Below are 56,437 nucleotides of genomic sequence, written 5' to 3' on the forward strand. Positions count from 1 at the left end.
CGGACCTGGGCGAGCGCGGCCTTGGCCTGCTCGTTGGCGGGTTCGGCGTCGAGGATCCGCTGGTAGGCCGCTTCGGCGGCGGCGAAGTCACCGTTCTCCAGCGCGTCTTCGGCGGCGGTGAACCGGGGGTCTTCCGGTTCTTCCTGCTCACCGGGATCGGCTGCGCCCTGCTCGGCGGCGCTGATGCCGGGGAGCTGTTCGCGCAGCGCGTCGAGCAGCTGGGTGATCCACTGCCGGATCTGCGGTTCGGGCTGCGCGCCGGCGAAGGCTTCGACGGGCTGGCCGCCCGCGATCGCGATCACGGTGGGGATGGACTGGACCTGGAACAGCTGCGCGATCCGCGGGTCGGCGTCCACGTCGACCTTCGCCAGCACCCAGCTGCCGCCGCCTTCGGCCGCGAGGCGTTCGAGCACGGGGGAGAGCTGCTTGCAGGGGCCGCACCACTCGGCCCACAGGTCGACGACGACGGGGACCTGCATGGAGCGGTCCACGACTTCGGCCTGGAAGGTCGATTCGGTGACGTCGATGACCGTCGGGGTCCCGGGGGCCGAGGTGTGCTCGGCGGGGCCGCCCGCGGCGGGCTGCCGGGAGGCGTTGTCCGCTTTGGTCTTCAGCGCGGACAGGTCGACTGCGCCCGCCATCGCGGCGGGCATGGCTGCGTTCTGGCGTGGATCGGGCCTCGTCACCTCTCCATCCTGACACGCGGCGCCTCGCGCGCGGTGCGTGGGCAAGGGTTGTCCGGCGGGGCCGGGAGCTGCGCCGCACGGCCGGTGACGGTCCGCTAGCTCTACCTGAGAGATCAACCTGAACGAGTGTTGATGACCACTCGAAAGGCTGAGGTTACGTGGATTCCCCTCAGGTTTTCCCGGGGTGGTCGCCGAAGGAGCCACTGTGCCTGGTCGGGATCTTGTCTCGATCGGTGCGAGGGGAGCCCCGGGAAAGAGCCGGGACCGAGCTCCCTGCCCGAAGTTCTAGGAGAGGTTTCAGAACGTGCGTATTGCAACCCGCGTCGCCGGCGCTGCCGGCATCGCAGCCCTCGGCATGGTGTCCCTCGGCTCGACCGCCTTCGCCGACACCGCCGGCAACGAAGGTGTGAACCTGGTCGACGACAACAACATCAGCGCGGTGCCGGTGCAGGCCTGCGGCAACAACGTCGGTGCCGCCATCGGCGTCGTGGTGCCGGTCCTGTCGCCGCAGACCAGCGACTGCACCAACGCGCCGGTCGTCGACCACCCCTCCATCAAGGGCTGATCGACCCAGTGCGAACACGACCGGCCGGGGAGTCCGCGAGGACTCCCCGGCCGGTTCGTTCATTCCCCGGCCGACAGGTGCTCTTCGACGCGGCGCACCTTCTCCTGCAGCTGCCCGGTGTGCCCGGGCCGGATGTCGGCCTTGAGCACCAGGCTGGTGCGCGGCGAGCGCGACGACACCGCTTCGGTCGCCCGCTTCACCACGTCCATCACCTCGTCCCAGTCACCTTCGATCGTGGTGAACATCGAGGTCGTCTCGTGCGGCAGGCCCGATTCGCGCACCACCCGCACCGCCGCCGCGACCGCCTCGCTCACGCCGCCGTCCTCGCCGGAACCGGACGGGGCCACGCTGAACGCCACCAGCATTCGCTCTTCCTCCTGCGCTGTTCGGGCAGATTCAGCACGATCATGCGCGATCCGGCCGGGACCTCGCGCATCGGCGGGCGAATGGTCATTCGTCTCCGCGACGCCCGCTGCTAGCGTCGGGGCATGAGCGCTCGTAGTCCGCTGCCCTTCGATCCCATCGCACGAGCGGCCGAGCTGTGGTCGGAGCGGATCGGACCGTCGACGACGATGGCCGCGGTCACCAGCGTGATGCGGGTCCAGCAGATCCTCCAGTCCGCAGTGGACACCGCGCTGCGGCCGCACAACCTGACGTTCGCCCGCTACGAGGCGCTCGTGCTGCTCACCTTCTCCCGGCGCGGCAGCCTGCCGATGCGCGTGATGGGCGACCGCCTCCAGCTGCACCCGACCAGCGTCACCAACATCGTGGACCGGTTGGAGCACGACGAGCTGGTGCGCCGGGTGCCGCACCCCACGGACCGGCGCACCACCCTGGTGGAGATCACCGACGGCGGGCGGGACCTGATGAAGCGCGCCACCGAATCGGTCACCGAGATCGAGTTCGGCCTGGGTGGGGTGACCGAGCGGCAGACCCAGCAGCTCACCGAACTGCTCGGCAGGGTCCGCCACGCGGCCGGGGACTTCTGAGGCGCACCCGCCGGTACCTCTCGATCATCGCGGCGGCCCCGCGCGTCCCGGTGCGATGAAGGGAACCTTCCTGCCACCGGTGACCGGAAGGTTCCCTTCATCGCATGATCAGTTGAGGGTGCGCAGGACGTGGGCGACCCGCCCCCAGAACGTCGGTTCCGCCGAGTCGCGCCACGTCAGCAGTCCGCGCCGGTTCGCCCAGCGTTCGAAGGCGACGGAGGCCAGCGGCGGGATGGACGACACCAGCGAGGCAACCAGGACGGGGAACGACCAGCGCAGCGGGCTGAACACCACGAGGCAGGTCACGACGTAGCCGGTGAACACGAGCCCGTGGACCCAGCCGAGGACGGTGACGCCCGTCGGCATGCCGAGGCCGTACTTGAACGCCATCGCGATCAGCAGCCCCGCCCACGAGCACGCTTCGGCGATCGCGACGAGGCGGAACCACCCCGCGTAGGTGCGCAACACCGTGAACCAGCCTTTCCGCGCGGCGCCGCCGGTCGGCGCTCGACGTCTTCGAGTGTGCCGGGTGCGCGCGGTCACACGGCCACCGGTGACGGGCGTCGCGTCGTGATCGATCCCGAAACGGAATTGTGACAACCTTGTCCTCCCGGTGGATTCCGCTGGTTTCGATCTTGATTCGGAAAAGTGCGGGGCCGATCGCGGACGAATGATTTCCGCGGTTCCGCTGCGCCGTTCGGCCGCATTTCTGCGCCCGTCGGTATGCAGCGGTGCGGTCGAGCATTGACACCGCTGGCCCGGCCCGGTGGAATCCGCCAGATCATGACAACGTTGTCTGATTCCGGGAATGTTCGGCGCGCCACGATGAACGATGTGGCGCGCCTCGCCGGGGTGAGCATCAAAACGGTGTCTCGGGTGGTCAACGGGGAGCGCGGGGTGCATCCGGGCACGGCGTCCCGCGTTCTCGTCGCGATCGACCAGCTCGGTTTCCGCCGCAACCTGGGGGCGCGAAATCTGCGGCGTGGTGCCGAGACCGGAATCGTGGGCCTCGTCCTGGAGGACGTGGCGAATCCGTTCTACTCGATGTTGACGCGCGCCGTGGAAGAGGTCGTGAGCGCGCAGGGCGCCCAGGTGCTGACCGGTTCTTCCGGCGAGGATCCGGCGCGGGAGCGGGAATTGGTGCTGGAATTCCTGTCCCGCCGGGTCGACGGCCTGCTGGTGGTGCCCGCGGGGGACCGGCACGGCTACCTGGCGCGGGAGGTCGGCACCGGCACCCCGGTGGTGTTCGTGGACCGGCCGGCGGGCGGGGTGGAAGCGGACACGGTGCTGGTCGACAACGTGGGCGGCACCGCGCTGGCCGCACGGCACCTCGCCGAGCACGGGCACCGGCGCATCGCGTTCCTCGGGGACGCGCCGGGCATCAGCACCGCGGCGGAGCGGCTCCGCGGGTTCCGCGAGGGCTGCGCGCAGGCCGGTGTCCCGTTCGACGCCGAGCTGGTGCGGATGGGGCCGCACACCGCGGAGTCGGTGGCGGACGCGCTGGCCGGGCCGCTGCGCGCGGCCACCGCGCTGGTCACGGGGAACAACCGGATCACGGTGCACGCGCTGCGGGCGCTGGCGGGCCGGGTGGCGCGCCCGGCGCTGGTCGGCTTCGACGACTTCGAACTGGCGGATCTGCTGGACCCGCCGATCACGGTGATCACCTACGACGTGCGGGAGCTGGGCGCTTCGGCGGCGCGGGCGGTGTACGCGCGGCTCGGCGGCGACACCGCCCCGCCGCGGCGGCTGGTGCTGCCGACGCGGCTGCTGGCGCGCGGATCCGGCGAGGTGTCGGCGTGAACCGGAACCACCCCCTCGAACCCGGGAAGGTCTGATGTCCGAACCGCTGCTGGAAGCACGCGAACTCACCAAGAGGTACGGCGGCGTGGAAGCGCTGCGCGGCGCCTCGTTCACCGTCCACCCCGGCGAGGTGGTCGCGCTCATCGGCGACAACGGCGCCGGGAAGTCCACCTTGGTCAAGTGCCTGTCCGGTGTGGAGCGCCCGGAGTCCGGGCAGGTCCTGATCTCCGGCGAACCGGTGGAGCTGGACTCGCCGGTCGCCGCCCGCGCGCACGGGGTGGAGACGGCCTACCAGGACCTGGCGGTGGCTCCCGACCTCGATCCGGCGGCGAACCTGTACCTGGGGCGGGAGATCCGCCGCCCCGGCCTGCTCGGCAAGCTCGGGATGCTGGACAAGAAGGCCATGCGCAGCCGCGCCGCCGAGCAGTTCGCCACGTTCGGCGTCTCGCTGCCGGACCTGGACGTGCCGATCGGCGCGCTCTCCGGCGGCCAGCGGCAGAGCGTCGCGGTGGCCCGCTCGGTGGCCTGGGCGGACAAGCTGGTGTTCCTCGACGAACCGACCGCCGCGCTCGGCGTGGTGCAGCGGGAGCGGGTCCTCGACGTGGTGCGCCGCGTCCGCGACACCGGGATCTCAGTGGTGCTGATCAGCCACAACATGCCGGAGGTGCGGTCGGTCGCCGACCGCGTGGAGGTGCTGCGGCTGGGCCGCCGCGTCGCCCGCTTCCGCGCCGCCGACGTGAGCTTGGAAGAGCTCGTGGGCGCCATGACCGGGGCGTTGACCCAGGAGGACGAGAGCTGATGCCCGCGACGACACCGAACTCCGAGGTCACCGGAGAGCTCGCCGAGACCCCGAAGGGCTTCCGCGCCCGGCTGGCCGCCTCGCCGACGCTGTGGACCGGGCTGGTGCTGGTGGCGCTGTGCGTGCTGTTCAGCGCGGTGCGCCCGGACGCCTTCCCGACCCTGTTCAACCTGCAGACGCTGCTGGTGCAGGCGGCGCCGCTGCTGATGCTGGCCGTCGGCATGACCTTCGTGATCATCACTTCCGGCATCGACCTGTCCGTCGGTTCGGTGCTGGTGTTCGCCGGGGTGGTGTCCGCGCAGACGATGGAGGCGGTCAGCGGCGGCGACGCCACCGGTGCCGGGTGGGGTGTGATCGCGGTCGGGCTGGTGGTGGCGCTGCTCGGCGGTGCCGCGTGGGGCGTGCTCAACGGGCTGCTGGTGGCGGTGGCGAAGGTACCGGCGCTGATCGTCACGCTCGGCTCGTTCGGCGCGGCTCTCGGCGCCGCGCAGCTGCTCACGAACGGCATCGACGTGCGGACCGTGCCCGCGGCGCTGCGCGAGACCTTCGGCACCGGCACCTCGTTCGGGGTGGTGCCGAACCTGGTGCTGCTGGCCGCGGCGGTCACCCTGCTGGCCGGCTGGGCGCTGCACACCACCCGGTTCGGCAGGCACACCTACGCGATCGGTTCCAACGCGGAGGCGGCGCGGCGCGCGGGCATCGACGTCAGCAGGCACCTGGTCGCGGTGTACGCGCTGACCGGGGTGCTGGCGGGGCTCGCCGGGTTCATGTCGCTGGCCTACTTCGGCACCACGACGATCAGCGGTCACAGCAACGACAACCTCAACGCCATCGCCGCGGTGGTCCTCGGCGGGACCAGCCTGTTCGGCGGCGTGGGCACCATCCTCGGCAGCGTGATCGGCGTGTTCATCCCCGCCGTGCTCGACGCCGGGTTCGTCATGGCCGGGGTCCGGCCGTTCTGGCAACCGATCGCGGTCGGTGCCGTGCTCGTCGCCGCCGTCTGGCTCGACCAGCGGCGCCGCCGGGCGCGCAGCAGCCGCTGACCCGCTTTGCAGCACAACGGTGTGTGGAGGAACAAGTGAAGATCAAGTCGAAGGTGATGGTCGTGCTGGCGGCGGGCGCTCTGCTCGCGGGCTGCGGATCCGGGCAGATCGGGGACGGCGGGGGAGCGGCCACCGACCCGGGCAACAAGAACTTGGCGCTGCTGACCGGCATGCGCGGGGAACCGTTCTACGTCTCCATCGAGTGCGCGGCGAAGGAGGCGGCCGCGGCCGCCGGGTACGAGCTCAACGCGCAAGCCCCGGAGAAGTTCGAGCAGGCCGAGCAGGCGCAGCTGCTCAACGGCGTCGTCAGCTCCCGGCCCGGTGCGGTGATCATCGCGCCGACCGACGACAAGGCGCTCGCCACCCCGCTGCAGCAGGCGAAGGACAACGGCGTGCAGGTCGTGGAGGTCGACACCGCGCTGGAGGACCGGTCGATCGCGGTGAGCTCGCTGTCCTCGGACAACCACGCGGGCGGCGTGCTGGCCGCGCAGACCCTCGCCGAGCTCGTCGGGGACCGGCCCGGTTCGGTGCTGGCGCTGAACACCAAGGCGGGCACCTCCACCACCGACGAGCGGGCCCGCGGCTTCGAGGAGGAGATCGCGAAGCACCCGAACCTGAAGCTGCTGCCCACGCAGTACACCGAGAACGAACCGGCCACCGCCGCGCAGATCGTGTCCGCGACGCTGGCCGCCAACCCGGACCTGGTGGGCGTGTTCGGCACCAATCTCAACACCGGTGAGGGGGCGGGCACCGCGCTCGCCAACGCCGGGCGGTCCGGTCAGGTGCAGCTCGTCGGCTTCGACGCCAGCCCCAAGCAGGTCGACGACCTGCGCAGCGGGCGGGTGCAGGCGCTCATCGCGCAGAACCCCGCCGAGATCGGCCGGGAGGGCGTGAACCGGGCGATCGCCGCCATCAAGGGCGAGCCGGTGGAGCGGGAGACGAAGACCGACATGATCGCGCTCACCCGGGATTCGATGGAGCAGCAGACGCAGCACTTCTACCGCGCCACCTGCTGACGAGGGGGTGCGATGAAGGGAACCTTCCGGTCACCGATGACCGGAAGGTTCCCTTCCCCCTCACGCCCGCGCGTTCACGAACTCGCGCAGCAGCGCGTTGAACTCGTTCGGCTTCTCCCGGTTCGGCCAGTGCCCGGCGCCGGGGATCACGTGCAGCTGCGCGCCGGAGATGGCGGTGGCGGCCTGCCGCGACGAGGAGACGGGCACCACCGAGTCCTGCTCGCCGTGGATGAACATCACGGGGCAGCGGAGCTGGTCGAGGTGCGGCCCGTGGTTGACGCGCATGGCGCGCCGCCCCAGCGAGTCCCGCTGCCAGTCGGCGAACACCGAGTCGCGCTGCGCGGCTTCGGCGGCGACCTCGTCGACGATGCTCTCCAGGTCGGGCACCGGACGGTCGCCGGTGAACAGCCGCTTCGCCAGCATCCGGCGGGCCAGTCCGCGGTGCCGCGCCAGCAGCTTCGCGCCGGTGGTGCCGATGAGGTCGACGCGGGTGGCGAGGTAGCTGAGCAGGTGCCGGTCGAGCCGGGCCACGAGCCCGCCGGAGCCGACGAGGACGAGGCCGCGCACCCGCCGCGGGTGCCGCAGCGTGAAGCCGGTGGCGATGCTGCCGCCCAGCGACAATCCGACGATCATGGTGTTCCGCACTCCCCACGCGTCGAGCAGCCAGCGCAGCACCTCCTCGCAGGTGCGCTGGTTGGCGCGGCCGTGCCACGGGAGGCTGCCGCCCTGGCCGGGCAGGTCGGGGACGTAGACCCGGTGGTCGGCGGCGAGCACCGGGATGGCGTGCCGCCAGCTCAGCATCGCGTTGTCCAGACCGCCGCCGTGCAGCAGCACGATCGCGGGCCCCGAGGCTCCCGCGCGGTAGTAGCGGATCTTGCCGGCAGGGAACTCGACGTGGTCGACCTCGACACCCTGGGGCGGGGCGGTCATCTGTACTCCTTGTTCGGGACCGGCGTGCGGCAGTCCGGTGCGGCGACGCGGACCTGCCGATCGTTCGAGCAGACGTGGGCGGGTCCGTCGCGTGGCCGCGTTCGAGCGTGCTGGGGGCGACGACTCCGCCGGGGACGGGCGCACCCCTTCAGATCTCGTGCGGGGGCGCCGGTGTTACTCGGCAGGATAGGCCCGCGCCGGTGCGGACGGGCACCACCCGCCGTGCTGCGCGCGGGGCGTGCCAGGATTCGGAGCGTGAGCACCGCGTATGACTGCAACCGTCCGGACGGCCGGGAATCCGGTCTCGCCGCCGCCGCCAACACCGTCCGAGCAGGTGGCCTGGTGGTCCTGCCCACCGACACCGTGTACGGGATCGGCGCGAACGCCTTCGATGCGGAGGCGGTGGGTGCGCTGCTGGCGGCGAAGGGCCGCGGCCGCGACATGCCGGTCCCGGTGCTGGTCGGCTCGTGGTCGACGATCGACGGCCTGGTCCAGTCCGTGTCGAAGCAGGCCCGCGCGCTGGTGGAGGCGTTCTGGCCGGGTGGCCTGTCGCTGATCCTGCCGCAGGCGCCGTCACTGGCCTGGGACCTGGGCGACACCCGCGGCACGGTGAACCTGCGGATGCCGCTGCACCCGGTGGCGCTGGACCTGCTCCGCGAGGTCGGCCCGATGGCGGTGTCGAGCGCGAACCGCACCGGCAACCCGCCGCCCGCGACGGCGCAGCAGGCGCAGGACCAGCTCGGTGACTCGGTGCAGGTGTACCTGGACGGCGGCCCGACCGGGGAGCCGGTCGCCTCGACGATCGTGGACCTGACCCAGGCGACGCCGCGCGTGCTGCGCCAGGGCGAGATCACCCTGGAGCAGCTCACCGAGGTCCTGGGCGTCGAGGTCGAACCGCTCGCCTGACCGCTGTCCGCCCGTCCCGCTCCCGCGGTGAGGAGTTCGCCGGGAGCGGGAGGAGGCGGACAGGACGGACGATCTTCGCTGATCCGGACCGGTGGTCGTGGCGCGGCTGTTTGCCGATAGCGTTAGCACCCGGATGCGCAACGTGGACAGCGATGAGGAGCGCCGAGCTTGAAGACGCCGTTCCGGTGGCCGGACATCGACCTTCCGCGGGCCGGCGCCCCGCGAGGGTAGAGCCGCCATGGACAACGCACCTCTGTGGGCGCCGGCGGGATTGCCCGTCCGCGAATACCTGCTCGTTCTGCTCACCGCGGCGGCGGTGACGTTCCTGCTGACCGGTCTGGTCCGGCTGCTGGCGATCCGGGTGGGCGCGGTCGCCTACCCGCGCAAGCGCGACGTGCACCTGACGCCGATCCCGCGGATGGGCGGGGTGGCGATGTTCGGCGGGGTGCTCGCGGCGATGTTCCTGGCGAGCAACCTGCCCGCGCTGTCGCGGGGTTTCGACTTCTCCAACGATGCCGCCGCCGCGATCGTGGCCGGTGGGCTGATCGTGCTGGTCGGCGCGTTGGACGACCGCTTCGAACTCGATTCGCTGACCAAGCTCGCGGGGCAGGTGACCGCGGCGGGGATCCTGGTCCTGTTCGGCGTGCAGTGGTTCGGCTTCTGGGTGCCGTGGGGCGGCGACGAGGGGCACATCGGCCAGCTGATGGTGCTCAACAGCAACCAGGGCCAGCTGCTGACGGTGCTGCTGGTCGTCACGATGATCAACGCGATGAACTTCGTGGACGGCCTGGACGGGCTGGCCTCCGGCATCGGCCTGATCGCGGCCAGCGCGACCTGCGCGTTCTGCTTGAGCCTGCTCCAGCAGCACGGCGGCGACGTGACCGCCTACCCGCCGGCGCTGATCGCGGCGTCGATCGCCGGCGCCTGCATGGGTTTCCTGCCGTACAACTTCCAGCCGGCGCGGATCTTCATGGGTGATTCGGGGTCGATGCTGATCGGCTTGATGCTGGCGACGGCGAGCACCTCGGCGTCGGGCAAGGCGGACTACGCGGGCTTCGGCGGCAAGGACCTGCTGGCGCTGCTGTCGCCGCTGCTGGTGCTGGCCGCGGTGCTGTTCGTCCCGCTGCTCGACCTGATCATGGCGGTGGTGCGGCGGACCGCGGCGGGCAAGAGCCCGTTCCACGCGGACAAGATGCACCTGCACCACCGATTGCTGGAGATCGGGCACTCGCAGCGCCGCGCGGTGCTGCTCATCTACCTGTGGGCGGGCGTGCTCGCGTTCGGTGCGGTGTCGTTGACGCTGTTCAGCGCGGCCGTCGTCGGCTGGGTCGCCGGATTGGGCGTGGTGGCGGCAGCTATCATTTCGCTGATTCCGAGAATGGCCGGACGATGGCGATCCGATCGAGGGGCCTGAATGAGCGAGACCGAGCAGTCCACCGAGCAGTCCGCGGAGAACCCGCACGCTGCGACGGTGCGCAAGCTGGCCGACGCCATGCTGCGCACCGCGCTGGTGCCGGGCGCCGTGACGGTGCTGCTCGGAGTCGTGGTGTCCGCGGTGCTGGTCGGTGCGACCGGTGCGTTCGGCGCGGTGGTGGGCGGAGCGGTGGCGTTCGGGTCGTCGCTGCTGACGATCTTCCTGATGCGCTGGACGGGTGGGTTGCACCCGATGTTCGTGATGGCGGTGGCGCTCGGCGGGTACGTCGGCAAGATGCTGGTGTTACTCATCGTGATGACCTTGCTGGGCGGGGTCGACGCGCTGCATCCGACATCGCTGGCGCTCACCATGCTGGCCACCATCATGGTGTGGGCCGGAGCCGAGGTCGTTGCCTTCCGCAAGACCAAGATTCCGACCATCGTTCCTGGTCAGTGACGGTGTCGCTGATCTGCAGCGGGTAGCTTCCCGAAACTTGTTACCCGCTGGTATTGTCCGCTTCGGCCAGGTCGCCCATCAGTGTGGCGACCGTCCACCTCTTACTGAACGTATTCGCGCTCACTAGGGTGGGGTCGGCGAACGTGCCAGATCGCGTATCGGGTACGTTACGTGCAAATCATGACGATTCCCCCGGTGGTGTGAACCTCGGGAGAACCGGAAGGAGCCCAGTTGGGCGCGCTGGTGCTGGCCCAAGGCGGACAGTTCGTACCGCCGGGTGCCGATGCTTTTGACCTCCCGCCGATCTTCGGCGGCGTAACCAAACCGATGGTGCTGATCGCACTGTCGGTGGTGATCGTCGGCGCGTACTTCGTGATGGCGACCCGCAACCTGAAGCTGGTACCGGGCAAGTCCCAGTTCGTCGCGGAGTTCCTCTACGAGTTCAGCCGCAACAACATCGCGCGGGAGCAGATCGGGGCGAAGGACTTCCGCAAGTTCGTCCCGCTGATCTTCGCGATGTTCACGTTCGTCCTGGTGAACAACATCTTCGGGATCATCCCGCTGATCCAGTTCCCCACGATGTCGCGCATCGGGTTCCCGATCGCGCTGTTCATCGTCGCGTACGTGGTGATGCACACGGTCGGTTTCGCCAGGCACGGATTCCTCGGCTACTTCAAGCACGTCATGTTCCCCCCGGGCGTGCCGAAGCCGATCTACCTGCTGCTGTCGCCGATCGAGTTCTTCCAGAAGTTCATCGCTCAGCCGGTCGCGCTGGCGATCCGGGTGTTCGCCGCGATGTTCGCCGGTCACCTCATCCTGCTGGTGTTCACCCTGGGCGGGGAGTACCTGCTCATGGAGGCGAGTGCGGGGTTGAAGCCGGTCTCCATCGTCGCTTTCGCCTTCTCCATTGCCTTGACGTTCGTCGAAGCCCTGATCCAGGTGCTCCAGGCGTACATCTTCGCGCTGCTGACCGCGAACTTCATCGGCAGTGCGCTGGCCCAGGAGCACTGAGAGCAAGACCAAGACCTCCGATCCGCGCCGACTCGCGCGGACCGAGTTGAAAGGTAGTGAAAGTGAGCAACATCGTTCTTGCGCAGGCCGCTGAAACCGCTGGGAACATCAACCCCGGTCTGGCCGCGATCGGTTACGGGCTCGGCGCCATCGGCCCGGGCGTGGGCGTCGGCCTGATCTGGGCCGCGGTCATCAACGGCACCGCCCGCCAGCCGGAGGCCCAGGGCCAGCTGCAGGGCATCGCCTGGATCTCCTTCGTCCTGGTCGAGGTGCTCGCCCTGATCGGCCTGGTCGTGTACTTCATCGCCTCCGCCGCCTGATCTTGTTCACGGCTGGAAAGCGTTGGGAGACGTCGTGGTGAAGACACAGATGCTGTTGGCGGCCGAGGGCGGGCACAGTCCCGTCATCCCCGAGCCGTCCGAGATCGTCGTCGGCCTGATCGCCTTCCTGATCCTGCTCTTCGTACTGTGGAAGTACGCGGTGCCGCGCTTCGAGAAGCTCTACGCGGAGCGCAGCGAGCGGATCGAAGGCGGCATCGCCCGCGCCGAGCAGGCCCAGGCCGAGGCGCAGCGGACGCTGGAGCAGTACAAGTCGCAGCTGGCCGAGGCACGTGCCGAAGCGGCGCGGATCCGGGACGACGCGCGGGCCGAGGGCCAGCAGATCGTCGAGGAGATGCGCGCGCAGGCGCAGTCCGAGTCGGAGCGCATCGTCACGCAAGGCCAGAACCAGCTGGCCGCGCAGCGCTCGCAGATCGTCGCCGAGCTGCGCGGCGACCTCGGCCGGCAGGCCGTGGATCTGGCCGGTCGCATCGTCGGTGAGTCCCTCGAGGACGAGACCCGTCGTCGCGGCACCGTGGACCGGTTCCTGGAGGAACTGGAATCCACGTCGGCACCGTCCGGGTCCAGCAGGTCCTGACGGAGCCGGTGCGATGGACACGCACATGATGTGGTCCCCGAAGGTTCCCCCAGAACGAAAGGCCCTGGAGAGTTGAGCACCCTCGTGAACGCCGCGAGCCGCGATGCGCTGGCAGCCACCGAGCTGCAGCTGTTGCAGGCCACCGACGGGGCCGGGGCCGCGGAGATCACCGGCCTCGCCGACGAACTGTTCGGCGTGGCCGCCCTGCTGGGTCGTGAGTCGACCCTGCGCCGGGCGCTGGCGGACGCCTCCACCGAACCCCGTTCGAGGGAGGAACTGGCCAAGCAGCTGCTGGCCGGCAAGCTCGGCGCCCGGGCGCTGCCCGTGGTGGTCGAAGCCGTCCGCTCCCGCTGGTCGAGCGCGAAGGACCTGGTCGGAGGTCTGGAGCGGCTGGCCCGGGTCGCCCTGCTGGTGCAGGCGGAACGGGCGGGCCGGCTGGACGCGGTCGAGGACGAGCTGTTCCGCCTCGGCCGCATCATCGGCGCCGAACTGGAGCTGGAGCGGCTGCTGGCCGATCCGGCCGCTGCCCCCGACGGCAAGACCGCGCTGGTCGACCAGCTGCTCGGCGGCAAGGTCGAACCGGTCACCCAGGCCCTGGTGCGCCAGCTGGTGGCGCACCCGCACGGCGGACACGTCAGCGAAGGCCTGGAGGAGCTCGCGGAGCTCTCGGCGAAGCGCCGGGAGCGTTCGGTGGCGCACGTGCGGTCCGCCGTCGAACTGACCGAGCAGCAGCAGCAGCGGCTCGCGGCCACGTTGCAGCGGATCTACTCGCGGCCCATCGCGGTCCACCTGGAAGTGGATCCTGCGGTCGGCGGCGGCCTGCTGATCAAGGTCGGTGACGAGGTCATCGACGGGACGACCACGGGGCGCCTGCAGTCCCTCCGGCGCGACCTCGCCGACTGACGGCGGGGGCCGCGGCCCGGACACGAACTTCCTTCCAGAACGAACCGAGAGCAGGAACGAGACATGGCGGAGCTGACGATCTCGTCGGACGAGATCCGCAGTGCGATCGAGAAGTACGTCTCCAGCTACTCCCCGGAGGTCAGCCGCGAGGAGGTCGGCGTCGTCACCGATACCGGTGACGGCATCGCCCATGTCGAGGGCCTGCCTTCGGTGATGACCGAAGAGCTGCTGGAGTTCCCCGGTGGCGTCTACGGCGTGGCGATGAACCTGGAGGCTCAGGAGATCGGCGCGGTCATCCTGGGCGAGTCCGCGGGCATCGAAGAGGGCCAGGAGGTCAAGCGGACCGGCAAGGTGCTGTCCATGCCGGTCGGCGACGGCTTCCTCGGCCGCGTGGTGGACCCGCTGGGCGAGGCCATCGACGGCCTCGGCGAGATCAAGGCCGAGAGCCAGCGCGCGCTGGAACTGCAGGCCGCCACGGTCGTGCAGCGCCAGGGCGTCGCCGAGCCGATGCAGACCGGCATCAAGGCCATCGACTCGATGACCCCGATCGGCCGCGGCCAGCGCCAGCTGCTGATCGGCGACCGCAAGACCGGCAAGACCACGGTCGCGGTCGACACGATCATCAACCAGAAGGGCAACTGGGACAGCGGTGACCCTGCCAAGCAGGTGCACTGCATCTACGTCGCGATCGGCCAGAAGGGCTCCACGATCGCCGGCGTGAAGAAGTCCCTCGAGGACGCGGGCGCGATGGAGTACACCACCATCGTCGCCGCCCCCGCCTCGGACTCGCCGGGTCTGAAGTGGCTGGCGCCGTACGCGGGTTCCGCGCTGGGCCAGCACTGGATGTACCAGGGCAAGCACGTCCTGATCGTGTTCGACGACCTCACCAAGCAGGCCGAGGCGTACCGCGCGATCTCGCTGCTGCTGCGCCGCCCGCCGGGCCGCGAGGCCTACCCCGGTGACGTCTTCTACCTGCACTCCCGCCTGCTGGAGCGTTGCGCGAAGCTGTCGGACGAGATGGGCGCCGGCTCGATGACGGGTCTGCCGATCATCGAGACCAAGGCGAACGACGTGTCGGCCTACATCCCGACGAACGTCATCTCGATCACCGACGGCCAGTGCTTCCTGCAGTCGGACCTGTTCAACTCCGGTCAGCGCCCCGCGATCGACGTCGGCATCTCGGTGTCCCGCGTCGGTGGTTCCGCGCAGATCAAGGCGATGAAGTCGGTCACCGGCTCGCTGAAGATCGACCTGGCGCAGTTCCGCGAGCTGGAGGCGTTCTCCGCCTTCGCCTCGGACCTGGACGCCGCGTCGAAGGCGCAGCTGGACCGCGGTGCCCGCCTGATGGAGCTGCTCAAGCAGGGCGCAGGCGACCCGCTGCCCGTCGAGGAAGAGGTCGTGTCCCTGTTCCTGGGGACGAAGGGCCACGTCGACACCGTTCCGGTGAACGACGTGCGGCGCTTCGAGTCGGAATTCCTCGCCTACCTGCGCCGGACCCACGAGTCGCTGCTCAAGGACATCGTCGAGAGCAAGAAGCTCTCCGACGACGGCCAGAAGCTGATCGTGGACTCGGTGGAGGAGTTCAAGAAGCAGTTCACGACCTCCGACGGCACCTCGCTCACGCAGGAGGCCGACGCCGAGGCGATGGACGCGAACGCGGTGGGCAAGGAAACCGTCCAGGTCAACAAGCCCGCCCCGAAGAAGTGACCGGGTAGCCATGGCCAATCTTCGAGAACTGCGAGACCGCATCCGGTCGGTCAAGTCGATCCGGAAGATCACCAAGGCGCAGGAACTGATCGCCACCTCCCGCATCATGCGGGCCCGGACCAGGGTCGAGGCATCCCGGCCGTACGCGGCCGAGATCACCAAGTCCCTGTCCGAGCTGGCAGGCGCGAGCTCGCTGGACCACCCGCTGCTGGTGGAGCGGGACAACCCGAAGCGGGCCGCGGTGCTCGTGGTGACCAGTGACGGCGGCCAGTGCGGCGGCTACAACTCCAACGTGCTGCGCGCGGCGGAGGAGCTGCAGAGCCTGCTGCGCGAGCAGGGCAAGACCCCGGTGCTGTACGTGATCGGCCGCAAGGGCGACGCGTACTACCGGTTCCGCCAGCGCCCGGTCGCGGCCAGCTGGACCGGCTTCGCCGAGAAGCCCGCCTACTCGGACGCCGCCGAAGTGGGGGAGACCCTGGTCAAGGCGTTCCTCGCGGGCGCCGACGACTACCCCGACGACGGCGGGCCGGACGGTACGCTGGGCGTGGACGAGCTGCACGTGGTGCACACCGAGTTCGTCTCGATGCTGACTCAGCGGCCGACCGTCACGCGGATCGCCCCGCTGGAGGTCGAGTACTCCGACGAGCCGAAGAAGCCGCGGTCGGTGTACGACTTCGAACCGGACGCGGACACGTTGTTCCGCGCCCTGCTGCCGAAGTACATCAACACCCGGATCTTCGCCGGGCTGCTGGACTCGGCGGCGTCCGTCTTCGCGGCGCGTCGTACCGCGATGAAGGCGGCCACGGACAACGCGGACGAACTGATCCGCAACCTCAGCCGTGAGGCCAACCAGGCCCGCCAGGCCCAGATCACCCAGGAAATCAGCGAGATCGTCGGTGGTGTCGAGGCGCTCTCGTCAGCAGGAAGTGAGTGACATGACTGCGACTGCCACTAGCACGGCTACTGGCACCGGCCGCGTCGTCCGGGTTCTCGGCCCGGTCGTGGACGTCGAGTTCCCGCGCGACCAGGTGCCCGACCTCAACAACTCCCTCACCGTGGACATCACGGCCGAGGCCATGGCGAAGACGCTGACGCTCGAGGTCGCCCAGCACCTCGGCGACAGCGTGGTGCGCTGCGTGTCGATGCAGCCGACCCAGGGCCTCGTCCGGGGCGTCGCGGTGCGCGACTCCGGCGAGGGCATCTCGGTGCCGGTGGGCGACGTGGTCAAGGGCCACGTGTTCAACGCCCTCGGGCACTGCCTCGACGAGCCGGGCTACGCCTCGGACGCCGAGCGCTGGTCCATCCACCGCAAGGCTCCGGCGTTCGACCAGCTCGAAGGCCGCACCGAGGTGCTGGAGACCGGTATCAAGGTGATCGACCTGCTCACCCCGTACGTGCAGGGTGGCAAGATCGGCCTGTTCGGCGGTGCGGGTGTCGGCAAGACGGTGCTCATCCAGGAGATGATCCGCCGCGTCGCCAAGAACTTCGGTGGCACCTCGGTGTTCGCCGGCGTCGGCGAGCGCACCCGTGAGGGCAACGACCTCTGGGTCGAGATGGCGGAGTCCGGCGTGCTCGCCGACACCGCCCTCGTCTTCGGGCAGATGGACGAGCCGCCGGGCACCCGCATGCGGGTCGCCCTGTCGGCGCTGACCATGGCGGAGTACTTCCGCGACGTCCAGAACCAGGACGTGCTGCTGTTCATCGACAACATCTTCCGGTTCACCCAGGCGGGTCAGGAGGTGTCCACCCTGCTGGGCCGGATGCCTTCCGCGGTGGGTTACCAGCCGACGCTGGCCGACGAGATGGGTGAGCTGCAGGAGCGGATCACCTCGACCCGCGGCAACTCGATCACCTCGATGCAGGCGATCTACGTGCCCGCGGACGACTACACCGACCCGGCGCCGGCGACCACCTTCGCCCACCTGGACGCGACGACGGAGCTTTCCCGGCCGATCTCGCAGATGGGCATCTACCCGGCGGTCGACCCGCTGACCTCCAGCTCCACCATTCTGGACCCGGCCGTCGTGGGCGACGAGCACTACCGCGTCGCCCAGGAGGTCAAGCGGATCCTCCAGAAGTACAAGGAGCTGCAGGACATCATCGCCATCCTCGGCATGGACGAACTGTCCGAAGAGGACAAGGTGACGGTGCAGCGGGCGCGGCGCATCCAGCGCTACCTGTCCCAGAACTTCTTCGTGGCGAAGCAGTTCACCGGCCAGGACGGCTCCTTCGTGCCGGTGAAGGAGACCATCGAGGCGTTCGACAAGCTCTGCAAGGGCGACTTCGACCACTACCCGGAGCAGGCCTTCCTGTCCATCGGTGGTCTGGAGGACCTGGAGCAGGCCTACAAGAAGCTCACCGAGAAGTGAGCCCCGGTCTTCGTCGCGGTGCACCACCGCGGCGAAGACCCACCGGCAGCGGGTCGGGGTCCGGTCACGGGCCCCGGCCTTCTTTTTCGCCCTTCCCCGAGGAAGGGAACCTTCCGGTCACCCGTGATCGGAAGGTTCCCCTGCTCGCACCCCTCCGGATGTGACGCGGCCCTGCTCGGCCCGTCACCAGGGCCCGCCTGGCGTTGGCTAGACTGCGGGCTGTACACCCGACAAAGGAGACGCGCGTGGCCAACATGTCCGTCCAGCTGGTCGCTGTCGAGCGCCGCCTGTGGTCCGGTGAGGCGACCACCGTCGTGGCCCAGACGACCGAAGGCGAGATCGGCATCCTGCCGGGGCACGAGCCGCTGCTCGGCCAGCTCGTCGAGGGTGGCGTCGTGAAGATCACCACGACCGATGGCGACACCGTCACCGCCGCCGTGCAGGGCGGATTCCTGTCCGTCACCGCCGATGGCGTCAGCGTCCTCGCCGAGTCGGCCGAACTCGCCCAGGAGATCGACGTCGCGCAGGCCCGCGCCGACGCCAAGAGCGACGACGAGGAAGCGCGCACGAGAGCGCTGAGTCGACTTCGGGCGGCCGGGCAGTCGGTCTGACGGGCCGCAGAACATGGGCTCCGCGGGCGTGTGGTCGATCATCGTTTTCGGGCTGGTGCTGCTCCTGGCGGCCGCGGCCCTGAGCGTGGTGCTGGCCGCGCGCCGGCGGTTGCAGCAGTTGCGCGCCGGCGGAATCGACGTGGCGCTGCGGCTGCGCACCGACGACCGCGGGCGGGGCTGGCACCTCGGCGTCGCGCACTACCGCGGTGAGGAGTTCACCTGGTACCGGGTGCTGAGCCTGCGTTCCGGCCCGAACTGGGTGGTGAACCGCCGGGAGGTGGAGATCGCCACCCGCCGCGAGCCCTCGGCGTCCGAGGTGTACGCGCTGCCGCAGGCGGCCACCGTGCTGCACCTGACCGGTCGCGGCGAGGAGATCGAGGTCGCGATGGGCGCGGATGCGCTCACCGGCTTCCTGTCCTGGTTGGAGTCCGCTCCGCCCGGGCGTTCCGTGCCCTGGGCTTCCTGAGCCCGCAGCGTCCAGCGCCCCCTCTTCGGAGGGGGCGCTTTTTCGCGCGCCGGGTCCGGAGGAAGGGAACCTTCCTGTCACCGGTGACCGGAAGGTTCCCTTCATCGCACCGGGTGCGCGGTGCCGCCGTGTTCGGCGCAGACGTCGCGCAGCAGGCCGAGGAACACCTCGGCGAGCTCGGTGGGGGAGTGCGCGGGCAGCACGGCGTGCACCCGCCGGAACAGCGCGGACTCGTCGAGTTCCCGGGTGACGGTGCCCGGCACGTCGCCGATGGCGAGCCGCGGCAGGAAGGCGACGGCGACTCCGGCGGACACCACGGCCTGCGCGACGGCGTACGACTCGGATTCGAACGGGACGTGCGGGGTGAACCCGGCGGTGCGGGCCAGGTCGTCGAGCTGGCGCCGGTTCGGCAGTTCCCGCGGCGCGCACGCCCACGCGTCGGCGGCGAAGTCCCGCAGCACCAGCGGGGATCCACCGGTGGCGGCCGGGTGGCGTTCGGGCAGCACGGCGAGCACCGGGTCGTCGAGCAGCGGCACCAGCCGCACCCCGGCGGGCGGGTGCAGCGGTTCGCCGTAGGAGGCGACGAGCGCCAGGTCCAGTTCGCGTTCGGCGACGAGCGCGTTGCCCTCGGTGGGGCCGAGGTCCACGACGGACAGCTCGCTGTCCGGGTGCAGCCGGTTCAGCGCGGCCAGGGCTTCGGGCAGCAGCCGCACGCCCGCGGTGGGGAAGGCTCCGAGCCGCAGCCTGGTGCGGTGCAGCCGCAGGTGCCGCGCCCGGTCCGCTTCGGCGCCGCGCAGGGCGTGCGCGATCCGGTCGGCGCGTTCGGCGAGCTGCTCCCCGAGCGAGGTGAGCCGGACGCCGTGCGGGAGGCGTTCGACGAGCGCGGTGCCCGCTTCCCGCTCCAGCCGGGCGAGCTGCTGGGACACCGCGGGCGGGGTGCGCCCGGTGAGCTCGGCGGCACGGGTGACGCTGCCGCCCTCGCGCAACGCCAACAGCAGCAGCAACTTCACCGGGTCCATGAAGCTCCACTTTAGCCATCGGAAGCCGGAGTAACTGGCGGTGAAGGCTTCGGCTCGGAAAGACTGGGCGCATGATGGACGCGACCCCGGACAGCGGCCGGTTCACGATCACCGCCGAATCGATCGCCGGTGCGGACGCCACGGCCGCGCTGGAGCAGTACGTCGCCGAGCTGGCGCAGGTGTTCCCCGCCGGGTTCGACCCGGGCCGGGCGGCCCCGCCGGAACCGGGCGATTTCGCGCCGCCGCGCGGCCGCTTCCTGCTGGTCCGGGACGCGGCGGGCGCGGTGCGGGGCTGCGGCGCGGTGCGGGTGCTGGAGCCCGGCATCGCGGAGATCCGGCGGATGTGGATCTCCCCGGTGCTGCGCGGTCGCGGCGCGGGCCGGGCGTTGCTGGCCGAGCTGGAGCGCAGCGCGGCGGAGCTGGGGTGCGGAGTGGTGCGCCTGGACACCGCCGCCGAGCTGCACGCCGCGCGCGCCCTGTACGGCTCGGCCGGTTACGCGGAGATCCCCGCCTACAACGACAACGAGTACGCCCGGCACTGGTTCGAGAAGGTGCTGGGCTGAGCGCTCCTAAGCTGGTCGCATGCACATCGAGATCGCCGAGTTCGACCATCCCGACGCGCAGCGGCTGATCGAGGAGGTCCAGCAGGAGTACGTGGGCCGCTACGGGCGCCGGGACGAGACACCGATCGACTCCGGGCAGTTCAGCGCCCCGCGCGGCACGTTCCTGCTCGGCTACCTCGCGGCGGAACCGGTCGCCATCGGCGGCTGGCGGGTGTACGACCCGGCGGAGTCGGAATTCGCGGACGGCGACGTCGAGCTCAAGCGGATGTACGTGTCGCCCGGCGCGCGGGGCCGCGGCCTGGCGCGGCGGCTGCTGGCCGAGCTGGAGGAGCGGGCCGCGGCGGCCGGGCACAAGCGGATCCTGCTGGAGACCGGGAACCGGCAGCCGGAGGCCATCGCGCTGTACCGCTCGGCGGGCTACTCCGGCATCCCGGCGTTCGGCCCGTACCGCGGCGATCCAGGTTCGGTGTGCTTCGCCAAGCGGCTGTGACCGGTCAGGCGCCGCCGCCCGGGCGCCACAGCACGTCACCGCCCGGGTTGGCGACGCGGGCGAGGATGAACAGCAGGTCGGAGAGCCGGTTCAGGTACTTGGCGGCGAGCGCGTTGCTGCGCTCGGCGTCGACCTCCAGCAATGCCCACGCAGAGCGCTCCGCCCGCCGCGCCGTGCACCGGGCCTGGTGCAGCAGCGCACCGCCGGGGGTGCCGCCGGGGAGGATGAACGAGTTCAGCTTCGGCACCTGCGCGTTGTACTCGTCGCACCAGCCTTCGAGCCGGTCGATGTAGTCCTGGGTGACCCGCAGCGGCGGGAACTCGGGGTTCGGCACCACCGGGGTGGACAGGTCGGCGCCCACGTCGAACAGGTCGTTCTGCACGGTCCGCAGCACCTCGACGATCGCCGCGTCGAAGCTCGCGGTGGCCAGCGCCACTCCCAGCACCGAGTTCGTCTCGTCCACGTCGGCGTAGGCGACCAGCCGCGGATCGGTCTTGCTGATCTGCGAGTTGTCCGAGAGCCGCGTGGTGCCGGCGTCGCCGGTCCGGGTGTAGATCTTCGTCAGGTGTACGGCCATGCCTTCCAGGGTAGGTGCTGCGCGCCGGTTGATCGTGGGATGAAGGGAACCTTCCGGTCACCGGTGGCAGGAAGGTTCCCTTCATCGCACGGCCGCGGCCCGGCGCACCCGCCACGGACGGGGCGGCGCCCGGCCCGTAACCTGCTGTTCGTGAGTGAGCACTTCCGCGTGCACGGCGGGGCGCGCCTCGTCGGCGAAGTCGATGTGGTCGGCGCGAAGAACAGCGTGCTGAAGCTGATGGCGGCCGCGTTGCTGGCCGAGGGCACGACGACGATCACCAACTGCCCGGAGATCCTGGACGTCCCGCTGATGGGCGACGTGCTGCGCAGCCTGGGCTGCGAGGTCGCCATCGAGGGCCGCACCGCGTACATCACGACGCCCGCGGAGATCAGCCACGAGGCGGTGTCGCCGTCGATGGGCAAGCTGCGCGCCTCGGTGTGCGTGCTGGGCCCGCTGGTGGCGCGGTGCCGCAAGGCCGTGGTGACGTTGCCGGGCGGCGACGCGATCGGTTCGCGTCCGCTGGACATGCACCAGAGCGGGCTGCGGCAGCTCGGCGCGACCAGCCACATCGAGCACGGCGCGGTGGTGGCGGAGGCGGAGAACCTGCGCGGCGCCCAGATCTGGCTGGACTTCCCGAGCGTGGGCGCCACGGAGAACATCCTGATGGCCGCGGTCCTCGCCGAAGGCACCACGATGATCGACAACGCGGCGCGGGAGCCGGAGATCGTCGACCTGTGCGTGATGCTCCAGCAGATGGGCGCGAAGATCGAGGGCGCGGGCACCTCGACGCTCACCGTGCACGGGGTGACCTCGCTGAAGGCGGTGGAGCACCGCGTCATCGGCGACCGCATCGTCGGCGCCACCTGGGCGTTCGCCGCGGTGGCCACCCAGGGCGACATCAAGGTGCGCGGGGTGGACCCGCACCACGTGAACCTGGTGCTGGAGAAGCTGCGCAGCGCGGGCGCCGAGGTCGTGGTGGGCGATGAGGAGTTCCGCGTGGTCGCGGACCGCCGCCCGCTGGCCGTGGACTACGTGACGCTGCCGTACCCGGGGTTCGCGACGGACCTGCAGCCGATGGCGCTGGCGCTGTCGGCGGTGGCCGACGGCACGTCGATGATCACGGAGAACCTGTTCGAGTCCCGCTTCCGGTTCATCGAGGAACTGGTGCGGATGGGCGCGGACGCGCGCACCGACGGGCACCACGCGGTGGTGCGTGGGTTGGAGCGGCTCTCCAGCGCCCCGGTGTGGGCGTCGGACATCCGCGCCGGGGTCGGCCTGGTGCTGGCCGGGTTGTGCGCGGACGGCGTGACCGAGGTGTGGGACGTGTTCCACATCGACCGGGGTTATCCGAACTTCGTGGAGAACCTGCGCAGCCTGGGCGCCTATATCGAGCGCGTCACGGACTGACCGACCGGCGGCCGGACTCCTCGCGGCTCAGCAGCTCCCGACGGCTCCGCGGTTCGGCCGCCGCTGAGGTTCCGCCACCCGAGCACCACGTGGCCGAAGTGGAGTCTGCATCAGCCGCTCTCGAAGGCCACCCGGAGGCCTAGGGCGATCATCACGGTGCCGGTGGCGCGTTCCAGCGCGAGCTTCACCTTCCGGCGGCTGAGCAGTTCGCGCAGGCCGCCGACCAGCCAGGACGCCAGCCGCCAGTACACCAGCGCCACGGCCAGGAACGCCACGGTGAGGATCATCGAGGTGAGCGCGCGCGGTTCGCCGGGCGAGATGAACTGCGGCAGCAGCGTCAGGAACAGCAGGATGATCTTCGGGTTGAGCACGTTGCTCACCAGGCCCTGCCGGAACGCCGCGCGCCGCGTCAGCCCCCCGGCGACCGGCCGCGGTTCCGGCAGCGCCGCCGCGGGCGCCTCGTGCCGGTTCCGGATGCTCTTCCACAGCGTCGTCGCGCCGAGCCACACCAGGTAGGCGGCGCCGCCGAGCTTGAGCGCCGTGTAGGCGACGGCGGAGGCCGCCAGCAGCGCGGAGAGCCCCGCCACCGAGATCGCCGCGTGCACCAGCAGGCCGGCGCAGCAGCCGAGCCCGGTCCACCACATCCCGGTCGAGCCGCCGCGGATGCTGTTGCGCAGCCCGAGCGCCATGTCCGGCCCGGGGGCGAGGGTCACCACGATCACGAACAGCACGAAGGGCACGAGTTGAGCTGGCACCAGCGCAGGATAATGAGCCGGGGCGGGTTCCGTCACGTGATTCCGGGCGCCCGCGACGGGCGCCACAGCCGCGCGTGACCGGGACCGGTGCGATACCGGTCAAACCCCCCGTTCGTGCAAGCAGAGCAGTTGGTAGGCGGCCACGGATTGGGCGTCGGTGACCGCGCCGCCGCGGATCATCCGCTCGAACTCGGCGCGTTCGAACCACGCCGCCCGCATGTCCTGCTCCTCCGGTTCCCGTTCGTGCTCGCCCGCGGTGAGCCCGGTCGCCAGGTATGCGCGACCGCGCTGGCTGGACATGCCCGGCGCCACGTCCAGGCGTCCCAGCTCGGTGAGCCGCTCGGCGCGCAGGCCCGTTTCCTCGCGCAGTTCGCGGGCGGCGAGTTCGGCGGTCTCGACTTCGGCGCGGTCGGGCGCGGTGCCCTGCGGGAACTCCCAGCGGCGTTGCCCGAGCGGGTAGCGGAACTGCTCGACCAGGTGAATCCGGTCGCCGTCCAGCGGGATGATCAACGCGTAGTCCGGTTTGTCCACCACGCCGTAGATGCCGTCGGACCCGTCGGGGCGGCGGATGCCGTCCTCCCGGACGGTCATCCACGCGTTGGCGTACACCTCGCGGCTGCTCGTCATGCGCATCCGACCATCGTCCACCGCCCCGCCGCGCGCCGGTCGCGCGGTGTGCGGAAGGGAACCTTCCGGTCATGGCTGCGCGGAAGGTTCCCTTCCCGTCGACCCGGGCTCAGTTGAGCTTGGACCGCCGCAGCCCGTACCCGAGGTACACGGCGAGCCCCGCCACCATCCAGATCGCGAAGACGAGCCAGGTCACCCGGTCCAATCCGAGGATCAGGTAGGCGCACAGCGCGACCCCGAGCAGCGGCACCCACGGCATCAGCGGGGTGCGGAAGGACCGCTCCAGGTCGGGTTTGCGCCGGCGCAGCACGATGACGCCGATGTTGACGACGCCGAACGCGACGAGCGTCCCGATGCTGGTGGCGTCGGCGAGGCTGCTCAGCGGCACCACGGCGGCGAGGGCGGCCACCAGCAGCCCGACGATCATGGTGTTGTGCGCGGGCACGGCCCGGCGGTTGACCGCGGACAGCTTGGCGGGCATCAACCCGTCCCGGGACATCGACACCAGGATCCGCGTCTGCCCGTACAGCACGGTGAGCACCACGGAGGCGATGGCGACGACGGCGCCGAAGGCGAGCAGCACCGCGGGCCAGCCCTGGCCGGTGACGATCTCCAGCGCGGTGGCCAGCGAGGCGTCCGACCCGCCGAGCACGTCGGTGCCGACGGCGCCGACGGCGGCGAACGCGACCACGACGTAGACGAGGGTGACGATCGCGAGCGAGATCATGATGGCCCGCGGCAGGTCCCGCTTCGGATTGCGCGCTTCCTCGCCCGCGGTGGAGGCGGCGTCGAAGCCGATGAACGAGAAGAACACCGCGGACGCCCCGGCGGAGATCCCGGCGATGCCGGCGGGCGCGAACGGGGTGAGGTTGTCCGAGCGGAACGCGGTCAGCGCCACGCAGACGAAGAACACCAGCACGCCGATCTTCAGCAGCGTGGTGGCGGTGGTGACGGCGGCGCTCTCCCGCACGCCCATCATCAGCACGGCGGTGGCCAGCAGCACCACGATGACGGCGGGCACGTTGACCACGCCGCCTTCACCGGGCGGCGCGGACAGCGCGTCGGGCAGGGTGAGCCCGATGGTGCCGCGCAGGAACTCGTTGAGGTAGCCGCCCCAGCCGACGGCGACCGCGGCCACCGAGACGCCGTACTCCAGCAGCAGGCACCAGCCGCAGATCCAGGCGACGAGTTCACCGAGCGTGGCGTAGGCGTAGGAGTAGGCCGATCCGGAGACGGGCACGCTGCCCGCCAGTTCGGCGTAGGACAGCGCGGAGCAGAGCGCGGCGAGACCGGCCAGCACGAACGACACGACGACGGCCGGGCCCGCGGCGGGCGCGGCTTCGGCGAGCACGACGAAGATGCCGGTGCCGAGGGTCGCGCCGACGGACAGCGCGATGAGCGGCACGAGTCCGAGCGTGCGGTGCAGCGCGGTGTGCGAGCCGTCGTCGGCGAGGCGCTCGACCGGTTTGACTCGGGTGAACAGCTGGGCGTACGACACGGGAACGCACGGTAGACCCGGTGCGACTGGTGATCTTTCGAAGGTTCGCCTGCCCTGAACCGGCATGGGTGCTCGACATCGTGATCGTCGCCCGTACCCTGTGCCGGGTGCGTCTTGTCATCGCTCGCTGCAAGGTCGATTACGTCGGCCGCCTCACCGCGCACCTGCCCATGGCGCAGCGCCTGCTGCTGGTGAAGGCGGACGGTTCGGTCTCGGTGCACTCCGACGACCGCGCCTACAAGCCGTTGAACTGGATGAGCCCGCCGTGCTGGCTCATCGAGGATCCCGGCGTGTGGACGGTGCAGAACAAGGCCGGCGAGAAGCTGGTGATCAGCCTCGAAGAGGTGCTGCACGACTCCAAGCACGAGCTCGGCCCGGAACCGGGCCTGGTCAAGGACGGCGTCGAGGCGCACCTGCAGCAACTGCTGGCCGAGCACGTCACGACGCTCGGCGACGGGTGGTCGCTGGTGCGCCGCGAGTTCCCGACGGCGATCGGTCCGGTGGACCTGATGTGCCGGGATTCGGACGGTTCCAGCGTCGCGGTCGAGATCAAGCGCCGCGGCGAGATCGACGGGGTGGAGCAGCTGACCCGCTACCTGGAGCTGTTGAACCGGGATCCGCTGCTGTCCCCGGTGACGGGCGTGTTCGCCGCGCAGCAGATCAAGCCGCAGGCGCGGACGCTGGCCGAGGACCGCGGCATCCGGTGCGTGACCTTGGACTACGACCAGCTGCGCGGGATCGAGCCGGACGAGTTCCGGCTGTTCTGATCCGCCACCGGGTGAAACCCGGCTTTCGAACGTGTGTTCACTCCGCTGAGTGATGATTTCCGTGGTGGGGCGCGGAACACTGGAGGCATGATCAGCCCAGTGCTCCGCGCCTCCGCTCCTGCTCCTCGTCCTGCCGGCCGTGTCGACGGCCGGTGTTCGGCGTGGCCGGCCGGGTTCGGCGGCCCACCTGCGCGCACCGCCCGCCCCGGCGCTCCGCCGGTGCGCGAACCGGCTCGGTGCGCCTCCGGCGGCTCGGGTTGATTTCCGTTTTCTCCTGTGGACTGGTCCGGTGCGGCGTGGTGGATTCACCGTCCGCGTTGGTTCGGCGTCGGTTCGTGGTGGGTTTCCGGTGCCGCTGCTGCGGCTGACTGTCCGTGATGTTTCCGCTGCTCGGGGGAGTGTCGATACCTCCGAAAGGTGACGCTCAACGAATTGGTATCGGTCCAGTGTGAGTGGTCCCACTGTGCGGTAGTGTCCGTCTGCCGCCGATCGGGTGGTGATTATCGTTGGACTTTGTTGGGTCTGGAGGTGGGGTAGCCGTGGACGTGCTAGCCCAAGAAGAGTTGCGGCTCGATGCCAGTGCGGTCGACTACGTGCTGCTCGCGCTGTACTTCGCGTTCGTGCTCGGAATCGGCTATCTCGCCCGGCGCTCGGTCTCCACGAGCTTGGACTTCTTCCTGTCCGGGCGCGCGCTGCCGGCGTGGGTGACGGGGTTGGCCTTCATCGCCGCCAACCTGGGCGCGATCGAGATCATCGGCATGTCGGCGAACGGCGCCGAGTACGGCATGCCGACCATGCACTACTTCTGGGTCGGTGCGGTCCCGGCGATGCTGTTCCTCGGCATCGTGATGATGCCGTTCTACTACGGCTCGAAGGTCCGCAGCGTTCCCGAGTTCATGCTGCGCCGGTTCGGCAAGCCCGCCCACCTGGTCAACGGCATCAGCTTCGCCGTCGCCCAGGTGCTCATCGCGGGCGTCAACCTGTACCTGCTGGCGAGCATCGTGAACGTGCTGCTGGGCTGGCCGCTGTGGGTCTCCGTGCTGGTGGCCGCCGCGATCGTGCTCACCTACACCGCGCTCGGCGGGCTGTCGGCGGCGATCTACAACGAGGTGCTGCAGTTCTTCGTGATCGTCGCGGCACTGCTGCCGCTGACGCTGGTCGGCCTGCACAAGGTCGGCGGCTGGGACGGCCTGGTCGAGAAGATCAGCGCCAGCCCGGGCGGGCCCGAGCAGCTCTCGGCGTGGCCGGGCACCGAGCTCACCGGCTTCACCAACAGCTTCCTGAGCGTGCTGGGCATCGTGTTCGGCCTCGGCTTCGTGCTGGCCTTCGGCTACTGGACGACGAACTTCGTCGAGGTGCAGCGCGCCATGGCCTCCAAGAGCATGTCCGCGGCCCAGCGCACCCCGATCATCGGTGCCTTCCCCAAGCTGCTGATCCCGTTCATCGTCATCATCCCCGGCATGATCGCCGGCGTCGCGGTGCAGGAACTCGTCGCCTACAAGGCGACCGAGACCGGCAGCGTGGACTACAACGACGCGATCCTGCTGCTGATGCGCGACCTGCTGCCCAACGGCATCCTCGGCGTGGCGCTGGCCGGTCTGCTCGCCTCGTTCATGGCCGGCATGGCGGCGAACCTGAGCTCGTTCAACACGGTCTTCACCTACGACATCTGGCAGGCGTACATCGCCAAGGACCGGCCGGACCAGTACTACCTGAAGATGGGTCGCTGGGTCACCGTCGGTGCCACCGTGATCGCCGTCGGCACCGCGTTCATCGCCTCCGGTTACTCCAACCTGATGGACTACCTGCAGCAGCTGTTCTCGTTCTTCAACGCGCCGCTGTTCGCCACGTTCATCCTGGGCATGTTCTGGAAGCGGATGACCCCGACCGCGGGCTGGCTCGGCCTGGTGCTGGGTACCGTCTCCGCGGTCGCGGTGTTCGGCCTCTCCGAGGCCGGGGTGCTGGACCTGCCGGGCCAGGGCGCCAGCTTCGTCGGTGCCGGTGCCGCGTTCGTCGTCGACATCGTGGTCAGCGTGCTGGTGAGCGTGGTGACCCGGCCGAAGCCCGAAGCCGAGCTGGTCGGTCTGGTGTACTCGCTCACGCCGCGGACCAAGCTCCAGGCCTCGAACTCGGGTGAGGACGCGGGCTGGTACCGCAAGCCCGGCTTGATGGCGGGCATCGTCCTGGTGATCACCATCGTGCTCAACATCGTCTTCGGCTGACCGGAGGAACCCCATGGCTACTGAGACAAGCAAGCGCACCGCGGGCGCCTTCGACATCCGGCTGATCATCGCCGTGCTGTTCTTCCTGTACGGCTTGGTGCTCACCGTGCTCGGGGCCACCGCGAGCTCCGAGGACGTGGCGAAGGCCGCGGGCATGAACATCAACCTGTGGAGCGGCGTCGGCATGCTCGTCTTCGCCGTCCTGTTCGCCCTGTGGGTCCGGTTGCGGCCCATCGTGGTGCCCGCGGACGTCTCCGAGGACACCGCGACCGAACACTGACCGGGACCTTCCCGCCCGGTCACCGGGCGGAACGGCCCGTCCGCGCGGCGTCGTCGACCACGGCTTCGGCCTGGTCGGCGGCGCCGCGTTCGCACGTCCGGGCCCGGGACGCGCGACCGCCGCCGCGCCGACCGAGGTGCGGTCCGACGGCGGTGCGCCGCGAACCCGGGAGCCCGCTGCCGCGGCCGCGCGGGCGGGCGAGGACTTCGCGCCGTTCACATGCGAACCCGGCATTAGTTCGCAGAACCTGCCGCTGAGCGCGGGATTTCCGTAGGCTGCCGATTCACAACGACCATTGACACGGTGGGAGGCAGCACATGACCCGGACCGCCAGCGGCGAGGCCGAGCCGATGGCCGCAGCGAGCTCAGCGCAGACCACGTTCGACTCGCTCGACCCGCGTACCGGCGAAGTCGTGGGCCGGTACCCGCTGCACGACGCCACCGAGGTCAACGAGATCGTCGAATCCGCCCGGGTCGCCGGGCGGTGGTGGGCGGAGCTCGGCTTCGCGGAGCGCAAGAAACGACTGGACCAGTGGCGCGCCCTGCTGGTGCGCGGCATCGACGAGCTGGCCGGGGTGATCTGTTCGGAGACCGGCAAACCGCTCGACGACGCCCGGCTCGAACTGGTCCTGGTGATCGACCACCTGCACTGGGCGGCGAACAAGGCCGAGAAGGTGCTGCGCAGGCGCAAGGTGGGGTCCGGCGTGCTGATGGCCAACCAGGCCGCCACCGTCGAGTACGTGCCGTTCGGGGTCGTCGGCGTGATCGGCCCGTGGAACTACCCGGCGTTCACTCCGATGGGATCGATCGCCTACGCGCTCGCGGCGGGCAACTCGGTGGTGTTCAAGCCCAGCGAACTCACCCCCGGCGTCGGTCGCTGGTTGGTGGACAGCTTCGCCGAGGTCGTACCGGAGCACCCCGTGCTGGCCCTCACCACCGGATTCGGCGAGACCGGTGCCGCGCTGTGCGCGTCGGGCGTCGACAAGGTGGCGTTCACCGGCTCCACGGCCACCGGCAAGCGCGTGATGGCGGCCTGCTCGGAGACGTTGACCCCGGTGCTGGTCGAGTGCGGTGGCAAGGACGCGCTCATCGTCGACTCCGACGCCGACCTCAAGGCCGCCGCGGAAGCCGCCGTCTGGGGCGGCATGTCCAACGCCGGGCAGACCTGCATCGGCGTGGAGCGGGTGTTCGTGGTGGAGGCCGTCGCGGACCGGTTCCTCGAACTCGTCGCCGAACGCGCCAAGAAGCTGCGGCCCGGCGGTGAGCCGGGTGCCGACCTGGGGCCGATCACCATGCCCTCCCAGGTCGAGGTCATCCGCAGGCACGTCGACGAAGCACTCGACGGGGGCGCGCGGGCCGTCGTCGGTGGCAAGGACTCGGTGCGGCCCCCGTTCGTGGAACCGGTGGTGCTCGTCGACGTCCCGGCCGGCTCGGCGGCGGCGGTCGACGAGACCTTCGGCCCGACCCTCGTCGTGGAACGCGTGCGCGACGCGGACGAAGGCGTGGAGCGCGCCAACCAGGGGAACTACGGCCTCGGCGGCACCGTGTTCTCGCGGTCCCGCGGGGTGGAGCTGGGGCGGAAGCTGCGGGCCGGGATGGTCGCGGTCAACTCGGTCATCGCGTTCGCCGCGGTTCCCGCGCTGCCCTTCGGCGGCGTCGGCGACTCCGGGTTCGGGCGCATCCACGGCGAGGACGGGCTGCGCGAGTTCGCCCGCCCGCAGTCGATGACCCGCACCAAGTTCCGCATCCCGCTGAACCCGATGAGCTTCGCCCGCTCGAAGGGCACGGTGCGCGCGGTCGTTCGGCTGATCCGCCTCACCCGCGGGCGCTGACGGGCTGAGCACGAGGGCCTTCCGGTCACCGCGCCCCGCGTGCGGTGACCGGAAGGTTCCCTTCCTCGCGCCGGTGACAGGAAGGTTCCCTTGGCCGTGCTGGTGACAGAAAGGTTCCCTTCCTCGCACCCGTGACAGGAAGGTTCCCTTCCTCGCACCGGCGGTGCTCGGTGTGCTGGTGCGTCGCGCCGCGTAACCTGCCCGCTCGGAGTGATCGAATGCGCGTCGCGGCGGGCCGAGAGGTGCCGCGCGGCCCCGGTGGGGGTGAGGATTGTGCGGAGGCGGTCGCTCCGGGCGCGTGTGGTCGGTGCGCCCGAACGTTCCAGCGAGACCGGTCGTCGAGCAGGCGGCGCCGCGGTCGCGATCCGGCGGCGAGGAGAGCAACGGTGAAGAAGATCATCAACGATCCGGCCGCGGTGGTCGGCGACGCGCTGCGCGGCATGGCCGCCGCGCACCCGGAGCTGCTGCGGGTGCGCACCGATCCGGCGTTGATCGTGCGCGCCGACGCGCCGCTGGCGGGCCGGGTGGCGTTGATCTCGGGTGGCGGTTCGGGCCACGAGCCGCTGCACGGCGGTTTCGTGGGGCGGGGCATGCTCACGGCGGCGGTGCCGGGCGCGGTGTTCACCTCGCCGACGCCGGACGCGGTGCAGGCGGCGATCGCCGAGACCGAGGCGGGCGCGGGTGCGCTGCTGCTGGTGAAGAACTACACGGGTGACGTGCTGAACTTCGAGACGGCGGCGGAGCTGGCGGGCCTGGAGGGCACCGACGTCCGCGCGGTGATCGTCGACGACGACGTGGCGGTGAAGGACTCCACGCACACCGCGGGCCGCCGCGGCGTGGGCGGCACCGTCCTGGTGGAGAAGATCGTCGGCGCGGCGGTGGAGCGCGGCGTGGACCTGGCGGGTTGCGAGGCGATCGCCCGGCGCGTGGTGGGCTGGGTGCGGTCGATGGGCGTGGCGCTGACCGGGCCGACCGTTCCGCACGCGGGCTCCCCGAGCTTCACGCTCGGCGACGACGAGGTGGAGATCGGCATCGGCATCCACGGGGAGCCTGGCCGGGAACGCATCCCGATGGAGGACGCGGACGGCCTGGTCGCGAGGCTGCTGGAGCCGATCTTGGCGGACCTGCCGTTCGAGGCGGGCGACGAGGTCCTGCTGTTCACGAATTCGATGGGCGCGACGCCGCTGATCGAGCTGTACCTGGCGCACGGCGTCGCGGAGCGGCTGTTGGCGGAGCGGGGCGTGCGGGTGCGCCGCAGGCTGGTCGGCCCGTACACGACGAGCCTGGACATGCAGGGCATGAGCCTGACGTTGCTGAAGCTGGACGACGAGCTCACCGAGCTGTGGGACGACCCGGTGCGCACGGCCGCACTGCACTGGTGACGAGGACGGGTGAACTGATGGGTTGCACGGCACAGGACGTGATCGCCGCGCTGCGGGCGGGCGCGGCGGTGGTGGGCGATCACCGGGACGAGCTGGTGGAGCTGGACCGGGTGATCGGCGACGCGGACCACGGCGAGAACATGGACCGCGGGTTCCGCGCGGTCGCTTCGAAGCTGGACACGGCGGCGCCGGAGACGCCGGGCGCGGTGCTCAAGCAGGTCGCCACCACGTTGATCTCCACGGTCGGCGGGGCGTCCGGTCCGCTGTACGGCACGGCGTTCCTGCGGGCGGCGTCCGCGGTGGGGGACGCGACCGAGCTGGACGGCATGGCGGTCGCGGCGGCCCTGCAGTCCGGGTTGGAGGGCGTGGTGGCCCGCGGCAGGGCCGAGCCGGGGGACAAGACGATGGTGGACGCGCTGGTCCCGGCGGTGGACGCGGCGACGGCCGCCGCCGCGGAGGGCGCGGGCCCGGACCGGGTGCTGGCGGTGGCCGCGGCCGCCGCGCGCACGGGTGCGGAGTCCACCGAACCGCTCGTCGCCCGCAAGGGCCGGGCGTCCTACCTGGGGGAGCGCAGCGCGGGGCACGTCGACCCGGGCGCCCGTTCGACCGCGCTGCTGTTGTCCGCGTTCGCCGAATCGAGGTCGTGATGGGTGTCGGACTGGTCGTCGTGTCGCACAGCGAGCGGCTCGCCGCGGGGGTGGCGGAGCTGGCCGCGCAGATGGCGCCGGACGTGGTGGTGCTGCCCGCGGGCGGGTTGGCCGGGGGTGCTCTCGGCACCGACTTCGACAAGGTGTCCGCGGCGCTCTCGGACGCCGACTCGGGTTCCGGGGTGGTGCTGCTCTACGACCTGGGCAGCGCGCAGATGACGGCGGAGCTGGCGGTGGAGACGCTGGGCGACCCGACGCGGGCCATCGTCGCGGACGCCCCGTTGGTGGAGGGCGCGGTGGCCGCGGCCGTGGAGGCGCAGGGCGGCAAGGACCTGGACGCGGTGGCGCGCGCCGCGGTCGCCGCCGGGGTCGGGTCGGACATCGAGCAGGCCGCTCCGGCCGGGGAGACGATCACCGAGGAGCTGGAGCTGCGCAACGAGGTCGGGTTGCACGCCCGCCCGGCGGCGTTGCTGGCCCGCAGCCTCGCCGGGTTGCAGGCGGACGTGCGGGTGCGGCTCGGCGACGCGGAGGCCGATGCGGCGAGCGTGCTGGGGCTGATGGGGCTCGGTGCCCGCAAGGGCGACCGGGTGACCCTCGTCGCCAGCGGCGCCGACGCCGGGGAGGCGGTGCGGCGCGTGCTGGAGTTGGTGGAGGGCAACTTCGGCGAGTGACCGGGCCTGCCCGGGAGATCACGGCCCCGCCCGGCTCGGGGATCGGCAGCTTCGCCCGGAGGACCGCCGCCCGGGACCTCGCAGCTCGGGCCGGAAATCCGCGCCCGCGCCCGGAAAGCGGTCCACCGGACGGCCGCGGACGTCCTGCCGTCCGGGGACCGTGCGACGAGTCGAGGCGCGGCGACCGGGAGTTCCGCGCGGCCCGCCCCCATCGTCGCGGGAGCGGGTCGCCGGGCGGTTAGGGTGAGTCGATGCCGTCGCGCCCCCGCTTCCGAGGCCTGCCGGTGCTGCTGCTATCGCTGCTGTTGGCCGCAGGGTGCAGCGGTGTCGCGCAGCAGCTCCCCGAACCCGCGCCGGACCGCGAGTCCGCCGATCGGGCGGCGGCCCTCGGCGATCCCCGCACGGTCGACCCGTGTTCGCTGGTCGACGATGCCGCGCTGGCGCGCTTCGGCGAGGTGCGCGACGCGGGCACCGTCTCGTTGGACTACTGCCTGCTGCGGGTGCGCGCGGACGGCGGTGCCCTCGCGCAGGTGAAGGTCGGCGAACTCGCGCCGGAAGACCCCGGCCAGTCGGATCCGGTGGTGGGCGAGGCCGAGCCGCGCATCGCGCAGGAGGCGCCGCTGCCGGGCCACTGCACCCGGCGGGTGCTGCTCGGCGACCGGTCGGTGCTGGTGAGCGCCGACCAGCTGGCCGGTGGTCCGGGTGTCGAGCTGTGCGGGATGGCGCAGGCGGGTGCCGAACAGGTCGCCGCCGCTATCCGGGAACACCGGGTGTCGCACCGGAACTTCCCCGCGAACTCGCTGGCCGTGCTGGATCCGTGCCGGGTGCTGTCCACCGACGTGGTGCGGCAGGTCCCGGGCCTGGAGAACGCCGAGCCGGTGGCCGCGCCGGGCGGCCACCAGTGCCAGTGGGGGCCGGACGACGCGTCCGCGCCGCGGGTCCGGCTGGTGCACACGGCCGGTGACCCGCCTGCGGTGCTGCACGGCACGGCGGTCGAGGAGCAGATCGCGGGCCGGCGCACCGTGACCAGCGTCGTCGGTGGTGATCCGGCGACCCCGCTGTGCTCGGCGGAGACCGGGCACCTGCCGTTCGGCCCGGCCGGCGACGGCCAGGTGGAGGTGGCGATGCTCGTCGTCGCCTACCCGGACGGGACCGGCCTGGACGCGTGCGAGTTCGCGAGGGGCCTCGCGGAGCGCGCCTGGCCCGGGCTGCCACCGCGCTAGGGGCGGCGGCGCGGGCGGTTACGGTGTGGGGCGTGCCGCGCCGCAACCGCCAACAACGTCCCGCCGGAGGCCAGCCGGGGAAGTCCCCGCGCCCGTTGGGCGCCGGTTTCGGCTGGTCCAGGGTCGAAGAGGGTCCCGACGGCGAGTGGGTGGTGCGCACGGTGCCCGCCGCGCAGGCCACCAAGACCTACCGCTGCCCGGGCTGCGACCACGAGGTGCGGCCCGGTGTCGGGCACGTGGTGGCGTGGCCCGCCGACGAGCAGGGGGACGTGGCGGACCGGAGGCATTGGCACAGCTCCTGCTGGCAGGCCCGCGCCCGGCGCGGCCCGACGCGCCGGTGGTCCTGAGCCGGTTCGCGCGGGGCGGTGCCTCGGCGACCGCACCGCTGCGGCCGGTACTGGCGGGCCCGGTTGCCGGGAAGCTCACAACGATCGGTGCGTGCTCGCGTGGGAGGATCGCGGGGATGAGCACCGAGATCCGCGCCAACACCGTGCTGCCCGCGAAGCGGGAGCAGATCACCCTGCACACCGCGGACGAGCTGCGGTTGATCGGTGAGCTGTCGCTGCCGGAGACCGGCGCGCCGCGGGCCACCCTGGTGTGCCTGCACCCGCTGCCGACGCACGGCGGCATGATGGATTCGCACCTGTTCCGCAAGGCCGCGTTCCGGCTGCCCGCGCTCGCCGATCTGGCGGTGCTGCGGTTCAACACGCGCGGTACGGCCAGCGAGGCGGGGCGCAGCGAGGGCGAGTTCGACTCGGGCGGCGCGGAGCGGTTCGACGTGGCCGCCGCCCTGGAGTACGCCGAGTTCCACGACCTGCCGAACGTGTGGCTGGTCGGTTGGTCGTTCGGCACCGACCTGACCTTGGTGCACGGGCTGGATCCGCTGGTGCGCGGCGCGGTGCTGATCTCGCCGCCGCTGCGCTGGAGCACCGAGGAGCACCTGCGGGCCTGGGGCGAGTCCGGGAAGCCGGTGCACGCGCTGGTTCCGGAGTTCGACGACTACCTGCGCCCGGCGGAGGCGCGGGAACGGTTCGCGGCGATCCCGCAGGCCCGGGTGCACGGCTTCGGCGACACCAAGCACCTGTGGGTCGGCAAGGCGGAGGCCGCGCTGGACGCGATCGTGGACGTCGTCGCGCCGGAGGTCACGACGCCGTTGCCGCGCACCTGGGACGGCCCGCACGAGACCCGCCAGGTCACCATCGTCGGGCAGTGATCAGGTGCGTTCGGCCCGGCACAGGTAGGCGCGCGGGGTGCTGCCGACGCGGGTGAGGACCGCGGTGGCTTCGCCGGCGCCGCGCGGTTTGAGCCTGCGCCGCAGCGCGTCCGGGTCGACGTCCACCCCGCGGGTCATGATCTCCAGCCGCCCCACGTCGTGCGCGCGCAGCAGCGCCCGCAGCGCCTTCTCGGAGTACTTGCCGTGGTCGAGGACCCGGAAGGCGCGGATGCCGGGCGGCGGCGCGTCGCCGGTGAGGTAGGCGATGCGCGGGTCGAGCTGCCCCAGCCCGTGCCGCGCCGCGTAGTGCCGCACCAGCCCGGCGCGCACCACCGCTCCGTCCGGGTCGACCAGCCACTGCCCGGCGTCGCGGGTGGGGCAGTCGTCGGGTTCGCGGTCGGTGAGCTCGTCGCGGGTGCCGTCGGCGCGCAGCACCGTGGCGCGGCGGCGCACTTCGGGGTCGGCGAGCCCGCCGAGCCACACCGCGGCCTCCCGCACCTGCCCGGCCAGCGACACGACCTCCACTTCGGCGTGCGCGGGGATGGCGTCGAAGTCCAGGCCGGGCGCGCACTTCACGACGAGGTCGCGTCCGGTGTAGACGTCGAGGAGCTCGTCGAGCGGCGGTACCAGGTCGGCGGGGTTCCAGCGGCGGCGCCCGCTGCCGTCGCGGCGCGCCGGGTCCGCGGTGATCGCGGTGCCGGTGCTGGTGGGCCGCAGCGCGTCGGCGCGGGCGAACGCGGCGGTGGCGCCGTCGGCGGCGAGGTTGTGCCGGGCCATGGCGAGCCGCACCTCGTCGAGGTCCGAGCCGAGGCAGCGCCGGGCGACGCGGGCGATCTCCCGGAGATCGGCGCCGATCGAGCAGGTCACGTCGTGCACGTCCCGCCCGGCGAGGCGGCGCGCGCGGTGCCGGGCGACGGCGGCCGCGGTGGCCTGCTGCAGCGCGTCGCCGGTGAACAACCAGTCCGCGGTGCCGTCGAGCTTCGCCGCGGCCTTGCCGCGCAGCACCGCGGTCTCCAGCGCGGCGGCGGCGAACCGCGGGCCCGCGGTGGCGCGGGCGGCGGCGACGTCGGCGAGGCGGGTGTCCGCGGTCAGCGGCCGCCCGGACAGCGCGGCGACGGCCTCGGTCCCGGCGGGGGAGCGCAGGAACGCCACGTCGTCCAGGTCGAAGGCGTACGCCACTCCGGGTCTCCCTGCCACGCGCTGCTCGGACGCGCAGCACTCTAGTCCGCGCGAACGCCCCGCCCGCCGGGGAGGGCGAGCGGGGCGTCCGCGGGAGTGCCGGTCAGCGGCCGGTGAACTCGGCCTTGCCGGGCCCGTTCTCGACGAACGAGCGCATGCCGATCTTCTGGTCCTCGGTGGCGAACAGCCCGGCGAAGATCTGCGTCTCCAGCTTCAGCCCGCTGGCCAGGTCCACGTCGAGTCCGCCGTCGATGGCGGCCTTCGCGGCGGCGAGCGCGTGCACCGGTCCGTTCGCGAACTGCTCGGCCCACTTCCGCGCGGCCGCGTACACCTCGTCACCGGGGACGACCTCGTCGACGAGGCCGAGTTCCAGCGCCTCGGGGGCCTTCACGAACCGGCCGGAGAAGATGATGTCCTTCGCCTTGCTGGGGCCGACGAGGCGGGCGAGCCGCTGGGTGCCGCCCGCGCCGGGGATGACGCCGAGCAGGATCTCCGGCTGGCCGACCTTCGCGCCCTCTCCGGCGATGCGGCGGTCGCAGCTCAGCGCCAGCTCGAACCCGCCGCCGAGGGCGTAGCCGGTGATGGCGGCGACGGTCGGCTTCGGGATGGCGGCGACGGCGCTCATCGCCGCGGACAGCCCGTCGGCTTCCTTGCCCGCCATGTCCGCGTAGGACATGCCGGCCATCTCCTTGATGTCGGCGCCCGCGGCGAGGACCTTCTCGCCGCCGTAGACGATCACCGCGCGCACGTCGGGGTGCGCGGCGGCCTCGGCGGCCACGGCCTTCAGCTCCTGCTCGATCTGCTGGTTCAGCGCGTTCATCGGCGGCCGGTCCAGCCGGATCGTGCCGATGGCGCCTTCCACTTCGAGCCTGACGAACTCGCCCACGCCGCAACCTCCTCGTCGAAACCGCTGCTTGCCCGCAGGCTATCCCGAGCGGCGGGCACCGTCAGTGGCGCTGATCTCACGTCGGGTCCGGGACGCGACGGGCCCCGCTCCGGCTGGGGAGCGGGGCCCGGTTCGCGGGTGCGGTCAGGCGCGCCTGCGGGCGAAGAAGCGGTCGCCGCTGCGCTGCAGCTCCAGGTCCTGGTCGAAGGTCTTCGACAGGTTGTCCTCGGTGAGCACGTCGTCCAGCAGTCCCTGCGCGACGATCGCGCCGTCGCGCAGCAGCAGCCCGTGGGTGAACCCGGGCGGGATCTCCTCGACGTGGTGGGTGACCAGCACCGATGCCGGCGCGTCCGGGTCGAGGGCGAGCGCGGACAGCCGTGCCACCAGGTCCTCGCGGCCGCCGAGGTCCAGCCCGGCGGCCGGTTCGTCCAGCAGCAGCAGCTCCGGGTCGGTCATCAGCGCGCGGGAGATCAGGGTGCGCTTGCGCTCCCCTTCGGACAGCGTGCCGAAGGAGCGGTCCGCCAGGTGCGCCACGCCGAGCAGCTCCAGCAGCTCCCCGGCCCGGTCGGTGTCCATGTCGTCGTACTCCTCGCGCCACCGCCCGAGTACCGAGTACCCGGCGCTGACGACCACGTCGCGCACGAGTTCGTCCCCGGGCACGCGGGAGCCGAGCGCCGCCGAGGTCAGGCCGATGCGCGGGCGCAGCTCGAAGACGTTGACGCGGCCCATGCGTTCGCCGAGCACGTCCACGGTGCCGTCCGACGGGTGCAGTTCGGCGGCGGCCAGCTTGAGCAGCGTGGTCTTGCCCGCGCCGTTCGGGCCGAGCACCACCCAGCGCTCGTCGATCTCCACCGACCAGTTCACGTCGGACAGCAGCGCGTTCCCGCCGCGCCGGACTCCGACACCGTCCATCCGGATGACCAGGTCGTCCACGTCCACCTCCCAGCCGTTTCCGGCCGCTCTGCGCACGGTTCCGGGCGCGTTCGGACCGCCTGCGATCACCGGCGGGTCCCCTCCGGTGCTCATTCTTCCGGTCCCGCACCACGGGCTTGCGCCGGGGCCGACCCGAGGGGGCGGTGGACGCGCGGGAACGGACCGTTGGTCCAACCGGATCGGACGAACGGTCCGTTCACCTGGGTGCTCAGCCGACGGGGGCGTGGCCGCCTTCGACGACGGGCAGCCCGGCCGCGGCCCACGCCCGGAACCCGCCGACCAGGTCGGTCGCCCGGCCGAGGCCGAGGTCGCGGGCCTGCGCGGCGGCGAGGCTGGACGCGTAGCCCTCGTTGCAGACCAGGATGACCGGCTGGTCGACGCGCAGGCCGTCGAGCCGGTGCGGGCTGGACGGGTCCAGCCGCCACTCCAGGACGATCCGCTCCACGGTCAGGGCGCCGGGGATCTCGCCTTCGGAGAGCCGGTTCGCCTGCGGGCGGATGTCGATCAGCAGGGCGCCGTCGCGCTGGAGCTCCGCCGCCCGCTGCGGGTCGACCCGGTCGAGTTCGTCGCGGGCGTCGCCGAGCAGGTGGTCGATGCCGTACGGGCCGAATCCGGGGGTGTCCTCCGGGTGGACGCGTTGCTGGGGCACGGTGACCTCGCTCATCGGGTTGCCTTCCGGATCGGGCCCGCCGGCTGCGGCGCGACGGGCGGCACGTCGGCCAGGTCGGCGTAGTGCCGCACCGGCAGCAGCGGCGGCGAGTAGGCGTGCACGCTGGCCGCGTTCACCGAACCGGTGTTGCGCACCTGGTGGGCGCGGCCCGCGCCGAAGCCGATGGAGGCGCCGGTGCCGTGCTGCGCGGTGCGGATCGGGCCGGACGGGTAGCGGTAGTCCTCGCGGACTTCGCCGAACAGCACGGCGAACGAGCCGGAGGCGCCGCCGTGGTCGTGCGGGTGGGTTCCCTGGCCGGGCGCCCAGGACAGCAGCCACAGCTCGACGCCCGCGGTGAGGCCGAGCCGCGCCCACCAGCGTTCCTCGTCGTGCACCTCGACGAGGTCCAGCAGCGAGCCGGTCAGCTCGGTGATGGCCAGCGTGGTGAGGTCGCGCAGCTCCTTCGGCGTCCACAGGTCGTGGTCGGGCCGGATCCAGTCCCGCAGCAGCGGCAGGTCGAGGGCGGAGTGCAGCTCGAACGCACCGAGTTCGGGGATCTCCTCGGTGGGGGTGTACTGCGAGATGTGCGTGGGTGCGGACATGGGTGTTTCCGTTCCTTCGTTCGAGAGCTGAATCGGGAACGGGCCGATCGGCGGGGCCGGACCGCATGCGTCCGCGGCAGGGCGGGCGGGTCCGGGGATCAGGTGGTGCCGCGCCGTCGACCCGAGCGGGTCCACGGGGAGTTGCGGTCAGTGACAGGCCGAGGTGACGACCAGGAACAGGTCGATCACGCGATCACGAGTCAGCAACGAATCCGGCACGGACGGATCGTGGCACGTCACCGGGTTTCTCGGCCATACCCCGGCCGGTGCCTCCCACGATGTGGGCGCCGGGCCGGGGGTGCGGGTGCGACCGCGGTGATCACCCGCTGCGATCGGTCCGGGCCGCCGATCCGGCGCCCGCGATCCCGGTGTCCCGATCCCGGTGTCCCCGAGTCCGGTGCGGCCGATCCGGTTGTCCCGGTCCGCCGGTGCCTCCGACCCCGGTCCCCGGTCGTGCCGGCGGCCCGGCGGTCAGCCGCAGCGGTCCGGGCCGTGCAGCAGCCCGTCGCGGAAGGCCTCGACGCGCCGCGCACCGGTGAGCTCCTGCCCGCCGCCTGCGTCGCGGGACGCGGCGTCGGTGACCAGCAGCGATTCGACGGCCTCGTCCAGATCGCCCGCGGACACCCGCTCGGCGGCGGTGTAGGCCCCGGTGAGGCAGCTGATCGCGGTCCCCGCGGCCGGACCGGTCGTCGGCAGTCCCAGCGGTTCCAGCGCGGCGAGCGCGTACCGGGAGGCGAGCAGCGTCGCGGTGGCCTGGTCGCCGATGTCGCGGTGCAGCTCGTCGAGCCGTGGCGGATCGTAGCCGACGATCCCGCGGTCGGCGCAGAGGCCGACCGGGTCGCCGGGGCAGTCCCCGGCGCGCACCGCGGGCGGCGTCCAGCCGCGCCCGGCGGCGGCGACCCTGGCGCCGAAGAACGCGCGGGTCGTCGTCTCCGCCCGCGCGACCGCGGCGTCCAGGGGAGCGTTGGGACCGTCGGGCCCGTCGCCGGTGGGGGCGCGTTCGACGTCGGGGTCGGCGCAGCCGCCGGGCCCGTCCCGGTAGCCGTCCTGGAACGCGGAGATCCGGTCGAAGGAGGTGCCGTGCGCGTCCCCGGCGGTGGCGTCGGTGCCGATCGGGTCGCGGAACACGATCAGCGCGTGCAACGCCCCGTCCAGGTCCTGCGGCGAGAACCGCAGGTGCGCGGTGCGCCCGTCGGCGGCGGCGCGCAGGAAAGCACCCGCGTAGCAGTCCGCCCCGGCTTCGGTGCGCGCCGCGTCGCCGCCCGCGCCCACGTCCACCCCGGTGCGCTGCTGCACCGCGTGCCCGATCTCGTGGGCGAGGACCACGGCGACCGCCGCGTCCCCGTAGTGCTCCCGCAGCACCGGCAGCAGCGCCGCGCGGTCCCAGGCGACGGCGTCCACCGAGGCGCAGTAGTAGGCGTTGCCCTCCAGGTTCGCGACGGTGCCCGAGCACGGCGGCGGGCGCCCCGTGCCGTTCGAGGTGTCCACCGAGAAGTAGCCGCCGTCGAGGTCGTGCCACTCCTCGCCCGCCACGGCCGGGAGGTTCGCCCTCCAGAAGTCCCGCACGTCGGTGAGGACGGTGGCGGCGAGCCGGTCGGTGTCGCCGCCGTCGGTGCCGTGCACGAAACCCGGGTCGACCGCCCGGTTCGCCGGTTCCCCGGCGGGCGCGGGCTGCGGCTGCGGTGCCGCGGGCGAGCAACCCGCGACCCCGAGGACGAGGGCCAGCACGGCGGACGGGAAGATGCGCACCCCGCCAGCTTCGCACCACCGGGTGGATCAGCCGTCCGCGGCCGCGTCTCCGGCCTGCGAGACTGGCGGGCACGCGTTCGCCCGCGGGCGGCGCGGAACTCGTCGGAGCTGTGCGACGCCGCGCCGGTTCCCGCGACCGACCAGACCGCGAGATGGGATCAGCCGCCGTGAAAGCCGTCCACCGATTCACCGTTCGAGCACACCTGCCGGAACAGCTGGCGGCGTTGGGGACGTTGGCGACGAACCTGCGCTGGACCTGGCACCCGCCGACGCAGGACCTGTTCGCCGCGGTGGACCCGCAGGTGTGGTCGCGGGTGGGCGGTGATCCGCTGCGGTTGCTGGAGGAGGTGCCCGCGGAGCGGCTGCGCGGGCTAGCCCAGGACGACGACTTCCTGGCCCGCACCCGCGCCGTGCACGACGACCTGCGGCACTACCTGTCGGTGCCGCGCTGGTACCAGCAGCGGCAGGCCGAAGGCGCCGGGCTGCCGTCGTCGGTGGCGTACTTCTCGATGGAGTTCGGGGTCAGCGAGGCGCTGCCGAACTACTCGGGCGGGCTCGGCGTGCTCGCGGGCGACCACCTGAAGTCGGCGTCGGACCTGGGGGTGCCGCTGATCGGGGTGGGCCTGTTCTACCGCTCCGGCTACTTCCGGCAGGCGCTGTCCGCGGAGGGCTGGCAGCAGGAGCACTACCCGGTGCAGGACCCGAAGGGCCTGCCGCTGGAGGTGCTCACCGAGCCGTCCGGATCGCCGCTGCTGGTGCGGGTGGCGATGCCCGCCGGGCGGGAGTTGCGCGCGCGGATCTGGAAGGCGCAGGTCGGCCGGGTTCCGCTGCTGCTGCTGGACACCGACCTGCCGGACAACGACGACGACCTGCGCGGCACCACCGACCGGCTCTACGGCGGGGACGCGGACCACCGGATCCGGCAGGAGATCCTCGCCGGGATCGGCGGGGTGCGGGCGCTGCGCGCCTACTGCGAGCTGACCGGGCACCCCGAGCCGGAGGTGTTCCACACCAACGAGGGGCACGCCGGTTTCCTCGGCCTGGAACGGGTCCGGGAGCTGCACGGCGGGCCCGGGCTGCACTTCGACGAGGCGGTGGCGGCGGTGCGCGCGGGCACCGTGTTCACCACGCACACCCCGGTCCGGGCGGGCATCGACCGGTTCCCGGTGGACCTGGTGCGGCACTACTTCGGCGACGGTTCCTCCGGGGCGCTGCTGCCGGGGGTGCCGACGGAACGGGTGCTGGCGCTGGGTGCGGAGGACAAGCCCGGCATGTTCAACATGGCGCACATGGGGTTGCGGCTCGCGCAGCGCGCCAACGGGGTGTCGGCGCTGCACGGCGGGGTGCTGCGCACCATGTTCCGCGGGCTGTGGCCCGGTTTCGGCGTGGAGGAGGTGCCGATCGGGTCGGTCACGAACGGGGTGCACGGGCCCACCTGGTCGGCGCGGGAGCTCGGCAAGCTGCTCGGCGAGTCCGAAATGGACAGCGGCGCGGGGCTGCGCGGGATGGAACCGGTGAGCGACCCGCTGCTGTGGGAGCTGCGCAGTTCGCTGCGGCAGCGGCTGGTGGACGAGGTGCGGCGCAGGCTGCGGCAGGCGTGGTTGCAGCGCGGCGCCTCCGACCTGGAGCTCGGCTGGTGCGATTCGGTGTTCGACCCGGACGTGCTCACCATCGGCTTCGCCCGCCGGGTGCCGACCTACAAGCGGCTCACGCTGATGCTGCGGGACACCGAGCGGTTGCGGCGGCTGCTGCTCGACCCGGAGCGGCCCGTCCAGCTGGTCGTGGCGGGCAAATCGCACCCGGCCGACGAGGGCGGCAAGGCGATGATCCAGCAGATCACCCGGTTCGCCGACGACCCCGAGGTGCGCCACCGCATCGTGTTCCTGCCGGACTACGACATGTCGCTGGCCCGGTACCTGGTGTCCGGCTGCGACGTGTGGCTGAACACCCCGGTGCGGCCGCTGGAGGCCTGCGGCACCTCCGGGATGAAGGCGGCGTTGAACGGCGCGCTGAACCTGTCGGTGCGGGACGGCTGGTGGGACGAGCTGTTCGACGGCGAGAACGGGTGGGCGATCCCGAACGCCGACGGCGTCACCGACCAGAACCGGCGCGACGACCTGGAGGCGGCCGCGCTGTACGAGCTCATCGCCACCGGCGTGGCCCCCACGTTCTACGAGCGCAGCGCCGACGGCGTGCCCGGCAAGTGGATGTCGATGGTGCGCCACACCCTCGCCACGCTCGGCCCGCGGGTGCAGGCGTCCCGGATGGTCCGCGAGTACGTGGACCGCTACTACGGGCCGGCGGCGCGGTCGGCGCAGGCGATGACCGAGCACGACCACCGCGGCGCGAAGGAGCTCGCCGAGTACGGGGCGCGGCTCGGGTCGGCGTGGGGTTCGGTGCGGATCGGCTCCACCCGGATGTCGGTGCCGGACGGCGCGACCCCGTTGCTGGGCGGGCGGATCACGGTGCGCGCCCAGGTCGACCTCGCCGGGCTCGCACCGTCCGATGTGGACGTCGAGGTGGTGGTGGGCCGCGTCGACGACGCGGACCAGCTGCACGAGTTCAGCACCGGATCCATGCGGCCCGGGCCGGACGGCGACTACGAGGCGACGGTGACCCTGCCGCACGCCGGACCCGCCGGCTACACGGTCCGCGTCCTGCCGAAGCACCCCCTGCTGTCCGGTCCGGCGGAACTGGGCCGGATCGTGCTCGCCTGACCCGGTTCGCGGCCGGGAACTAGGCGACGTGCAGGCGGTCGCGGACGTCGCGGACCCGCGGCCACCAGGCGGCGAGGCGTTCGGCGGCGGCGAGCGCGGTGCGGGCGGCGGCGTTGTCGCGGCGGGCCATGTGCGCGCGGGCCAAGGTCGCGAAGTCGTCCGCCTTGGACAGCGGCGAGGTGGCGTGGTCCGCGCCGGACGCGGCCAGCCGCGCCGCCTCGTCCGCGTCGCCCTCCAGCAGCGCCAGCAACCCCTTCGTCCCGTTCAGCCGGTACGCCGGGTAGCCGAGCGAGATGGCGTCCTCCATCGCCTTCCGCGCGATCGGCAGCACCTCGTCGGCGGGCAGCTGGCCGGATTCCGCGGCGCAGCAGCCCAACCCGGCGAGGCCCGCCAGCACGTAGGACAGCTCGCGCGGCGGCAGGTCGGCCGCCGCGATGTGCCCCACCAGCTTCAGCACCGCCTCCGCGTACTCGCCGCGCGCCTCGTGCATGGTGATCTGGCAGTTGATCGTGGTGTCCAGGCCGGGGTGCAGCGCGGCCAGCCGGTTCACCACCACCTGCGCGCGGGCCACGTCCCCGTCCTGCAACGCCTCGTGCGCGCGCGCCGCCAGCGGGCTTGCCAGGAACTCGGTGCGCCGCGGTTCCTCCATCCGCGGCAACCCGAACAGCAGCCAGCCGGTCGAGGTGGCCAGCGGCGCCCGCCGCGGCCACAACTTGTGCAGCATCAGCGGCGTCACCGCGATCAGCAGCCCGCGTCCGAACGATCCCTCCGCCAGCAGCCAGCACGCCAGCACGGCACCGATCCCGGCCACCGCCGACGTCACGCCCGCCAGCCAGCAGCGCAGGATCACCGGGCTGCGCCACGGCCCGATCTCGGAGGCCAGTTCCAGCGGCAGCGCCCGCAACGTGATCGTGGTGCGCCCCACCCGCCAGGTCGCGATGCCGCGCAGCGAACCGATCACGACGTGCCGGATGCGCAGCCCGAACACCGCCGCCCCGGTCAGCAACCCCAGTTGCGTGATCATCGGCAGTGCGACGACCCCGGCGAGCGCGCCCAGCTCGCCCCACCCGAACCCGCCGGGACCGCTGCCCGCGACGCCTTCCACGACCCCCACGGCCACCAGGCCGGACAGCGCGGCCACCACCCACGGCCGAAACCACTGACGCAACGTCCCCATGGGCAGAGGACCTTACGGGAACGATCGCCGCCACCACGGCGGTTTCCGGTGCGGAGCCCGTCTCGATCCGCGGCGCGGACGCCGTGCGCGGCACCGGATTCCGGGCGCGGCGCGGAGAACCGGGCCGCACCGGCCACCCGATAGGCTGATCCGCGCGGCCGGTGGACCGAGCTCGGGGACGCGGATCCGCCGCCGCCAACGGACCTTCGAACAGGATGAGGAACTTCTGTGGCACCGGTTTCGGCAGGCGCTCCGCGCGGCACCCGGGTCGGCGGCGCGGTCCTCGCGCTGCTCGCGTGCATCTCGCTGGTGAGCGGGTGCTCGCGGGTGATCAGCGGCACCCCCACCGCGGAAGGCGGGCCCGCCGCCGACGACGTGGCCGGACTGCCCGTGAACGACGGACCCACCGGGCCCCGCGCGGGCGTCGCCGACGCCGACCTGGTGGTGGAGGGCACCGACCGCGGCGAGATCGACGGGCTCGCCCGCAACGCCGTCTCCGACGTCCAGGACTACTGGAAGGCCGAGTTCCCCGACGCCTTCGACGGCAAGGAGTTCGACCCGGTCGGCAAGTTCGTCTCCTACGACTCCACGGCGCTCGGCGGCGCGCTCTGCGGCCAGCAGACCCGCGGGCTGTCCAACGCGTTCTACTGCGGCGAGGAGGACCTCGTCGCCTGGGACCGCGCGGACCTGCTGCCGCGGCTGAGCAACAGCTTCGGGCCGATCGCCGTCGTCACCGTCCTCGCGCACGAGATGGGCCACGCCGTGCAGCAGCGCGCCGGGACCGTCGGGGAGCAGGACTCGACGCTGGTCTCCGAGCAGCAGGCCGACTGCTTCACCGGCTCCTTCTTCCGGCACGTCGCCGAAGGCGGCGCGCAGCACTTCCAGGTCTCCACCGGCGACGGCCTGAACCAGGTCATGGGCGTGCTCAGCTACATCCGCGACACCCCGGGCGAGAGCGACTTCACCGGCGCCGACGCGCACGGCAGCGCCTTCGACCGGGTCACCGCCTTCCAGTACGGCTTCAGCGACGGGCCGAAGCGCTGCGCCGAGATGGACGCCGAGGACGTCAAGCAGCGCACCACCCAGTTCCGGTTCTGGAAGCAGGCGCAGGAGACCGACCTGCCCGTCGACGAGAAGAACCTGGCCGCCGTGCAGGAGAGCCTCCGGCTGGTCTTCAAGGACACCGGGGCGCTGCCGCCGCACCTGGTGACCGAACCGCTCGCCTGCGCGGGGGTGCGCAGCACCAGCCCCGTCGCCTACTGCCCCGGCACCAACACGGTGTCGTTGAGCCTCGACGACCTGCAGCGGATCGCGACCCCGCCCGCGAAGGACGACGCGAACTCCGGCTACGGCGACTTCGCCGCGTACGCCCAGGTCGCGTCCCGCTACGCGCTGTCCGTGCAGGACGCCGCCGGGCTGCCGCTGACCGGGCAGAACGCGGGGCTGCGCACCGCGTGCATGGTCGGCGCCTGGAGCGGATTGCTGGTGGAGGACCCGATCGGGCGGCGCAACCCGGTGGGCGAACTGCGGATGGCGCCCGGGGACATCGACGAGGGGGTGGCCGCGCTGCTCGGCGACGACAGCCTCATCGCCGCCGATGTCGACGGCCGGCAGGTGCCCGCGGGCTTCGCCCGGGTCGAAGCCTTCCGCCTCGGCTTCCAGGACGGTTTCTCCCCCTGCAGCACCCAGTACTCCGCCGGACCCGCCTGAGACGCGACCGCGGGAGCATCGCGGCGGGCGGCGAACGACGGGCGGTGGTTGCGCCGTTCGGCGTGCAACGGCGGCCGGGTCCGCGCGTCCTCCGGACATGGCTGGATGGCGGGAACTCGGGTGGGACGGACTGATCAACGGCCGTGAGCTGGGCGGCGTGCCGGTGCGCGACGGCTACGTGCGCTGGGGCGCCGTCGTCCGCGCCGGGAACCCGGTGCGGTTGAGCGCCGAGGGCTGGGCGGCGCTGTGGGCGCACGGGGTGCGCACCGTCGTCGACCTCACCGACGGCGTCGAGGACGGCCCGGACCGGGCGCCGCGGCCCGCCGGGCTCAGCACGCTGCACCTGCCGCTGGACGATCCCGGGGACGTCGAGTTCCGGGACCGCTGGGGCGGCGCGCTGTCCTGCACCCCGCTGTACTACCCGGCGTTCGTGCAGCGCTACCCGCGGCGGCTGGCCGAGGTGGTCGGCGCGATCGCCACCGCCCGCCCGGGCGGGGTGCTGGTGCACTGCGGTAGCGGGCGGGACCGGACCGGGTTGGTGGTGCTGGTGCTGCTCGGCCTGCTGGGCGCCTCCGCCGAGGTCATCGCCGCCGACCACGCGCTCAGCCACGCCCCGCTGCGCGCGGTCGCCGCCGCCGAGGGCAGACCGGACGACGCCCCGGAGATCCGACGGCTGCTCGCCGCCCACGGCAGCAGCACCGCCGCCGTGGTCCGCGAGGTCGTCGAGGCCCGCGACCTGGCCGCCGAGCTGCTCGCGGCGGGCCTGACCGGCGGGGAGCTCACCGCGCCGCGGGAGCGCACCACCGGCCGCGTCCGCCCGGCCCGCCCCATCGACACCCCGTTCCTGCACGGCTGAGCCGGCCCCTCCCGCGCTGCCGGGCCGTGCTGCCGCACCGCGGCGGGAGCCGACCGGCGGGGCGTCCGCCGCGTCACAGCCTGACCGGCGGAAAACCGGTGGCGGCGTTCTCTATCCTGGAACGAAGTATGGGTACGTCACCTGTGAGCTCCCCGCTGGCCGATCTGCGCGGCCGCCTGCCCGAGCTGATGTTCAACGACCAGCGCAGGCTCCGCCGCCGCATCGAAGGCGCCCGCAAGATCCGCGACGCCGCGGCGCTGGACTCGGTCACCGGCGAGATCGCCGCCGAGGTCGCGGCCGCCGAACAGCGGGTCGAGCGCCGCCGCGCCGCGGTCCCGCGCATCACCTACCCCGAGCAGCTGCCGGTCAGCGCGCGCCGCGACGACCTGCTGGCGGCGATCCGGGACAACCAGGTGGTGATCGTCGCGGGCGAGACCGGCTCCGGGAAGACGACCCAGCTGCCGAAGATGTGCCTGGAGCTGGGGCGCGGCATCCAGGGCGGCATCGGCCACACCCAGCCGCGCCGGATCGCGGCCCGCACCGTCGCCGAACGCGTCGCCGAGGAGCTCGGCACCGAGCTGGGCGAGGCGATCGGCTACCAGGTGCGGTTCACCGAGCGCGCGGGCGAGTCGACGCTGGTGAAGCTGATGACCGACGGCATCCTGCTCGCCGAGATCCAGCGGGACCGGCTGCTGCGCCGCTACGACACGCTCATCATCGACGAGGCGCACGAGCGCAGCCTCAACATCGACTTCATCCTCGGCTACCTCAAGCAGCTGCTGCCGCGCCGCCCCGACCTCAAGGTGATCATCACCTCGGCGACGATCGACCCGGAGCGGTTCTCCCGGCACTTCGACGACGCCCCCGTCGTGGAGGTCTCCGGCCGCACCTACCCGGTCGAGGTCCGCTACCGGCCGCTGGTGGAGGAACCGGACGACCCGGACCTGCCCGCGCTCGAACGGGACCAGACGCAGGCGATCTGCGAGGCCGTCGACGAGCTCGGCGCCGAAGGCGACGGGGACGTGCTGGTGTTCCTCAGCGGTGAGCGGGAGATCCGCGACACCGCCGACGCGCTGGAGCAGCTGAAGCTGCGGAACACGGAGGTGCTGCCGCTGTACGCGCGGCTCTCCGCCGCCGAGCAGCACCGCGCGTTCCAACCGCACACCGGCAGGCGCGTCGTGCTCGCCACCAACGTCGCCGAGACCTCGCTGACGGTGCCCGGCATCAAGTACGTGATCGACCCGGGCACCGCCCGCATCTCCCGGTACAGCTTCCGCACCAAGGTGCAGCGGCTGCCGATCGAGCCGGTGTCGCAGGCGTCGGCGAACCAGCGCAAGGGCCGTTGCGGCCGCGTGTCCGAGGGCATCTGCATCCGGTTGTACTCCGAGCAGGACTTCGAGTCCCGGCCGGAGTTCACCGACCCGGAGATCCTGCGCACCAACCTCGCCTCGGTGATCCTGCAGATGACCTCGCTGGGGCTGGGCGACGTCGCCGAGTTCCCGTTCCTGGAGCCGCCGGACCGCCGCCAGATCACCGACGGCGTGAACCTGCTGCACGAGCTCGGCGCGCTGGACACCGGCGAGCAGGACGGGAAGCGCACGCTCACCCCCGTCGGCCGCACCCTCGCGCAGCTGCCCGTCGACCCGCGGCTGGCGCGGATGGTGCTGGCCGCGGACCGCAACGGCTGCCTGCACGAGACGCTCGTCATCGCCGCCGCACTGTCCATCCAGGACCCGCGGGAGCGCCCCGCCGAGCACCAGCAGGCGGCGGGGGAGAAGCACGCCCGGTTCACCGACGAGGGCTCGGACTTCCTGGCGTTCCTGAACCTGTGGAACCACTTGCGGGAGCAGCAGCGCGCGCTGTCGTCGAACCAGTTCCGCAAGCAGTGCAAGGCGGACTTCCTCAACCACCTGCGGGTGCGCGAGTGGCAGGACCTGTACTCGCAGCTGCGGCAGATGGTGAAGTCGCTGGACATGACGCTCAACGACAACCCGGCCGCGCCCGAGCTGGTGCACCGCTCGCTGCTGGCCGGGCTGCTGTCGCACATCGGGCTCAAGGACGTCGACGAGAAGAAGCAGAGCGGCAAGCGCCAGCGCGGCGCCACCGAATACCTGGGAGCGCGCAGCGCCAAGTTCGCGATCTTCCCCGGCTCGGCCCTGTTCAAGAAGCCACCGCGGTTCGTGATGTCCGCCGAGCTCGTCGAGACCTCCCGGCTGTGGGCGCGGGTCAACGCCCGCGTCGAACCCGAGTGGGTGGAGCAGCTCGCCGGGCACCTGGTGAAGCGCAGCTACAGCGAACCGCACTGGGAGAAGAAGCGGGCCGCCGTCGTCGCCGCCGAGAAGGTCACGCTGTACGGGGTGCCGCTGGTCGCCGACCGCAAGGTGAACTACGGCCGCGTCGAACCGGAGCTGTGCCGGGAGCTGTTCATCCGGCACGCGCTGGTGGAGGGCGACTGGGACACGAACCACCGGTTCTTCCACGACAACCGCGCGCTGCTGGCCGAGGTGGAGGGCCTGGAGGAACGGGCCCGCCGCCGCGACATCCTCGTCGACGACGAAACGCTGTTCGAGTTCTACGACCAGCGGGTCGGCGCCGAGGTCGTCTCCGGCAGGCACTTCGACAGCTGGTGGAAGAAGACCCGCCGCGAGCAGCCGGACCTGCTCAACTTCGAGAAGTCCATGCTCATCAACCAGGAGTCGGCGCGGGTCACCGACCACGACTACCCGGACGCCTGGCAGCAGGGCGGGCACCGGCTGGAGCTGACCTACCAGTTCGAGCCGGGCGCGGACGCCGACGGCGTCACCGCGCACGTCCCGCTGGCGGTGCTCAACCAGATCGAACCGGCCGGGTTCGACTGGCAGATCCCGGGCCTGCGCGAGGAACTCGTCGTCGCGCTGATCAAATCGCTGCCGAAGTCGTTGCGGCGCAACTTCGTCCCGGTGCCCGACCACGCGAAGGCCGCGCTGTCCCGGATGCCCGCGCTGCAGGGCGACCTGGTCGGGGCGCTCAGCGACCAGCTGCGGCGGATGACCGGGGTGACGGTGCCGCCGGGCGAGTTCGACGTGGACTCGCTGGCCGACCACCTGTCGATGTCGTTCCGCGTCATCGACGGCGACGGGAAGAAGCTCGCCGAGTCGAAGGACCTGGAGGAGCTGAAGCGGCGGCTGCGGCCGAAGCTGCGCGCCGAGATCTCCGCGGCCGCGGGCACCGTGGAACGCGCCGGGCTGGACTCGTGGAACTTCGGGGAACTGCCCCGCACCTTCGAGCAGGATCGCGGCGGGAACGCGGTGAAGGCCTACCCGTCGCTGGTGGACGAGGGCGATTCCGTCGCGGTCCGCATGTTCGACACCGAGGCCGAGCAGCGCCGCGCGCTGTGGGACGGCACCCGCCGGTTGCTGCTGCTGAACCTGCCGTCGCCGGTGAAGTCGTTGCAGCGCGGCATGAACGCCCGCACCCGCGTGGTGCTGGGCACCGCCCCGCACGGCGATCTGGGGCTGCTGCTGCAGGACTGCGCGAGCTGCGCGGTGGACAAGCTCGTCGCCGACGCGGGCGGCCCGGTGTGGAGCCAGGACGGGTTCGCGGCGCTGCAGGCGAAGGTGCGCGCCGGGCTCGGCCCGGTCACCGCCGACGCCGCCGCCAAGGTGGAGAAGGTCCTCGACGCGGCGCAGCGGGCCCGCTCGGCGCTCGCCGACCGGGCGCCGACCATGCCGGCCGATTCGCGCGCCGACGTCGAGGAGCAGCTCTCCGGCCTGCTGCACCCGGGGTTCGTCACCGAGGCCGGGTGGGCGCGGTTGCCGGACCTGGAGCGCTACCTGCGGGCCGTGGAGCAGCGGCTGGAGAAGGTCCAGCACCACCCGCAGCGGGACCGGCAGTGGATGGCGCAGGTCGACGAGGTGCGGGACCGCTACCTGGACGCGCTGGACGCGGTGCCGGACGGGCACGCGCCCGCGCCGGAACTCCTCGACGTCGGCTGGATGATCGAGGAGTTCCGCGTCTCCCTGTTCGCGCAGTCGATCGGCACCCCGAAGGCGGTGTCGGCCAAGCGGATCCACCGGGCCCTGGACAAGGCGCTGCGCTGATCAGGTGGCGGGGGAGACGGTGAGCCCGAGCGCCCCCGGCCCGGCGTGGGCGCCGATGATGGCGCTGGTCTCGGCGACGACGACGCGGCGGGCCTGCGGGAGCTGCGAGCGCAGCTGCTCGGCGATCTCGTGGGCGCGTTCGCCGTACTGGAAGTGCTCGATGCCGATGTCCACCGGCCCGTCGCCGGCGCGGGCGACGGCTTCGCGCACGGCCTTCTTCAGCGCCCGCTCCGGTCCGCGGCCCTTGACCATCGGTTCCAGGATGCCTTCGCGCAGCACCAGCACCGGTTTGATGGACAGCGCCTGCCCGAAGAAGGCCTGGGCGCGGCCCACGCGGCCGCTGCGGCGCAGGTATTCCAGGGTGTCCACGTAGATCATCTGGGTGGTGCTGCGCAGCCTGCGGTCCAGCACGCCGAGCACGCCCTGGGTGCTGCCGCCCGCGGCGGCGGCCTCGGCGGCGGCGATCACCGGGAACCCCATGCCGAGCCCGCACAGCCGCGAGTCGACCACGAACACCGGCAGGCTGATCTCCTCCGCGGCGGTGCGCGCGGACTGGCAGGTCTGGGAGAGGCCTTCGGAGATGTGCACGGAGACGATCGCCTCGGCCCCGGAGGAGGCGGCGTCGTTGTAGTTCCAGAAGAACGCTGGTGGCGGCGGCGGTCCCGTTTCGACGTGGGTGCCGTCGCGCATCGCCTGCGCGAGTTCCGAGTGCGGGATGCGGCGTTCGTCGTTCTCCTGGTCGCCGATCGTGAGTTCCAGCTGGATCACGCAGATGTTCAGCTGATCGGCGACGTCGGGCGGGATCGAGGCGGTGGAGTCCGTCACGATGGCGACGTGGTGCTTCATGGCGTGCAGGCTAGTCACTTGTGAAAGTTTTCAGATCTTGGCCGGGGGAAGTTCCGGGGCGGACTTCCGCGGGACTGGTGGAAAGTCCTGGCGACGACGTGAGTACCGTCACGGGAAACCTCGGTTGTGCAGGGGCTACCGGCAAGTAACATCCGGGGTGGGCGGCGTCACTGTGCCACCACCAGTGCGCCGTGGCAAGGTCGAACTTCCCGGTAGCGGTGTCATCGCACCGAACGGAAGCCCCGCGCAACCGCGCGAAACGCAAGCGAAGCCGACGTGAAGTCCGCAGGAGGTCGAAGAGGACCCATGAACATCGTCGTCCTGGTGAAGCAGGTGCCCGACACGTGGTCCGAGCGCAAGCTCAAAGACTCCGACCACACGCTCGACCGCGAGTCGGCGGACGCCGTGCTGGATGAGATCAACGAACGTGCGGTGGAAGAGGCGCTGCTGATCAAGGAGGCGCAGGGCGGTGAGGTGACCGTCGTGGCGATGGGTCCGGACCGCGCCACCGACGCGATCCGCAAGGCGCTGTCGATGGGCGCGGACAAGGCGGTGCACCTCTCCGACGAGGCGCTGGCCGGTTCCGACGCGGTCTCCACCGCCAAGGCCCTCGCCAAGGTCGTCGGCACCGTCGACTCCGTGGACCTGGTGATCGCGGGCAACGAGGCCACCGACGGCCGCGTGGGCGCGGTCCCGGCGATGCTGGCCGAGCTGCTGGGCCTGCCGCAGCTGACCTACGCGCGCAAGGTCACCACCGACGGCTCGACCATCAGCATCGAGCGCGAGACCGACGCGGGCATCATCAGCCTGGAGGCGAACCTGCCCGCGGTCGTGTCGGTCACCGAGAAGATCAACGAGCCGCGGTACCCGTCCTTCAAGGGCATCATGGCCGCCAAGAAGAAGCCGGTCTCCGTGCTGACCCTGGCCGACGCCGGCATCGACGCGTCCGAGGTCGGACTGGCCGGTGCCGGGTCGAAGGTCGTGGAGTCCGCGCCGAAGCCGCCGAAGCAGGCCGGCCAGCGCGTCAACGACGAGGGCGACGGCGGCACCAAGATCGTCGAGTTCTTGGCCGCCGAGAAGCTGGTCTGAGTCCTAGGTTCGCGAGGAGATGAAAGACATGTCTGAGGTTCTGGTCCTCGTCGACCACTCCGGCGGTGAGGTCAAGAAGGTCACCCTGGAGCTGCTGACCGCCGCCCGCCGCCTCGGCGCACCGTCCGCGGTCGTCGTCGGCGAGCCCGGTGAAGCGGGCAAGCTGGCCGATGTGCTGGCGTCCTACGGCGCCGAGAAGGTGTACGCGGCCGAGTCCGCCGACACCGCGTCCTACCTGGTCACCCCGGCCGTCGACGTGCTCGCGTCGCTGGTCGGCTCGGCCTCCCCGGCCGCGGTGCTGGTACCGGGCTCGATCGACGGCAAGGAGATCGCGGGCCGGCTGGCCGTGCGGCTCGGTTCGGGTCTGCTCTCGGAGGTCGTCGACATCGACGGCGACGGGATCGGCTCGCACTCGCTGTTCGGCGGCACCTACAACGCCAAGGCCCAGGTCACCACCGGCACGCCGGTCGTGACCGTGCTGCCCGGCAGCGTCGAGGCCGAGCAGGCCGCCGGCGCCGGTGCCCAGGAAGCGGTCGAGGTGCCCGCGGTCGACGCCGCGAAGAACGCCAAGATCACCGGCGTGCAGCCCGCCGAGGCCGGGGACCGCCCCGAGCTCACCGAGGCGTCCGTGGTCGTCTCCGGGGGCCGCGGCGTCGGTTCGGCCGAGTCGTTCGACGTCGTCGAGAAGCTCGCCGACTCGCTCGGCGCCGCCGGCGGCGCCTCCCGCGCCGCGGTCGACTCCGGCTACTACCCGCACCAGTTCCAGGTCGGGCAGACCGGCAAGACCGTCTCGCCGCAGCTCTACATCGCCCTCGGGATCTCCGGCGCCATCCAGCACCGCGCCGGGATGCAGACCTCGAAGACGATCGTGGCGGTCAACAAGGACGCCGAGGCGCCGATCTTCGAGATCGCCGACTACGGCGTCGTGGGCGACCTGTTCAAGGTCGCCCCGCAGCTGACCGACGAGGTCGGCAAGCGCAAGGGCTGAGCCCTCCGCTGAGCCGAGAACGGGCCGCACCCCGCACCGGGGCGCGGCCCGTTCTCGTCGTACGGACGGGCTCCTCGGCGGCGGCCACCGCCGGAGCCCGGCCGCGGGTCAGCGGTGCTCGTCGCGGCCCTGGCAGGCGAGCTTGTCGGCGCGCTCGTTCTCCGGGTGGCCGTTGTGGCCCTTCACCCAGTTCCACGTCACCTCGCCGTGCCGCTGCACCTCGGCGTCCAGGCGCTGCCACAGGTCCGCGTTCTTCACCGGCTTCTTCGCCGAGGTCAACCAGCCGTTGCGCTTCCAGCCGCGCATCCACTCCGAGATGCCCTTGAGCACGTAGGTGCTGTCGCTGAACACCCGCACCTGCGGCATCGGGCGGGTCAGCGCGGCCAGCCCCTCGATGACCGCGGTGAGCTCCATCTTGTTGTTCGTGGTGGCGGGCTCCCCGCCGTGCAGCTCGCGCTCGTGGTCGCCGTAGCGCAGCACCACGCCCCACCCGCCGGGGCCGGGGTTGCCGCTGCAGGCGCCGTCGGTGAACAGTTCCACGAGGTTCCGGTCGGGCTCAGGCATCCCGCAAACCTACTTCCCGGGCCGCGGCGACCCGCGAGGCGGACCGCATCGATCGAGTACCGCGCATTCACCGAAAGTTCCTGCTGCGTGCCCTCGTCCGATCTACTGCGCTTCCTGCGCGCGGCGATACACCTGCAGGCATGTCCGAGTCGCAGCTGCTTGCCAGCACCGCGCCCGCGGGATCGTCCGCCTCCGGCGGAGCCCACTACTCGCTGCTCGTGGCCAGGGACGCCGAGGAGGTGCGGGCCGCCCAACGCCTGCGCTACCAGGTGTTCGCCGAGGAGATGGGCGCCACCGTGCACGCCGACCTGCCCGGCGTGGAGACCGATCCGTTCGACGACTTCTGCGATCACCTGATCGTCCGGGACGACCGCTCCGGCGCGGTCGTCGGCACCTACCGCATGCTCCCGCCGGAACGCGCGCACGCCGCCGGGAAGCTGTACTCCGAGGGCGAGTTCGACCTGGGCTCGCTCACCTCGCTGCGCCCGGCCCTGGTCGAGACCGGCCGGTCCTGCGTGCACCGCGACCACCGCTCCGGCGCGGTGGTGAGCCTGGTGTGGGCGGGGATCGCCCGCTACATGCTGCTGTCCGGCCACACCTGGCTCGCCGGGTGCGCCTCGGTGCCGCTGGACGACGGCGGGCCGCTGGCGGCGA

General features: G+C 71.9%; 56 protein-coding genes (1 of these 56 cut by a window edge). 38 read left to right on the top strand and 18 right to left on the bottom strand.

Annotated elements, in window-relative coordinates:
- Positions 1-641: thioredoxin (trxA, locus tag LCD31_RS05495; protein WP_224956472.1), on the bottom strand; the 641-nt coding region annotated here is incomplete at its 3' end.
- Positions 642-990: 349 nt separating this feature from the next.
- On the opposite strand from trxA, the gene LCD31_RS05500 reads away from it, so the two are divergent.
- Positions 991-1,251 carry a hypothetical protein gene (locus LCD31_RS05500; RefSeq protein ID WP_224956382.1) on the top strand — a complete coding sequence of 87 codons (261 nt, stop codon included), beginning with the start codon at positions 991-993 and terminating at the stop codon, positions 1,249-1,251.
- 59 nt (positions 1,252-1,310) lie between these two features.
- Here the strand turns inward: LCD31_RS05500 and LCD31_RS05505 are convergent, their stop codons facing one another.
- Positions 1,311-1,616, bottom strand: coding sequence for an MTH1187 family thiamine-binding protein (locus tag LCD31_RS05505; RefSeq protein WP_224956384.1), 306 nt, complete (start codon positions 1,614-1,616; stop codon positions 1,311-1,313).
- Positions 1,617-1,739: 123 nt separating this feature from the next.
- Here LCD31_RS05505 and LCD31_RS05510 point away from each other — a divergent pair, with 123 nt between their 5' ends.
- Positions 1,740-2,240: a MarR family winged helix-turn-helix transcriptional regulator gene (locus tag LCD31_RS05510; protein ID WP_224956385.1), complete on the top strand. Its 501-nt coding sequence runs from the start codon at positions 1,740-1,742 to the stop codon at positions 2,238-2,240.
- A 108-nt stretch (positions 2,241-2,348) separates the two neighbouring features.
- On the opposite strand, the gene LCD31_RS05515 is transcribed toward LCD31_RS05510, so the two are convergent.
- A complete protein-coding gene (locus LCD31_RS05515) occupies positions 2,349-2,708 on the bottom strand; it encodes a DUF3817 domain-containing protein (protein ID WP_224956386.1) in 360 nt (119 codons plus the stop codon).
- Between the two features lie 357 nt (positions 2,709-3,065).
- Between LCD31_RS05515 and LCD31_RS05520 the strand changes: the two genes are divergently transcribed.
- The 4 genes from LCD31_RS05520 to LCD31_RS05535 are packed head-to-tail and all read left to right on the top strand — an operon-like array spanning position 3,066 to position 6,898.
- The gene (locus LCD31_RS05520; protein WP_224956387.1) at positions 3,066-4,040 is read left to right on the top strand and encodes a LacI family DNA-binding transcriptional regulator; all 975 of its coding nucleotides are present in this window, start codon (positions 3,066-3,068) and stop codon (positions 4,038-4,040) included.
- A gap of 34 nt (positions 4,041-4,074) precedes the next feature.
- Complete coding sequence (locus tag LCD31_RS05525) at positions 4,075-4,839, top strand: ATP-binding cassette domain-containing protein (RefSeq protein WP_224956388.1); 765 nt, start codon at positions 4,075-4,077, stop codon at positions 4,837-4,839.
- Positions 4,839-5,882 carry an ABC transporter permease gene (locus LCD31_RS05530; RefSeq protein ID WP_224956389.1) on the top strand — a complete coding sequence of 348 codons (1,044 nt, stop codon included), beginning with the start codon at positions 4,839-4,841 and terminating at the stop codon, positions 5,880-5,882. The genes LCD31_RS05525 and LCD31_RS05530 overlap by 1 nt, the downstream gene beginning before the upstream one ends.
- A gap of 56 nt (positions 5,883-5,938) precedes the next feature.
- Positions 5,939-6,898, top strand: a complete 960-nt coding sequence (locus LCD31_RS05535) for an ABC transporter substrate-binding protein (protein WP_224956474.1) — start codon at positions 5,939-5,941, stop codon at positions 6,896-6,898.
- A 60-nt stretch (positions 6,899-6,958) separates the two neighbouring features.
- On the opposite strand, the gene LCD31_RS05540 is transcribed toward LCD31_RS05535, so the two are convergent.
- Positions 6,959-7,828 (bottom strand): alpha/beta fold hydrolase, encoded by an 870-nt coding sequence (locus tag LCD31_RS05540; RefSeq protein WP_224956390.1) that lies wholly within the window; start codon positions 7,826-7,828, stop codon positions 6,959-6,961.
- Positions 7,829-8,083: 255 nt separating this feature from the next.
- On the opposite strand from LCD31_RS05540, the gene LCD31_RS05545 reads away from it, so the two are divergent.
- From LCD31_RS05545 to LCD31_RS05600, 12 genes are all read left to right on the top strand, one after another.
- Positions 8,084-8,734, top strand: a complete 651-nt coding sequence (locus LCD31_RS05545; protein ID WP_224956392.1) for an L-threonylcarbamoyladenylate synthase — start codon at positions 8,084-8,086, stop codon at positions 8,732-8,734.
- 238 nt (positions 8,735-8,972) lie between these two features.
- Positions 8,973-10,148 carry a glycosyltransferase family 4 protein gene (locus LCD31_RS05550; protein WP_224956394.1) on the top strand — a complete coding sequence of 392 codons (1,176 nt, stop codon included), beginning with the start codon at positions 8,973-8,975 and terminating at the stop codon, positions 10,146-10,148.
- Positions 10,149-10,604 carry a hypothetical protein gene (locus tag LCD31_RS05555; RefSeq protein WP_224956396.1) on the top strand — a complete coding sequence of 152 codons (456 nt, stop codon included), beginning with the start codon at positions 10,149-10,151 and terminating at the stop codon, positions 10,602-10,604.
- A 231-nt stretch (positions 10,605-10,835) separates the two neighbouring features.
- Positions 10,836-11,615 (top strand): F0F1 ATP synthase subunit A, encoded by a 780-nt coding sequence (gene atpB, locus LCD31_RS05560; RefSeq protein ID WP_224956399.1) that lies wholly within the window; start codon positions 10,836-10,838, stop codon positions 11,613-11,615.
- Positions 11,616-11,677: 62 nt separating this feature from the next.
- Complete coding sequence (locus tag LCD31_RS05565) at positions 11,678-11,935, top strand: ATP F0F1 synthase subunit C (RefSeq protein WP_308011215.1); 258 nt, start codon at positions 11,678-11,680, stop codon at positions 11,933-11,935.
- Between the two features lie 37 nt (positions 11,936-11,972).
- Positions 11,973-12,530 (top strand): F0F1 ATP synthase subunit B, encoded by a 558-nt coding sequence (locus LCD31_RS05570; RefSeq protein ID WP_224956477.1) that lies wholly within the window; start codon positions 11,973-11,975, stop codon positions 12,528-12,530.
- Positions 12,531-12,602: 72 nt separating this feature from the next.
- Positions 12,603-13,433, top strand: a complete 831-nt coding sequence (locus tag LCD31_RS05575) for a F0F1 ATP synthase subunit delta (RefSeq protein ID WP_224956401.1) — start codon at positions 12,603-12,605, stop codon at positions 13,431-13,433.
- A gap of 63 nt (positions 13,434-13,496) precedes the next feature.
- Positions 13,497-15,140 carry a F0F1 ATP synthase subunit alpha gene (gene atpA / locus LCD31_RS05580; RefSeq protein WP_224956403.1) on the top strand — a complete coding sequence of 548 codons (1,644 nt, stop codon included), beginning with the start codon at positions 13,497-13,499 and terminating at the stop codon, positions 15,138-15,140.
- Positions 15,141-15,150: 10 nt separating this feature from the next.
- Positions 15,151-16,074: a F0F1 ATP synthase subunit gamma gene (locus LCD31_RS05585; protein ID WP_224956406.1), complete on the top strand. Its 924-nt coding sequence runs from the start codon at positions 15,151-15,153 to the stop codon at positions 16,072-16,074.
- A 1-nt stretch (position 16,075) separates the two neighbouring features.
- Positions 16,076-17,509, top strand: a complete 1,434-nt coding sequence (gene atpD / locus LCD31_RS05590; protein WP_224956408.1) for a F0F1 ATP synthase subunit beta — start codon at positions 16,076-16,078, stop codon at positions 17,507-17,509.
- A 245-nt stretch (positions 17,510-17,754) separates the two neighbouring features.
- A complete protein-coding gene (locus LCD31_RS05595) occupies positions 17,755-18,120 on the top strand; it encodes a F0F1 ATP synthase subunit epsilon (protein ID WP_224956409.1) in 366 nt (121 codons plus the stop codon).
- A 13-nt stretch (positions 18,121-18,133) separates the two neighbouring features.
- Positions 18,134-18,586, top strand: coding sequence for a DUF2550 domain-containing protein (locus tag LCD31_RS05600; protein ID WP_224956410.1), 453 nt, complete (start codon positions 18,134-18,136; stop codon positions 18,584-18,586).
- Positions 18,587-18,687: 101 nt separating this feature from the next.
- Here LCD31_RS05600 and LCD31_RS05605 read toward each other — a convergent pair whose 3' ends face one another.
- Positions 18,688-19,605 (bottom strand): LysR family transcriptional regulator, encoded by a 918-nt coding sequence (locus tag LCD31_RS05605; RefSeq protein ID WP_224956411.1) that lies wholly within the window; start codon positions 19,603-19,605, stop codon positions 18,688-18,690.
- Between the two features lie 71 nt (positions 19,606-19,676).
- Between LCD31_RS05605 and LCD31_RS05610 the strand changes: the two genes are divergently transcribed.
- Positions 19,677-20,168 (top strand): GNAT family N-acetyltransferase, encoded by a 492-nt coding sequence (locus LCD31_RS05610; RefSeq protein ID WP_224956412.1) that lies wholly within the window; start codon positions 19,677-19,679, stop codon positions 20,166-20,168.
- A gap of 19 nt (positions 20,169-20,187) precedes the next feature.
- A complete protein-coding gene (locus LCD31_RS05615) occupies positions 20,188-20,658 on the top strand; it encodes a GNAT family N-acetyltransferase (protein ID WP_224956413.1) in 471 nt (156 codons plus the stop codon).
- Between the two features lie 4 nt (positions 20,659-20,662).
- Here LCD31_RS05615 and LCD31_RS05620 read toward each other — a convergent pair whose 3' ends face one another.
- Complete coding sequence (locus tag LCD31_RS05620) at positions 20,663-21,235, bottom strand: cob(I)yrinic acid a,c-diamide adenosyltransferase (protein ID WP_224956414.1); 573 nt, start codon at positions 21,233-21,235, stop codon at positions 20,663-20,665.
- A gap of 150 nt (positions 21,236-21,385) precedes the next feature.
- On the opposite strand from LCD31_RS05620, the gene murA reads away from it, so the two are divergent.
- Positions 21,386-22,642: a UDP-N-acetylglucosamine 1-carboxyvinyltransferase gene (gene murA, locus LCD31_RS05625; protein ID WP_224956415.1), complete on the top strand. Its 1,257-nt coding sequence runs from the start codon at positions 21,386-21,388 to the stop codon at positions 22,640-22,642.
- A gap of 110 nt (positions 22,643-22,752) precedes the next feature.
- Here the strand turns inward: murA and LCD31_RS05630 are convergent, their stop codons facing one another.
- From LCD31_RS05630 to LCD31_RS05640, 3 genes are all read right to left on the bottom strand, one after another.
- On the bottom strand, positions 22,753-23,397 hold the full coding sequence (locus LCD31_RS05630; protein WP_224956417.1) for a LysE family translocator: 645 nt from the start codon (positions 23,395-23,397) through the stop codon (positions 22,753-22,755).
- A gap of 99 nt (positions 23,398-23,496) precedes the next feature.
- Complete coding sequence (locus LCD31_RS05635) at positions 23,497-24,030, bottom strand: NUDIX hydrolase (protein WP_224956419.1); 534 nt, start codon at positions 24,028-24,030, stop codon at positions 23,497-23,499.
- Positions 24,031-24,133: 103 nt separating this feature from the next.
- Positions 24,134-25,522: an amino acid permease gene (locus LCD31_RS05640; protein ID WP_224956420.1), complete on the bottom strand. Its 1,389-nt coding sequence runs from the start codon at positions 25,520-25,522 to the stop codon at positions 24,134-24,136.
- A 107-nt stretch (positions 25,523-25,629) separates the two neighbouring features.
- On the opposite strand from LCD31_RS05640, the gene nucS reads away from it, so the two are divergent.
- The 10 genes from nucS to LCD31_RS05690 all read left to right on the top strand — a co-directional run bounded on the left by nucS (position 25,630) and on the right by LCD31_RS05690 (position 35,759).
- Positions 25,630-26,289, top strand: coding sequence for an endonuclease NucS (gene nucS / locus LCD31_RS05645; RefSeq protein ID WP_224956421.1), 660 nt, complete (start codon positions 25,630-25,632; stop codon positions 26,287-26,289).
- A 539-nt stretch (positions 26,290-26,828) separates the two neighbouring features.
- Positions 26,829-28,511 carry a sodium:solute symporter family protein gene (locus LCD31_RS05650; protein WP_224956422.1) on the top strand — a complete coding sequence of 561 codons (1,683 nt, stop codon included), beginning with the start codon at positions 26,829-26,831 and terminating at the stop codon, positions 28,509-28,511.
- Between the two features lie 13 nt (positions 28,512-28,524).
- Positions 28,525-28,791: a hypothetical protein gene (locus LCD31_RS05655; RefSeq protein ID WP_224956423.1), complete on the top strand. Its 267-nt coding sequence runs from the start codon at positions 28,525-28,527 to the stop codon at positions 28,789-28,791.
- Between the two features lie 317 nt (positions 28,792-29,108).
- Positions 29,109-30,623 (top strand): aldehyde dehydrogenase family protein, encoded by a 1,515-nt coding sequence (locus tag LCD31_RS05660; protein ID WP_224956424.1) that lies wholly within the window; start codon positions 29,109-29,111, stop codon positions 30,621-30,623.
- Between the two features lie 386 nt (positions 30,624-31,009).
- Positions 31,010-32,005, top strand: a complete 996-nt coding sequence (dhaK, locus tag LCD31_RS05665) for a dihydroxyacetone kinase subunit DhaK (RefSeq protein WP_224956425.1) — start codon at positions 31,010-31,012, stop codon at positions 32,003-32,005.
- A 17-nt stretch (positions 32,006-32,022) separates the two neighbouring features.
- Complete coding sequence (dhaL, locus tag LCD31_RS05670; RefSeq protein WP_224956426.1) at positions 32,023-32,652, top strand: dihydroxyacetone kinase subunit DhaL; 630 nt, start codon at positions 32,023-32,025, stop codon at positions 32,650-32,652.
- Positions 32,652-33,323 (top strand): dihydroxyacetone kinase phosphoryl donor subunit DhaM, encoded by a 672-nt coding sequence (dhaM, locus tag LCD31_RS05675; RefSeq protein WP_224956428.1) that lies wholly within the window; start codon positions 32,652-32,654, stop codon positions 33,321-33,323. Before dhaL ends, dhaM begins: the two co-directional genes overlap by 1 nt.
- Positions 33,324-33,574: 251 nt before the next feature.
- Complete coding sequence (locus LCD31_RS05680) at positions 33,575-34,546, top strand: DUF3558 family protein (protein ID WP_224956429.1); 972 nt, start codon at positions 33,575-33,577, stop codon at positions 34,544-34,546.
- 32 nt (positions 34,547-34,578) lie between these two features.
- The gene (locus LCD31_RS05685) at positions 34,579-34,893 is read left to right on the top strand and encodes a hypothetical protein (RefSeq protein ID WP_224956430.1); all 315 of its coding nucleotides are present in this window, start codon (positions 34,579-34,581) and stop codon (positions 34,891-34,893) included.
- 116 nt (positions 34,894-35,009) lie between these two features.
- Complete coding sequence (locus LCD31_RS05690) at positions 35,010-35,759, top strand: alpha/beta hydrolase (protein ID WP_224956431.1); 750 nt, start codon at positions 35,010-35,012, stop codon at positions 35,757-35,759.
- Here LCD31_RS05690 and LCD31_RS05695 read toward each other — a convergent pair whose 3' ends face one another.
- The 6 genes from LCD31_RS05695 to LCD31_RS05720 form a co-directional block, all read right to left on the bottom strand.
- Positions 35,760-36,938, bottom strand: a complete 1,179-nt coding sequence (locus LCD31_RS05695) for a class I SAM-dependent methyltransferase (protein WP_224956432.1) — start codon at positions 36,936-36,938, stop codon at positions 35,760-35,762.
- A gap of 103 nt (positions 36,939-37,041) precedes the next feature.
- Positions 37,042-37,824, bottom strand: a complete 783-nt coding sequence (locus tag LCD31_RS05700; RefSeq protein ID WP_224956433.1) for an enoyl-CoA hydratase/isomerase family protein — start codon at positions 37,822-37,824, stop codon at positions 37,042-37,044.
- Between the two features lie 144 nt (positions 37,825-37,968).
- Positions 37,969-38,736, bottom strand: a complete 768-nt coding sequence (locus tag LCD31_RS05705; RefSeq protein WP_224956478.1) for an ABC transporter ATP-binding protein — start codon at positions 38,734-38,736, stop codon at positions 37,969-37,971.
- Between the two features lie 229 nt (positions 38,737-38,965).
- Complete coding sequence (locus LCD31_RS05710; RefSeq protein WP_224956434.1) at positions 38,966-39,421, bottom strand: rhodanese-like domain-containing protein; 456 nt, start codon at positions 39,419-39,421, stop codon at positions 38,966-38,968.
- A complete protein-coding gene (locus LCD31_RS05715; RefSeq protein WP_224956435.1) occupies positions 39,418-40,008 on the bottom strand; it encodes a cysteine dioxygenase family protein in 591 nt (196 codons plus the stop codon). Before LCD31_RS05715 ends, LCD31_RS05710 begins: the two co-directional genes overlap by 4 nt.
- 471 nt (positions 40,009-40,479) lie before the next feature.
- Positions 40,480-41,757 (bottom strand): neutral zinc metallopeptidase, encoded by a 1,278-nt coding sequence (locus tag LCD31_RS05720; protein WP_224956436.1) that lies wholly within the window; start codon positions 41,755-41,757, stop codon positions 40,480-40,482.
- 167 nt (positions 41,758-41,924) lie between these two features.
- Between LCD31_RS05720 and glgP the strand changes: the two genes are divergently transcribed.
- On the top strand, positions 41,925-44,474 hold the full coding sequence (gene glgP, locus LCD31_RS05725; protein WP_224956439.1) for an alpha-glucan family phosphorylase: 2,550 nt from the start codon (positions 41,925-41,927) through the stop codon (positions 44,472-44,474).
- Positions 44,475-44,493: 19 nt separating this feature from the next.
- Here the strand turns inward: glgP and LCD31_RS05730 are convergent, their stop codons facing one another.
- The gene (locus LCD31_RS05730; protein WP_224956440.1) at positions 44,494-45,651 is read right to left on the bottom strand and encodes a hypothetical protein; all 1,158 of its coding nucleotides are present in this window, start codon (positions 45,649-45,651) and stop codon (positions 44,494-44,496) included.
- Between the two features lie 228 nt (positions 45,652-45,879).
- Here LCD31_RS05730 and LCD31_RS05735 point away from each other — a divergent pair, with 228 nt between their 5' ends.
- From LCD31_RS05735 to hrpA, 3 genes are all read left to right on the top strand, one after another.
- On the top strand, positions 45,880-47,361 hold the full coding sequence (locus LCD31_RS05735; protein ID WP_224956441.1) for a neutral zinc metallopeptidase: 1,482 nt from the start codon (positions 45,880-45,882) through the stop codon (positions 47,359-47,361).
- Between the two features lie 97 nt (positions 47,362-47,458).
- Positions 47,459-48,217, top strand: a complete 759-nt coding sequence (locus LCD31_RS05740; protein ID WP_224956442.1) for a tyrosine-protein phosphatase — start codon at positions 47,459-47,461, stop codon at positions 48,215-48,217.
- 128 nt (positions 48,218-48,345) lie between these two features.
- On the top strand, positions 48,346-52,296 hold the full coding sequence (hrpA, locus tag LCD31_RS05745) for an ATP-dependent RNA helicase HrpA (RefSeq protein WP_224956443.1): 3,951 nt from the start codon (positions 48,346-48,348) through the stop codon (positions 52,294-52,296).
- On the opposite strand, the gene LCD31_RS05750 is transcribed toward hrpA, so the two are convergent.
- Positions 52,297-53,142: a DegV family protein gene (locus tag LCD31_RS05750; protein ID WP_224956444.1), complete on the bottom strand. Its 846-nt coding sequence runs from the start codon at positions 53,140-53,142 to the stop codon at positions 52,297-52,299.
- Between the two features lie 306 nt (positions 53,143-53,448).
- Here LCD31_RS05750 and LCD31_RS05755 point away from each other — a divergent pair, with 306 nt between their 5' ends.
- Positions 53,449-54,231, top strand: coding sequence for an electron transfer flavoprotein subunit beta/FixA family protein (locus LCD31_RS05755; protein WP_224956445.1), 783 nt, complete (start codon positions 53,449-53,451; stop codon positions 54,229-54,231).
- A gap of 28 nt (positions 54,232-54,259) precedes the next feature.
- Positions 54,260-55,219: an electron transfer flavoprotein subunit alpha/FixB family protein gene (locus tag LCD31_RS05760; protein WP_224956446.1), complete on the top strand. Its 960-nt coding sequence runs from the start codon at positions 54,260-54,262 to the stop codon at positions 55,217-55,219.
- 108 nt (positions 55,220-55,327) lie between these two features.
- On the opposite strand, the gene rnhA is transcribed toward LCD31_RS05760, so the two are convergent.
- The gene (gene rnhA / locus LCD31_RS05765; RefSeq protein WP_224956447.1) at positions 55,328-55,783 is read right to left on the bottom strand and encodes a ribonuclease HI; all 456 of its coding nucleotides are present in this window, start codon (positions 55,781-55,783) and stop codon (positions 55,328-55,330) included.
- A 140-nt stretch (positions 55,784-55,923) separates the two neighbouring features.
- On the opposite strand from rnhA, the gene LCD31_RS05770 reads away from it, so the two are divergent.
- Positions 55,924-56,437: the 5' portion of a GNAT family N-acetyltransferase gene (locus LCD31_RS05770; protein ID WP_224956448.1), read on the top strand. It continues 266 nt past the right edge of the window; 514 of the gene's 780 nt are visible here — the first part of the coding sequence; its start codon is at positions 55,924-55,926; its stop codon lies beyond the right edge, outside the window.

It is taken from the genome of Saccharopolyspora sp. 6M (assembly GCF_020176775.1).
In the GTDB taxonomy this organism is placed as follows: domain Bacteria; phylum Actinomycetota; class Actinomycetes; order Mycobacteriales; family Pseudonocardiaceae; genus Saccharopolyspora_C; species Saccharopolyspora_C gregorii.

Excerpts from the sequence above, each read along its gene's own strand:
- LCD31_RS05505 (WP_224956384.1), bottom strand. The coding sequence starts at position 1,616 with ATGCTGGTGGCGTTCAGCGTGGCCCCGTCCGGTTCCGGCGAGGACGGC.
- LCD31_RS05510 (WP_224956385.1), top strand. The coding sequence starts at position 1,740 with ATGAGCGCTCGTAGTCCGCTGCCCTTCGATCCCATCGCACGAGCGGCC.
- LCD31_RS05520 (WP_224956387.1), top strand. The coding sequence starts at position 3,066 with ATGAACGATGTGGCGCGCCTCGCCGGGGTGAGCATCAAAACGGTGTCT.
- LCD31_RS05525 (WP_224956388.1), top strand. The coding sequence starts at position 4,075 with ATGTCCGAACCGCTGCTGGAAGCACGCGAACTCACCAAGAGGTACGGC.
- LCD31_RS05530 (WP_224956389.1), top strand. The coding sequence starts at position 4,839 with ATGCCCGCGACGACACCGAACTCCGAGGTCACCGGAGAGCTCGCCGAG.
- LCD31_RS05535 (WP_224956474.1), top strand. The coding sequence starts at position 5,939 with ATGGTCGTGCTGGCGGCGGGCGCTCTGCTCGCGGGCTGCGGATCCGGG.
- LCD31_RS05540 (WP_224956390.1), bottom strand. The coding sequence starts at position 7,828 with ATGACCGCCCCGCCCCAGGGTGTCGAGGTCGACCACGTCGAGTTCCCT.
- LCD31_RS05550 (WP_224956394.1), top strand. The coding sequence starts at position 8,973 with ATGGACAACGCACCTCTGTGGGCGCCGGCGGGATTGCCCGTCCGCGAA.
- LCD31_RS05555 (WP_224956396.1), top strand. The coding sequence starts at position 10,149 with ATGAGCGAGACCGAGCAGTCCACCGAGCAGTCCGCGGAGAACCCGCAC.
- atpA (WP_224956403.1), top strand. The coding sequence starts at position 13,497 with ATGGCGGAGCTGACGATCTCGTCGGACGAGATCCGCAGTGCGATCGAG.
- LCD31_RS05585 (WP_224956406.1), top strand. The coding sequence starts at position 15,151 with ATGGCCAATCTTCGAGAACTGCGAGACCGCATCCGGTCGGTCAAGTCG.
- atpD (WP_224956408.1), top strand. The coding sequence starts at position 16,076 with ATGACTGCGACTGCCACTAGCACGGCTACTGGCACCGGCCGCGTCGTC.
- LCD31_RS05600 (WP_224956410.1), top strand. The coding sequence starts at position 18,134 with ATGGGCTCCGCGGGCGTGTGGTCGATCATCGTTTTCGGGCTGGTGCTG.
- LCD31_RS05605 (WP_224956411.1), bottom strand. The coding sequence starts at position 19,605 with ATGGACCCGGTGAAGTTGCTGCTGCTGTTGGCGTTGCGCGAGGGCGGC.
- LCD31_RS05610 (WP_224956412.1), top strand. The coding sequence starts at position 19,677 with ATGATGGACGCGACCCCGGACAGCGGCCGGTTCACGATCACCGCCGAA.
- LCD31_RS05615 (WP_224956413.1), top strand. The coding sequence starts at position 20,188 with ATGCACATCGAGATCGCCGAGTTCGACCATCCCGACGCGCAGCGGCTG.
- LCD31_RS05620 (WP_224956414.1), bottom strand. The coding sequence starts at position 21,235 with ATGGCCGTACACCTGACGAAGATCTACACCCGGACCGGCGACGCCGGC.
- LCD31_RS05635 (WP_224956419.1), bottom strand. The coding sequence starts at position 24,030 with ATGCGCATGACGAGCAGCCGCGAGGTGTACGCCAACGCGTGGATGACC.
- LCD31_RS05655 (WP_224956423.1), top strand. The coding sequence starts at position 28,525 with ATGGCTACTGAGACAAGCAAGCGCACCGCGGGCGCCTTCGACATCCGG.
- LCD31_RS05660 (WP_224956424.1), top strand. The coding sequence starts at position 29,109 with ATGACCCGGACCGCCAGCGGCGAGGCCGAGCCGATGGCCGCAGCGAGC.
- dhaL (WP_224956426.1), top strand. The coding sequence starts at position 32,023 with ATGGGTTGCACGGCACAGGACGTGATCGCCGCGCTGCGGGCGGGCGCG.
- dhaM (WP_224956428.1), top strand. The coding sequence starts at position 32,652 with ATGGGTGTCGGACTGGTCGTCGTGTCGCACAGCGAGCGGCTCGCCGCG.
- LCD31_RS05680 (WP_224956429.1), top strand. The coding sequence starts at position 33,575 with ATGCCGTCGCGCCCCCGCTTCCGAGGCCTGCCGGTGCTGCTGCTATCG.
- LCD31_RS05690 (WP_224956431.1), top strand. The coding sequence starts at position 35,010 with ATGAGCACCGAGATCCGCGCCAACACCGTGCTGCCCGCGAAGCGGGAG.
- LCD31_RS05705 (WP_224956478.1), bottom strand. The coding sequence starts at position 38,736 with ATGGACGGTGTCGGAGTCCGGCGCGGCGGGAACGCGCTGCTGTCCGAC.
- LCD31_RS05710 (WP_224956434.1), bottom strand. The coding sequence starts at position 39,421 with ATGAGCGAGGTCACCGTGCCCCAGCAACGCGTCCACCCGGAGGACACC.
- LCD31_RS05715 (WP_224956435.1), bottom strand. The coding sequence starts at position 40,008 with ATGTCCGCACCCACGCACATCTCGCAGTACACCCCCACCGAGGAGATC.
- LCD31_RS05730 (WP_224956440.1), bottom strand. The coding sequence starts at position 45,651 with ATGGGGACGTTGCGTCAGTGGTTTCGGCCGTGGGTGGTGGCCGCGCTG.
- LCD31_RS05740 (WP_224956442.1), top strand. The coding sequence starts at position 47,459 with ATGGCTGGATGGCGGGAACTCGGGTGGGACGGACTGATCAACGGCCGT.
- hrpA (WP_224956443.1), top strand. The coding sequence starts at position 48,346 with ATGGGTACGTCACCTGTGAGCTCCCCGCTGGCCGATCTGCGCGGCCGC.
- LCD31_RS05750 (WP_224956444.1), bottom strand. The coding sequence starts at position 53,142 with ATGAAGCACCACGTCGCCATCGTGACGGACTCCACCGCCTCGATCCCG.
- LCD31_RS05755 (WP_224956445.1), top strand. The coding sequence starts at position 53,449 with ATGAACATCGTCGTCCTGGTGAAGCAGGTGCCCGACACGTGGTCCGAG.
- LCD31_RS05760 (WP_224956446.1), top strand. The coding sequence starts at position 54,260 with ATGTCTGAGGTTCTGGTCCTCGTCGACCACTCCGGCGGTGAGGTCAAG.
- rnhA (WP_224956447.1), bottom strand. The coding sequence starts at position 55,783 with ATGCCTGAGCCCGACCGGAACCTCGTGGAACTGTTCACCGACGGCGCC.